A 56,401-nucleotide genomic window follows, 5' to 3' on the forward strand; every position below is an offset into this window, starting at 1 on the left:
AGTCTCTTTCCACGGCATCAACACCTCCCGCCAAAAAGCGAAAAGTGTTACCCATGTCTCCGGTACGAAACGTCACCTATCTCTCGGGTCGGGCATTCCAGCGATGTCCAGCAAGGTTCTTAGGCCACCGAAAATGCCGAATTCCCGATGCGCCTGCGCTTCCTGTCGTACAAAGCTCAGGTTTTTGTGAACCCGGCTCCGTCATTTTCCACCCCTCGATATATCCATAAATTCAACCTGTCCGCGAACGCCGAACGCCACCGCAAGATTAATGGGGTCTGCCGAATGCGGTTTCTTGATCCCGCACCCCACAAAGAAGCTCACGTTTGGAAGCGGATCGCTTTCTAAGCCTTCGATTCTAGAGCAATTCGCAAAACGTATTCGATCTGCTTCTCCGGATTCAGTAAGATATCTCTTTAATATATCTATCGTCTGCTCTTCCGGGCTTTTGTGTGACTGGAGCGTTTCTCCATACACATAGATGGCCAACATACAAAATACGAAAGATAATACTACCCAACGACACAGCGTCTTACCGGGAGGAAAAATCATTCTGTACCTGTAGATGCGACTGAAATCAGGGGTTGGCTTATATGCTGAATTCCTTTTTTGTTTATGGCAATTGTCAATCGCGCATCCGGGAAGGCCAAAATTGGTATCGGCGGCGGGACAGCCTGATAGTTCGTCTGAAGAACATGCAAACTGGGGATGAGTTTGAAAGATTTCTTATCGGTGTGCGCCGGGATTGGGTTTCTCGCATCAGGGGCGATTGCACAAGATGCGGCGCCGGGATCGGTTGAGGAGCTAATGAGCGACCTTGCGAGCACCAATCCTTTGCTGCACGCGATTTTCACAGATCATATGGATGAAGCGAAGGACATAAACGCTACCTTTCAGGCCGGAGACGAGGAGGCCGCGATAAAAGCCGCAGACGCCATGATTCGAAAATACGGCAACCCCGCGTTCTCGCGTGCGAGCGACGATTCTGCGATTGAGGTGCTGAAGAGGGCGGGGGATGTCATTGGTGCTCTGGCTGATCATTATCCGCGAGGATGCATCGAGTTCGCTCATAATGATATCTCTTCCGAAGCGCTATCCATTCCACGCGTGAGCGTGGCCTATCGGAAATATCAGGAGGCTCAACGTCTTGCATATGAGGACGGAAAGGATCGCAAACCGATTCCGAGAATGGAAATCGGAGATATGTTTCAGGTAGTTACCGAGGATCTGAAAGTAAGCAGAGCCGAGCTACATACGTTGCTGAATCCAGAAAGCGTTGCCGCCATCGAACTCTGCGCGATCATAGGAAAGGATCTCAATATATCAGCCGTGCGGGAGCCACAGCGAGGTCAATACGCGAGGGCCAATATATCATCGAAGAAATAGCACTCAGTATTTTCAAATGGGAAGCGCGATATGTCGATGGTTCTCGCTTTGGCTGAGCTGGCGATGCCCGGTCCCTCTCAATCATCCCCGAAGATGTTGATCGGTCGGTATTGGCGGTGTGCGATCGCAAGCGTCCGATCTGGGCGAATGATATAGGTTTCCTCGACTTGCCGGCCGTACTGGTCGATGAAATTGTGCGGGAAGGTCGAGCCGACTGGCGACTTGGTGAGCTTCGAGCGCGGCTGACCGTTATAAGTGATGCTGCCAGGAATAGGTTCGAGGCCCGGGCCGGTATAGTCGACGGTCGTGCAGCCGGCGAGCGCTAGCGCGCCAATGAGGCCAAGTGCGATCAGTTTCATGTCGGATGCCTTTCGTTCCGCAGCATGACGCCATTCTACCGCAAATCGCCGAAAGCTCACGACACAAACGGCGTCGCTGACTTCAACCCTTCGAGAAGAGCTTTGCGACCAATAGTTTATGGCTTGGCGAAAGTGACCCCGCCGGGCATATTGCCGCTCTCGGCCCGATCTGCTAGAGCGGCGCTGTCGAAAAAGGCAGGACCGGATGAGGTAAGCCCGGTCCCTTCCACTATCGGAAGCTCTGCTCCGTGTTTCACACGAGAACCCGCGACGTGGCCCGCATGCGAATGCGGGGCCCGGCGGCATGCGGAGCGTTAGAAAACGCACTCCTCCGGGATTTTATTCTCAAAGGAGACAGTCATGCGTTTGAACCATCTTGATTTCTACGTGCCCGATATCGCCGCTACGGCGGATTTCTTCCTGCGTTATTTCGGCCTGTCATTGCAGGGGATGAACGAGCGGATCGGCCGGGCGATCCTTCATGACGAGCAGGGCATCGAAATCGTCTTGAGCCGCCCGCTGCCGAAATTCGGCGGTGCCGACCAGGTGGAATTGCAGCGGCAGACCTATCATATCGGCTTCATCCTCGCCGAAAGATCGGATGTCGACCGGCTATATGAGTGCCTGCTGGCAGATGATGCCGCTATCTCAGGACCGCCTGCCGCCATTCGCGGCGGCTGGCTCTTCTATTGCACTGCGCCCGGCAACATTCTTGTCGAAGTCGGTTGGCGTCCACCAGTCTGAAGAGAGACCCGAAACGAAAATGGGCGGCCGAAGCCGCCCATCCTCACTCAATCACGACATCAGCTCAGAATTCAGTCCAGTCGGCTTCCTGGCTGTTGGATGGAGCGGTTGTGCTGTTCATACCAAAGGCGCTGGCGATCTTCTGGCCGAGGGCGCGGGCTGGCGAAGCCGCCGGGCGCGCGGTGCTTTCGGCAACGCGGACCGGGGCTCTTGCGGCCGGTCGTGCGGCGGCGCGCGGAGCGGGCGGTGCCGTCGGGATCGACGCGCGCGCGACGAAGCCGCCGGTGCCCGACAGGCGGAACTGGCCGAGCAGGTTGTTGAGCGCCGTTGCTTCAGTCGCAAGATTGTAGCTTGCCGCGGTGGATTCCTCGACCATGGCCGCATTCTGCTGCGTGCCTTGGTCCATGGTGTTGACGGCGGTGTTGATCTCCTGGAGGCCGATTGACTGTTCGCGGGCGGCTTCGGCGATCGCATGGACGTGCTGGTTGATTTCCTGCACTTCGGAGACGATCGCATCGAGCGCCTTGCCCGTTTCCCCGACCAGCGAGACGCCGGTCTGCACATGCGTGCCGGATGTGGTGATCAGCGCCTTGATTTCCTTGGCGGCGTTTGCAGATCGCTGGGCGAGTTCGCGCACTTCCTGGGCGACGACGGCAAAGCCCTTGCCGGCATCGCCTGCGCGCGCAGCCTCGACGCCGGCATTCAACGCCAGCAGGTTCGTCTGGAAGGCGATATCGTCGATGACACCGATGATATTGCCGATCTCGACGGAAGACTGCTCGATCTGCTGCATGGCAGCAACCGCCTTGCGGACGACGTCGCCGGATTTCTCTGCACCAAGGCGGGTGAGGGCAACGAGCTGGCTTGCTTCTTCGGCGCGCTTTGCCGCGTCCTTCACCGTCGTGGTGATCTCTTCGAGCGCTGCTGCCGTTTCTTCGACGGACGCTGCCTGCTGCTCGGTGCGCTTCGAAAGCTCGTCGGCAGACGACCGGATTTCGTTGGCGCCGGCGCTAATGGCACGGGCGTTCGAACCGACCGTGTTCATCGTCTCGTTGAGCTTTTCGACGGAATTGTTGAAGTCTTGGCGCAGATCCTCGAGATGCGCGACGAAAGGCGTTTCGATATGCGAGACCAGATCACCCGCCGAGAGCCGGCGCAGACCGTCGCCGAGTGCGCTGACCGCGCGCTCGAGCTCGGCAGCTTCCGCGGTCTTCTGCGCTTCACGTTCGCGGCGCTCGTTGTCGCTGAGGCTGCGTTCGGCTTCGGCGCGGGCTTCGAGCTGGATGCGCTCGATCGCATTGTCACGGAAGACCGAGACCGCTTCCGCCATCTTGCCGACTTCGTCGCGGCGGTCGAGGCCGGCGATTTCGCTGTCCGTGTCGCCTTCTGCCAGGCCGGTCATCCGATCGCGCAGCTTTGCCATGGGGGTGGTGATGCCGATCTGGGCGACGACGACACCGAGACCGATGGCGCCGATGACGGCAATGCCGATGAGCGTGAAGCAGAGGTTGATGCGGTCGTTGACGGCGGCCGAGAGCGCGTCGCCACCGTCGTTGAGAGTGCTCATCATCGCGTCGTTATTGGCCGTCATCTTCGGCGTCAGCACGTTCAACTTAGAATTCATCTGCGCAACGGTCTGTTGAACGGCGGCGCTATCCTTGGCCCTTGCTTGTTCGGTCACCTTGTCAGAAAGGACTGCCAGTTCATCGATACCCGCCAGGATTTCCTCGATCGCCGCCTTGCGGCTCGGTACCAGCTCGAGCGCCTGTTTCAACCGGTCTCGAGCCTGCGGCAGCTTGCTGGGCGTGGAAATCGCCGTTGCGAAGGCCGGGGTATCAGGTTTGATGTTGGCAAGCATGCTCGCCTGCAGCACGGCGGAGACAATCGAGGCGCTGGCGCGCGACCCTTGCATTGCAGCGACGGCTTCATGATCGATGAAGGCGCTGTAGGTCGCATCCGCGCCGCGGAATTCGGAAATGATGTAAATCAGCCCGCCCATCGCGATCACCCCGAGAAGCGCGACGACAGAGATGATTTTTGTACGGATTTTCAGATGTTTCAGCATGGAAATGTCACCCGATGAGCCGGGCATGTTGCTGACCCGGTGTGCTTGAAATCACTTGTTGCAGAATGATTCTTTGGTATGGCGCTGGTGGGATACCTTAGGAGCTTCGACATGCGCATCATGCGGTCGGCCGGTGGGGTCGATGTCGTCGCACCAAATAAGATGGGATATTGTTTAATTCCGCGCTAACGGTATCGGGTGATTCCCCGCAAAATGTGTGGGGCATGGCTGTCTCGCGTCCAGGGATAAATAAATACAATTTATGCGAAATTTTGTGTGACGGCGTTCGCCTCGCAGCTCACGAAATACTTGTCTTGAAGGCGGCGGCATGTGCTTTTGATTCCGTCCTGTCGCAAGGTGCCGCCCAACCGGACTATATTCCGCGATGGATATGATTCTGTTACATCTCAGCCTGTGGCCAAGCGCCGCTTCTGACCCCCGAGGCAGGTTATAATGGTGCAATCTAAGCTGGCGTTTCCGGCCCTCAGGAGGATTTTTGTCCTCTGCCTGTTTTCGTTTGCGCTGTTTTCGGCGTTTTCCGTTTTTGCGCAGCAATCGGGCCTCTCCGTGCCGCTGCTTTTCGATTCCCGCGAGCGCCTGGCCAAGCCCGATCTCTCCTCGCTCGTGCGCCTGCGTTTCCTGACCTCGGTGGACTTCCCGCCCTTCAATTTCACCGACCAGAACGGCAAGCTCTCCGGCTTCAACGTCGATCTCGCCCGCGAGATCTGCACCGAGCTGGAGATCGCCGACAAGTGCCAGATCCAGGCGCTGCCCTTTGCCGACCTGCAGAAAGCGCTGGCCGGCTTGCAGGGTGACGCCGTCATCGCCGGCCTCGCCGTCACGCCCGAGCTGCGCCGCGAGTTCCTCTTCTCCCGCCCTTATCTGATGCTGCCGGCCCGCTTCGTCCGCAATACGGCCGCCTCGGTGACCGGAACGACGGCGGCCGGCCTCGCCGGCCATTCCGTCGGCGTCGTCAAGGGCACGGTGCATGAGGCGATGCTTGCTGCCTTTTTCCCCGCCATCAAGGCTCAGGCCTTTGACAATAAGGAAGCGCTGCTGACGGCCTTGAAGGGACGTAAGATCGATGCTGCCTTCGCCGATGCGCTGCAGCTTTCCTTCTGGGTCGCTTCGTCGGCTTCGGACAAATGCTGCGCCCTGTTCGATGGTCCCTATCTGTCCGAGCATTTTCTGGGCGAGGGCATGACGATCATGCTGCGCCAGAACGACAGCGTGCTGACGGCAGCGATCGACCACGCGCTGGCAACGCTCTCGCGCAATGGCCGCCTGCAGGAACTCTATCTGCGTTATTTCCCTTACGGGCTCTACTAGCAATTCCAGCAAAAGTGTGTAGCGGTTTTGCGTCCGGAATTGCGTAAAAACAAATAGATGGAGCATTTCCGGGTTTCGAAGAAAAACGGAAATGCTCTAAATCCGATGAAGCTTTAGCCCTTGCGGAAGCGGGCGATCGCGCTGCGCTCGATGGCAGCGCAGGTCAGTTTATCGAGGCCGAGGCGATCGCGCAGCAGGCTGAGCAGCCGCAGTTCTTCGGCCTTGACGGAAAGATCCGCGGAGGCGACTTCGACCGCTAGCGCATAGGCCGTGTCGTAGAGCCGGGCAGGCAACGTATCGCGCACGGTCTCCAGCACCACATCCAGCCCTTCCGGACCGGCCAGCAGCGAGGCGCAGTCGCGAGCGACGGAGATCAGATTGTCGTCGTCGAAATCGCGGAACACCGGCAGGAAGCCGATGAGCTGGCCGATCCTCTCCAATTCCCGGTCGTTCATGGTGCTGTCGACGGCAGATGCCATCACCATCACATAGATCAGCGCGTCATGGGCGGAAAGCGGCTTGTTCATGTCTGATTCCCTCTTCGATGAGCGGAGATTAGGAATTGGCGATCTCTATTACAAGGGAGCGGCGGTTTCGGGCCGGGGCGCAGCCGCCGGCCTGCGGCGCGGGTCCTCGCCGTGAATGCCCTGTTTTGCCTGCTTTGCCTTTTCGCCGGCAGCGTCAAGCGGTGAGCCCGGCTGCGCCTCCACCCAGCCGTTTTCGACCAGCCATGTGCCGATATCCTGCTGCCCCAGCCGGCAGGCAGCACTTGCCATATCCTCCCATGCGTCGGAAGGCAGGTCGCAATCGATCGCGCGGTTGCGCAGGTAAAGCCGCAGCGCCGTCTTCGCCATCATGCCGCATGGCCACTGCTTGCCATCCGATCCGCAACTCTTGTCGGTGGGCGTCTCGATGACATTGGCGATCTGCAGCCTGCGTTTGCCGAAGGAGAGGATGCCGGCGCTCTCCACCGTCGGCCGCAACAGTTCCACGCTGTCCTTTCCGTCCGGTGCGGGCGGCACCGTCTCAGCCGTCGCGGGAGCGTCTTGCGCCGTTTTATCCATCGGCGCATTTTCGGCGGAACCCTTTGCATTTTCAGGCGGAGCCGCTGCCGGGTTTGACGGTGCAGGCTCGGTTGTCCGGGCGATCAGTGCCGCATCCTCCTCGGTCAAAGATGCAGCCGGATTTGCCACATCGGGCAGCGCCGCGGCCACGTTTCCGGCATCGGCGTCAGATGACAGACCTCCGCCCCCATTAAGCCGCGCTTGCCCGGCCAAGAGCAGGCCGACCACAACCGCCATCCCCGCGATACCTGTGATCAAGGCTGCAGGGCGCATGATTATTTTCCTATTGGCTGGCCCAGATGATGCGGGCAATCCATTCGACGTCGGAAAGCTCGATCGTCCGGTTGGGATGTTCGGGATTGAGCGACAAAAGTTCGATGGAGCGCGGGCTCTGGCGCAGGAGCACCTTGGCCATGACCTCGCCCTCGCGTGTCTTGACGACGACACGATCGTTGCGGCGCACCTGCGCACCGGGCTCTACGATCAGCACATCGCCGTCGCGATAGAGCGGCATCATGCTCTCGCCCTGTACCTCAAGCGCATAGACGCCGGCCTTCTGTGAGGGGCCGGCCGGAAATTCCACTACATCCCAGCCCTGGCCTGCAGGAAAACCGCCATCGTCGAAAAAGCCGCCGGCACCCGCCTGCGCAAAGCCGAGCAGCGGAATGGAGCTTCCCTGCGACGCAAAAATACCCTCCGGCAGGCTGGCGGCCGCGCCCGCCGGCCGCATGAAGCCGAGGAACTGCTCCATGCTCGCTCCCGTCGCCTCCAGCACCTTGGCGATGGATTCCGTCGAAGGCCAGCGCAGGCGTCCGTCCGACGAAAGCCGTTTGGATTTGTTGAAGGAGGTCGGATCGAGCCCCGCCCGTCGCGCAAGACCAGACGGCGTCAGGTCATGCCTTTCGGCAAGCCTGTCGATCGCTCCCCAGATCTGGTCATGTGACAGCATATGCGTCCGGTCCCGCGGTCCGTCCGGCCGCTTTCTATCGCCGGCAGATTAACCGAGGCATTTCCTCGAGTAAAGCGAAAATGAGGAATAAAATCCTGTCGGCGGATGGTTCGGCTCAGGCGACCATCGCCATATTGATCTTGCCGAGTTGGATGACCGCCTGCGTACGGCTGTCGACGTTGAGCTTCAAGAGGATGGCCGAGACATGCGCCTTGATCGTCGCTTCGGAAACGCCGAGTTCGTAGGCGATCTGCTTGTTCAAGAGCCCTTCGCCGAGCATGGTCAGCACCCGGCTCTGCTGCGGTGTCAGCGTATGCAGGCGGTGGATGAGGTCGGCGACATCGGGGTCTTGTTCCTGTCCGTCGCGATAGCTCTCCGGCGTGGCAATGTCGCCCGCGAGAACTGTCAGGATACTGCGGCGGATATCCTCGATGCCCGAGGATTTCGAAATGAAGCCGGAAGCGCCGAGCTCTAGTGCCCGGCGGATCGTCGTGGTGTCATCGGTTGCCGAGATGATGACGATCGGCAGGCTGACGAATTCGGAGCGCAGCGCCATCAGCCCGGAAAAACCGCTGACTCCAGGCATGGCGAGATCGAGCAGCATCAGGTCCGCATCCGGGTGCTCGGCCGCGGCCGTTCTCGCCGCGGAGAAGTCCCCGGCTTCGACGATCTCCTGCCGTCCGTCCATGCCGGTCACCGCCTGCCGCAACGCGTCGCGGAAAAGCGGGTGGTCGTCAGCGATGATGATGGTCTGTTCCTGCATCGAAAACTCCCTCCCAAGAGCTCGATCCCGTCAGTCCTGTCCGGCTCCCCGCACGAACATGACTTTCTACTTATATGAGTATAACCGGCTCAACTCCGCTGCGGAAGAGGATTGGCCTCATCCTCAGCCCGGAATTCCCGAACTATACCCATGAAACTGCGCATCATCCGCTCCATGATGCCGATCGAGCGGTCAACTTCCGCATCCGTCGGCAAGGCGGGTCGGGCGGCTGTATTCTTCTCCAGCGCACTCACCCGGTCGGCAAGCCGGTCCAGTTCGTCCTCATAGGCGGCGCGTTCATCGGCCGCCATGCGGCAGACCAGCGCCCCGTCCTTTTCGGTGCAGAGCGACATCGCCCCCGTCTGCCGGTCGAGGCGCACGAAATGGTCGCCGCTGCGCTCGAGCTGGAAGCGGGTTGCGTCTGGCTCCGCCGCCAATGCCGCAAGCGGTAGCAGACCGGCGGCAAGCGTGATTGCAAATGCCTTCATCGTCTCATCCTCCGCAAAGCGTGGTGTCTGTCCGTTTTTGCGCCTGCAGGCGTGGACATCACCGCCTCTTTGGGGCAAAGCCCTCATCAGGAAGGCCAGCCCCCTCTCAACAAGGCGAGCCAACAGGATCATCATGACCGCGACACCGACCCTTTACAAGATCGTGCCGGAGGCGCTCTGGCAGGAAGCCAGACAAACCGGCGTTTTTCATGGCGCCGGCATCGATATCAAGGACGGCTTCATCCATTTCTCGACGGCAGATCAGGTCAAGCAGACGGCAGCTCTGCATTTTGCCGGCCAGGCTGGCCTTGTCCTCGTCGCCGTCGACGGTCGCAATTTCGGTGACAAGCTGGTCTTCGAACCCTCGCGGGGCGGTGCTTTCTTCCCGCATCTTTATGCCGATCTGCCGCTTTCGGCCGTGCTCTGGGAAGCGCCTTTGCCGCTCGACGATGCCGGCCTCCACATTTTCCCGGAGCTTGCCAAGTGATCGATTCTTTCAAGCGCATTGCCCGCCGCGGTCTCTTCCTCTTCGATCCGGAAACCGCGCACGGCATGTCGATTGCCGCACTGAAATCAGGTGTCATGCCCGCCTGCCGTATCGCGCCCGATCCGCGCCTGCGCCAGACCGTTGCCAACATCGATTTCCCCAATCCGCTCGGCATGGCGGCAGGCTATGACAAGAATGCCGAAGTGCCGGAGGCATTGCTGAAGCTCGGCTTCGGCTTCACCGAGATCGGCACTGTCACCCCGAAGCCGCAGACGGGCAATCCGCGCCCGCGCATCTTCCGCCTGGTGGAGGATGAAGGCGTCATCAACCGCCTCGGCTTCAATAATGAGGGTCACGAAGCCGCCCTCCGCCGTCTCTCGCAGATCGGCCGCACCGGCATTATCGGCGTTAATATCGGCGCTAATAAGGATAGCGAAGACCGTATGGCCGACTACGTCGCCGGCATCCGACGCTTCTATTCCGTCGCCCGCTACTTCACCGCCAATATTTCCTCGCCCAACACGCCGGGCCTGCGCGACCTGCAGGCGCGCGAAAGCCTTGCCGCACTCCTGTCGGCTGTGTTGACGGCGCGTGATGAGGAAGCGGAGAAAGCCGGCCGAAAAATCCCGATCTTCCTGAAGATCGCCCCTGATCTTACCGAAGAGGGCATGGATGACATTGCTGCGGAGGCGCTGTCGCATGCGCTGGATGGTCTCATCGTATCCAATACGACGCTTTCGCGCGACGGCTTGAAGGATCAGCTCCAGGCGAAGGAGGCTGGCGGTCTCTCCGGCGCGCCGCTGTTTGAGAAGTCGACGGCCGTGCTTGCCAAGATGCGCAAGCGTGTGGGGCCAGCTCTCCCGATCATCGGCGTCGGCGGCGTCTCCTCGGCTGAAACGGCGCTGGAAAAGGTCAGGGCCGGGGCCGATCTCGTGCAGCTCTATTCCTGCATGGTCTATGAAGGTCCCGGCCTTCCCGGCACGATCGTGCGCGGTCTGTCGAAGCTGCTCGATCGCGAGAAGGTTGCCTCGATACGGGATATCAGGGACAGCCGCGCCGATTACTGGGCAGCACGAAAGGTCTGAGCCGCCCGCGGCTTGATCAGCACCGCCAGGAAGAAGCCGCGAAACAGCAGGAAGGCATTCATCGCCAGCCATAGGCCATGATTGCCGAAGAGCGGCACGAAGACGGCGAGCATCGCAAGATATCCTGCAAAGGACATCAGCATGCGGTTACGCATGTCGACAGACCATGTCGCGCCGATGAAGACGCCGTCCATCAGGAAGGCAAGCGCGCCCGTCAGTCCCGTTATCGCGGCCCAGGGCAGATAGGTCTCGGCCGCTGCCTGGACCTCAGGCGAACTGGTCAGTCCGGAGATCAGAGTGGGGCCGGCGAAGTAGAAGAAGGCGGAAATGATCGCCGCCAGGCCGAAGGACCAGAGGGCCGTAAGCCTCAAACCGCGGTCGAAGGCTGGCCGATATCGCGCGCCGATCGCCCGCCCGGTGATCTGTTCGGCGGCATTGGCAAGCCCGTCGAGATAATAGCCCGACAGGAGGAAGAAGTTCATAAGCACCGCGTTGGCCGCAAGGGTAATAGCGCCGAAGCTGGTGCCGATGCGGGTCATGATCGCGAAGGAGCCGATCAGCACGAAAGTGCGGATCAGGATGTCGCGGTTCAGCGCGAAAAGCTCGGCGAGTTTGCTGCGCGAAAATATCTCCATACTGTTTGGCCGGTGCGCGTTGTCGAAGCCGCGCAGCACGATGAAGAGACCGGCAACCGCCCCTGCCGTTTCGCCCGCCATCGTGCCCCAGGCGACACCCGAGACTCCCCAGTCGAGCGTCAGCCCGAGATAGATGGAAAGCAGGATGTTGATGCCGTTGATCAGCGCCTGCAGCAGCAGCCCCATTCGACCCTGTCCGCGTCCGAGCACGAAACCGAGCAGCGCGTAATTGGCAAGCGCTGCCGGTGCCGCGAGGATGCGGATCGAGAAATAGGTACTGGTCGCCTCGGCAATCTGTCCCTCGGCCCCCATCAGCTTCAGTCCGACAAGGATCAGCAGCGGTGACAGCACCAGAAGGGCCAGACCGGAGCCGAGCGCGGAGACGATTGCCCGCCAGAAGACGGCCTGCTGCTCATGCGCATCGCGCCGCCCGAGCGCCTGCGCCGTCAGGCCGGTGGTCGAGGCGCGCAGGAAATTGAAGCTGCCCATGATGAGATCGAACAGCATGGCGCCGATGGCGAGCCCCGCCAGCGCTTCCGGATCGCCCATATGGCCGACGACGGCGGTGTTGGTGATGCCGAGCAGCGGCGTGGTCATGAAGCCGAGCGTCATCGGAATGGCGATCGACAGCACCAGCCGATGCGTCACGTCGAAGGCCAATGTATTTCTGTTGCTGCCGGTATCCATATCCGCCTCGTGAGGATCGAGGCGGAATCGCCTCAGCTGGAAAGCACCATGGCCCAATAGGGCAGGTTTTTGGAAGACGTATTATGTGCAACGGCAACGCCGAGACCGCTATAGCGGCCGAGCATATTTTCCAGATGATGGGGGGAATTGATCCAGGCGGTGACGACTGCATCGACGCTCTGCTGACCGGAAGCGATATTTTCGGCAGCCGGCAGGACAACACCGCTCGCCTTCACGCGGGCGCCGAAACTGTCCGTTATGCCCATCAGATGCTTCATCCTGCCCGCACTTGCCATACGCTTGGCCTGGAAGATGGCGGCGGCACTTGCATGCGGATCGACGCTGAGCGGCGGCAGGCCGTTCCTGGCGCGAAGCTGGTTGACGAGCGGCAGTGCCGAGGCGGTCTCGTCTGCGGCATTGGAAGGCGTGCTCGCAAGCTTCGGAGTCGTGGTGCAGCCGGCAATGCCGGCCGCGAGTGCGAGGCCCGAAAGCTGCAGCAGGCCGCGGCGAGAAAGGATGATTGAGCTCATGTTATTTGCGATAGCTGAAAAGACGGATGATGATGAAGATCGGGATGACGATGGTGGCGCCGAGGAGGAGATAGTCGCCGACGCGGCCGAGCGCAGAGAAGCCCTGCCGCCATAGATGGATCACGAAATCGCGGAAATTGTAGATGAGCTCCCAGGGCGTAAGGCCGAAGATGGCCATGACGAAGCCGACGATCAGCGACACCACCAAAAGCTTGATGATCGTGCGGCCAATGGAATCGCCGAGGAACCTGTTCACCTGATCGGACATGCGCCATCTCCTGTTTGCCTTGAGATACGGTCGCGGCGATTCGCCCGCAAGCCTTTTCCGCCAAGACAGCACCGCCTCTGAAATAGGACTTGAGTTTTTTTGTGGCCGAAGCCAAATGCCGTCAGCCAAAGGGTCCGATCATGCAGCCAAGCCAGCTTTCCTCCGGCGATGTCATTGCAGACCGCCGCGCCGACTATGCGAAGATGCTCGACGAGGGCGGCGAAGCGGAAGCGGCAGCCGAATTGATGGAGCAGGCGCTGGAATTGGCACCCACCTGGGCAGCAGGCTGGTATCGCCTCGCCACATACCGCGAAAAGGCGGGCAGGGCCGATACGGCCGTCGAAGCCTATCGCCGCACGCTGGAGCTTGACCCCGACGATATCTTCGGCGCCGGCCTGAAACTTGCCTTGCTCGGCGATGCCGAAATTCCGGCGCAGCCGTCGAGCCGCTATGTCGAGCGTCTCTTCGATGATTATGCCGATCGCTTCGAGACCTCGCTGGTGGAGAAGCTGGATTATTCCGTCCCGCAGAAGATCGCCGCGCTCGTCGCGTCTACCGGCCGACACTATCAGCGTGCCGTCGATCTCGGCTGCGGAACCGGCTTGCTCGGTCTGGAAATCCGCGCTCATGTCACAGAACTCGAAGGCTTCGACCTCTCGCAGAACATGCTGGCGAAGGCTGCGGAAAAGCGTGTCTATGACCATCTCGCGCAAGCCGATCTGTCGCTGGCGCCCGAAGCCTCCGGTCTCTTTGCCGACGGCGGGCGGCACCGCGCCGATCTCGTCACCGCCGCCGATGTGCTGATGTATCTCGGCAATCTGGAAAGCGTCTTCGCGATCGTCGACAAGCTTGCCGCACCAGGCGCCGATTTCGTCTTTTCAGTCGAAGATGGCGGCGATGGAGAGGGTTTCTACCTGGCCCCGTCGCTGCGCTATGCCCATTCTGAAATCTATGTGAAAGGGCTCGCGGCAGCGCACGGTCTCGAAATCCGCAATAGCGTCAAAACGACCATTCGCAAAGATGGCGGCAAACCGGTTTCCGGTATTCTGTTCCTTACGCGCAAAACCATCTGAACGCATGTTTCTTGCGATTTTAAAATAGGTCAGCATTGCTTACATATTTCGCTTGCGTGCAACCTTGTAAGGCCTGATAATCCGGTCATTCCGTGAGAAAGCGATGCGCTCCTAAAGCGCAGCACGCGCTGCATCCACCCTTACATCCCTCTACCTCCGGTCTGACCGGAGCAGCCGCCATCGGAGATCGCGACATGAGCCAGCTCATCAGTGCCCTCGGTTTCTGGAATACCACTGCGACGCGTCACACGCCGATCGAGGATGTGCAGGGCATATTCTCCGGCAGCCTCGTTTCCGCTCTCGGTCTTTACGTTCTTGCCAGTGCCGGCCTTCTGACCGGCAGCACCGCCGGCATTGCCTTCCTGCTGCACTACGCCTTCGGCGTGAATTTCGGTCTCGCTTTTTTCCTGCTCAACCTGCCCTTCTTCTATCTCTCGTGGAAGCGCCTCGGTACGGCCTTCACGATCAAGACCTTCATCGCCATCGGCCTGACCTCGGCTCTGACCAGCCTGCAGCCCAAGGTCATGGAAATCGCCGCCATCCATCCGGTCTGGGCGGCGCTTCTTGGCGGCCTGCTGCTCGGCTTCGGCCTTCTGGCGCTCTATCGTCATCGCGCCAGCCTCGGCGGTGTCGGCATTCTCGGCATCTATATGCAGGAGCGTTTCGGCATCCGCGCCGGCTTCGTGCAGCTCGTCGTCGACATGTGCGTGCTGGCGGCCGCCTTCTTCGTCACCACGCCGCCGGTCGTCTTCTATTCCGTGCTCGGTGCGGTCGTTCTCAATCTCTTCGTCGCGATCAATCACAGGGCCGACCGCTACATCGCGCTCTAGGCAGTTCCAACCTTACAAATCGGTAAGCCGTTCTAAACAAAACGTAACTTGCTTGTGATCGTCGCAGGCGCGACACTTTTCCTCGCGCCGGATATGATGAGGTAAGCTATGTCGGATTTGGAAAAGCTTGTCAGACGCCGCATGCAGGAAGAATACGCCAAGGGTTCTTCTGCAGAGGAAATCGCCAAGGTCGTTCGCGACATATTCAACAGCACCGACCTCTCGGGCAAATGGCTTGGAGCCGTTGCAGCACGGGCCACGACCGATCACAGGTGACCGTATGATCAACCGACCCGAAATTTTCGGGTCGGTCGCTGGGAAGAATTCCCTGCAGGTAGAATCAGGCTGCCTTCTGCGGGGCATCGATCGGATGCTGGCTGCGGAAGCCGACGGCAAGCCGGTTCCAGATATTGATCGTGCCGATCGCAACCGTGATCTTGGTCATTTCTTCTTCGGAGAAATGCGCCTTCAGGGCTTCGTAATCGGCATCCGGTGCACCGGTTTCGGCAATCTTCGTCACCGCATCCACCCAGCCGAGCAGGGCGCGTTCGCGGGCGTCGTAAACCGGCGATTCCCGCCATACGCACATCAGGTTGATCCACTGTTCGGAAAGCCCGTGATGGCGCGCTTCCTTCGAATGCATGTCGACGCAATAGGCGCAGCCGTTGATCTGCGAGGCACGAAGCTTGATCAGGTGAATGAAGCGCTTATCCAGTCCGGACTCCTGTACATACTGCTCCAGTGCGACGACGGCCTTGTAGGCATCCGGAGCGGCTTTGCCGAAGTTGAAACGTGCTTGCATGGTATTTCTCCTTAGGTTTGGAATTGGGGTTGGTTTGTATCGAGGCTCAGCGAGCCGCTTTTCTTTCATGCAATTCCATGAAAGCGCAGCCTCTGGCGGCGATCCCGCCGTCATCATCTGCGGAAAGTTCAGCCAGGATATCGGCGATGCTGGTGCTTGCGAGTTCGGCGCGATAGGCGCGCTCGGCCCTGAGCATCGCCGCCGTGATCTGGCACGGCTTGGTGAAATAGCGCTGCGGCAATGGGTTCGGCCCCCGCTGGCGGATTTCTGAACAGCGGAAGGCAGGCGCCGGTCCCTCGACCGCGAGCACAATATCGAGCAGCGAAATATCCTCCGGCCTCTTCGCCAACCGATAACCACCCTTCGGCCCCGGCACTGTCTCCAGGATCCCGGCCCCCGAAAGCGCCTGCAGATGCTTTAAGAGATAGCTCGTCGAGACACCGTGAAATTCGGCGAGGGCTGCTGCCGATAGCACGCCGCCCGCCGAAAGCCCTGATAGGGCCGCTGTGCAATGAATGCTCTGTTCGACGCCGTCACCAAGCTTCACAGCCGATCTCCTTTAATCGTAGATATTATTTATCCACGATTATGCCGGGGAGTCAATACCGCTTCTATTCGCCCGCATTTGAACTACATTTGCCCCGTGGATCAGATCGATGCCGAGACCAGCCTTGCCTTGCCCACCCCCTTCCTTCGCTGGTTCGCGGAAAAGGGCTGGCGCCCGCGCGCCCACCAGCTTGAATTGCTGGCTCGTGCCGAAGCGGGCGAGAGCACGCTGCTCATTGCTCCGACCGGCGCCGGCAAGACGCTTGCCGGCTTCTTGCCGGCGCTGACCGACCTCACGCGCCGCGGTAGGATTCCGCCAGGCTCGGCCTTCACTGGCATCCACACGCTTTACGTCTCGCCACTGAAGGCGCTGGCCGTCGATATCGAGCGCAATCTCATGAAGCCCGTTACCGAAATGGGCTTGCCGATATCGATCGAGAACCGCACCGGCGATACGCCGAACGCCAAACGCCAGCGCCAGAAGCTCAACCCGCCCGATATACTCCTGACGACGCCGGAGCAGGTGGCGCTGCTTCTGGCAAATCGGGAGGCGGAGCGCTTCTTCAAGGATTTGAAATACGTCATCTTCGACGAACTCCACTCGCTCGTTACCTCAAAGCGCGGCCATATGCTCTCGCTCGGCCTTGGCCGGCTGCGCAGGCTTGCACCCGATCTAAAGACGATCGGTCTTTCGGCGACCGTCGCCGATCCCCTCGATCTGCAGAAATGGCTGGTGGCGCAGGTGCAGGGAAGGGAAAATCACGCCAGCCTCGTCCTCGTTGACGGCGGCGCAAAGCCCGATATCTCCATCCTCAATACCGAAGAGCATATTCCCTGGGCGGGCCATTCCGCTAAATATGCTATTCCGGATGTCTATCGGCAGCTGATCGACCATCAGACCACACTGCTCTTCGTCAATACCCGCTCGCAGGCCGAAATGCTGTTTCAGGAGCTGTGGACCGTCAACGAGGAGAACCTGCCGATCGCGCTCCACCACGGTTCGCTGGATGTTGCCCAGCGCCGCAAGGTCGAAGCCGCCATGGCAGCCAACAAGCTGCGGGCCGTCGTCGCCACCTCGACGCTCGACCTTGGCATCGATTGGGGCGATGTCGATCTCGTTATCCATGTCGGCGCGCCGAAAGGCGCTTCCCGTCTTGCCCAGCGCATTGGCCGCGCCAATCACCGCATGGACGAGCCGTCGAAGGCGATCCTCGTTCCCGCCAACCGTTTCGAGGTGATGGAGTGCCAGGCGGCACTCGATGCGAATTACATCGGCGCGCAGGACACGCCACCCGTCGGCCGCGGCGGGCTTGATGTGCTCGCCCAGCACGTGCTCGGCATGGCCTGCGCCGAACCTTTCGATATGCTGGAGCTCTATGACGAGATCACCAGCGCCTCGCCCTATGTCGATCTTTCATGGGAAACCTTCGAGCGCGTCGTCGATTTCGTCGCGACCGGCGGTTACGCGTTGCGTACCTATGAGCGCTATGCCCGCATCCGCAAGACCAAGGAGGGCCGCTGGCGCGTTTCCAATCCGCAGGTCGCCCAGCAATATCGTCTGAACCTCGGCACCATCGTCGAAGATCCGATGCTGAATATCCGCATGGCAAAGCGTGGCGAGGGCGGCAGGCTCGGCCGCCCCGGTGCCGTGCTTGGCAAGGTCGAGGAATATTTCCTCGAACAGCTCGCACCGGGTGACACCTTTATCTTCTCCGGCAAGGTACTGCGTTTTGAGGGTATCAGGGAGAGCGAGGCGCTCGTCAGCCCGGCCTATTCCTTTGATCCGAAAATCCCGTCCTATAACGGCGGCAAGTTTCCGCTCTCGACCTATCTCGCCGATCAGGTCCGCTCGATGCTGGATGATCCGGACCGCTGGCACCGACTGCCGGATCAGGTGCGCGACTGGCTCTCGCTGCAGAAGGAAAAATCCCTGCTGCCGAAGCACGAGGAACTGCTGATCGAAACCTTCCCGCGTGGCAGCCGAGGCTACATGGTCATCTATCCCTTCGAAGGGCGGCTGGCGCATCAGACGCTCGGCATGCTGCTGACCAGGCGTCTGGACAGGGCAGGGGCAAAACCCCTCGGCTTCGTCGCCACGGACTATTCTCTTGGCGTCTGGGGCCTCGAGGATCTCGGCCTGATGATTGCCAATGGCCGCCTCAGTCTCTCCGATCTCTTCGATGAGGATATGCTGGGAGACGATCTGGAATCCTGGCTGAACGAATCCTTCCTTTTGAAGCGCACCTTCCGCAATTGCGCCGTGATTGCAGGCTTGATCGAACGGCGCCATCCGGGCAAGGAAAAGACCGGCCGGCAGATCACTGTCTCGGCCGACCTCATCTACGATGTGCTCAGAACCCACGAGCCTGACCACATCCTGCTGCAGGCGACGCGACAGGATGCGGCGTCGGGACTTTTGGATATTTCCCGCCTTGGCGATATGCTGAAGCGAATCAGGGGCCACATCACCCATCGGCCGCTGGACCATATCTCGCCGCTCGCCGTGCCGGTCATGCTGGAAATCGGCAGGGAATCGGTGCCGGGTCAGGCTCATGACGCACTGCTTGCCGAAGCCGCCGACGATCTGATCGCCGAGGCGATGGGCTGACGAGTGGGCCTGAGAAATCGGGCTGGAAACGACTGGAATGACGAGAGTGATGAACCGCTTGGCGCTCGCCCGTGACATGACTGGTCTTGCCGCAATACCGGGCGTCGAAACCGCCATTCACGGTGTTGCTGCCGTTTGCGATCCGCTTGGCGCGCTCTATCTGCCGGATGCCGGCATTCTCGTCGTCTCCGACCTGCATCTCGAAAAAGGGGCAGCCTTTGCCCGCCGCGGCATGATGCTGCCGCCCTATGATACGCTGGCGACGCTCACAGTGCTCGCCGCCGTCATCTCCCGTTACGATCCGAAGATCGTCATTTCGCTCGGCGACAATTTCCACGACCGCGTCGGCTCAGAGCATCTGCCGGATGCCTTCCGCACGCTGATCGTCGAAATGGCCCGCGGCCGCGAATGGATATGGATCAATGGCAACCATGATCCTGATGGCACCGTCGATCTGCCTGGCGCCTGTTCGGACGAGCTATACTATGCCGGCCTGATCTTCCGCCACGAGCCGCGCGAAGGCCTGCAGCAGGGCGAGATCGCCGGTCACCTACATCCTGCCGCCACCGTCCGCCGCCGCGAAAAATCCGTCCGCCGTCCCTGCTTCGCGACAGACGGCGCCCGCTTGCTGATGCCGGCTTTCGGTGTCATGAGCGGCGGGTTGGACCTCGGCCACAAGGCGATGAAAGGCCTCTTCGACAATGCCTTGCTGATTGCCCATCTTCTCGGCCGCGACCGGATCTATTCGGTCCGCTATGGCAATTTGCGCGGCTGACGCATTCTCCTTCCCCGCGAAGGGAAGGGTTCAATTGCATCCCTGCAACTGCTGCTGATAGGACCCGGCCATCCGGGCGAATTTCTGCGCCGTCTGCTGCAATTGTCCGTTGTTGCGCCAGTCGCCGCGCCTGTAGCCGGTCGGGCCGGAATAATAGGCGAGGTAGAGATTATAGGCGTCGTTGAGCGGAATGCCGGTCGCTTGGGCGTTGCTGTAGTGGTACCAGCCGATGAAATCGATCGCGTCGGAAAAATTTGTCCGTCGTGCGGCCCAGTTGCCGGTTTCCGACTGGTAGTGGTCCCAGGTTCCGTTCAGTGCCTGCGAATAGCCATAGGCGGTCGACGGCCGCGTCCAGGGAATGAAGCCGAAAAGTTTCGTGCGTGGCGGGCGCGCATAGGGCTGGAAGCCGGATTCGACATACATGGTCGCCATCAGGATCGGCACCGGCACGCCATATTTCTTCTCCGCACGCTCCGCAGCACCCTGCCAGCTTGTGAAGAGCCCGTCTTTCTGGTCGAAGACGGCGCAGATATTCTTCGTCTGGCGGGGCGCTGTCGCGCAGCCGGCAAGCAGGGCCAGTCCGACGAACGCGAGCACGATACGAGTACGCATGATACAAACCTCTCGTTTCCGAGAGATTACTAACTCGTAAACGTTAAAGAGCGGTTTTTATGCGAATACGAGATGTTCCGGCAGTTTTTTCCGGGGCCAGGGATTGGTGCCGTCCCGCAGCCAGAGCAGAGTGTCGAGCCAAAAGCCGGCGGCGTGACGCGCGTGGAAAAGATCGAAATGCCCGATTTTCGGAAATCCGAGATCTTCCGGCGTCAGCAGCACTTCTTCCACCTTTGCGTTGCGATAATGGGAAAGACCGCGCCTGATGGCGTGGACGGTCGCAATCTCGTCATCGGTGACGGTGAGGCTCAGGATTGGCGCATGAAAATTTTCGAAGGGCTTCGAGGCGCCGGCCCTTTCGGTAGCCGGCGGATGAGGATCGATCCATCCCCGCTGGAACGCCCAGTCGAACGCAACGCCCCTCGGCAGATCCTCGAGCCAGTCGAGACGCCGCCCTGGAAAATAGCCGAGCAGCAAGGTCGCCGCTGGCATGAAAAGATGCCATTTCAGCAGCAGCCGCCAGCGGTGCGCGGGGGCATAGTCTCGCCAGTTCCCATGTTGGGCGCCGACGGCAAGCATGCGCGTGATGCGGTCGACATGGGCCGAAAGGCCGGGCAGAAAGCCGCCGATACTGTGTCCGACGACGAAAAGCGGCTGGCCGGGCCGCTGGCCTTCCATGAAAAGCAGCGCCGCATCGAAATCCAGTTCGCCCCAGTCCCGCCAGCGATAGCCGCAGTTGCGTAACCGTTCTGGGCGCGACAGGCCGATGCCGCGATAATCATAGGTCAGCACGTCAAAGCCGTGTTCGGCGAGAAAGCGCGCATAATAGTGATAATAACGTGCCGCAACGCCGGTCGCCGGATTGATGACGACGCTGCCGATGCTGTTGTAGCTGATGGCACTCCAGAGATGGCCGCGAAGTTTAATGCCATCACGGCATCCGATCACGACAGTTCCCGCCTCCTGTGCAAGGTCGCTCTTCCTCCGCTTGCTTGCAGCCGGCATATGTCTCTCCCTTGCCTGCGCTTTGGCGGGAACAGTAAGTGACAGTTGATGTTGAGGATACTCACTAGTCGGTATACATTGCCGGCATGGTCAAATCTGCTTCCGACACACGCGAACGCATCGTTGCCGCCGCCGCCAAACTGTTCTACAGCGAAGGCATTCGGGCCGTGAGCGTCGATGCCGTGGCGGAGAAGGCTGGTGTCACCAAGCGCACCCTCTATTATCATTTCGACAGCAAGGACGATCTGATCGCCGCCTATCTGGAAACCCGGGATCAGCCCAATCTCGCTGTCTACAGGCGCTGGTTTGCAGAAACGGACGGCGATCTCGCGGCGAAGGTAAAAGGCATTTTCGACAATCTCGCCCGTTCTGCCCGACATCCGAAATGGAAGGGCTGCGGTTATCTCAGAACCTCCGCTGAGCTTGCCAATATGCCCGGCCATCCCGCCATCAAGGTTGGCGCCGCGCATAAGAAGAATGTCGAGCAATGGCTCGCTGCTCTCTTCGAGGAACAGCATCTTATCGAGGCGCCGAAACTCGCCCGCCAGGTCATTCTGCTGCTCGACGGCTCCTTTGCCGCCGTGCTCCTGCATCGCGATCCTAACTATATGGGAACAGCAGGCGAAGCGGCCGCAGCCTTGCTGGCTGCAGCCTGTAAAGGCAAATGATCAGATAGCTCTGACAGGCTCGTAGCGCAGGATCACTGCGCCGCTCTTCGTCACAGACGAGTCGAGCAGTTTCAGGGGCTGCTGTGCATCCGCAGGCTTGAAATGCGGATTACCGCCGCCGAGAATGACAGGCACCAGGCAGATGCGAATTTCATCCACCAACCCCGCCTTCAGAAGGGTATCGGCGAGCTCGGCGCTGCCGAAGATGAAGATCGTCTTGCCATCCTCTTCCTTCAGCCGCTTCAGTTCGGACACTGGATCATTGACGACGCGCGTATTGTTCCAATCCGCCTTTTCCATGGTCCGCGAGACAGCGATCTTGGCGATGCCGTTCATATAAGCCTTGATCTTCTCTTCGCCCTCGGCGGTCGGCCAGTAGGCGGCCATGCCCTCATAGGTCTTGCGGCCGAAGACCAGAAGATCGCCCTCCTCGCCGAACTGCTCGGCATATTTTTCGAGCTCCGGCCCCCAGGCCAGATTATGGAAATCGATATCCCACGGTTTCGATCCCTCGAAATAGCCATCCAGCGTCATCAGGTTCCAGACAACAAGCTTTCTCATTTCAGCCTCCATTCGCTCCGTGTCGATATTAAAACCAGTTGTGTTTAGAAACTGGTTAAACGTAACTCGACTGATAGCAAAATGCAAGCGGTTTTGAGGATGTATCGCGGAGCGTCATCGCTCACCCGTCATTGGCATCGGAGTGAGCTTCTGCCGCCGGGTATAACCTGCGCTTGGCTATTCGAAGGAAACTTCCAGAGGTCGTCGGCGACGAAAAATAGGTCCGGTCAATCCTTGCGGAAGATCAGGCTGGCGCCCCATCCCGTCAGCACGGCCAGCAGCACCGCAAAACAGCCGTAGAAAATCGGCTCCTCATGCGCCGCATCGGTGATCGTCTGCTCGATGCCGGTCTTGATGACCCGCAACGGCTGCGATTTCTGCGTCACGAACTTTCCGCTCTTGAACAGGTAGGCGCGTACCGTATGCACGCCGTTCGGAATATTGGCCGGCAGCCGCAGGCTTGCCTTGAAGAGATTGGAGGAGACGAAGCGCACCCCGCTCGGGTCGCGCTCGTATAGACCCCCGACCTGCTGCAGACGGCGAAAGGCGGTGCGGAATTCGTTGAGACTGTTGAAGTTGCCGGCAAAATCGATCGGGCGCAGCGGAATATGGTCGATGCCGATACCCTCTCCGGTCAGGTCGAGCGGCGTCGTGATGTCGTCAATCGAGCGCGAACTCGACATCGAGTAGGAATGCGGCACCTCGGCAAAGGTCATTGACGAGGTATTGATCCAGATGCCGAAGACCCGCTCCTTTTTGCGCACCGTGGCGTCTTCGCGCGGGCCTTCCAGAACCACGATGACGTCATACTGGCCGATGGCAAGCAGCAGGTCGTCGGTATTCGTCACCGCGCCGAAAATCGTCAGGTCCGCGCCGCGGAAATCGGAGGTAATGGCGATTTCGCTGGTGGAGGTACCGATTTCCAGCCCCTCGCGCTCGGCCCGCGTCGTTCCCTGTCCCGGCAGCAGCACCTGTGCCGCCGCAGCGACAGGCATGAGAAGGGTAAGGAGGAGCAGCAGGAGCTGAAGCATCAGTTCCCCATTCCCATGACCACCGAATAGATGTCTTCCGGCGTCACGACCAGAGCGACAGCGAGGCGCAGGCCGACGGCAAGAACGAGAAGGCCGAGCAGCGCGCGCAGCTGCTCGCCGCGCAGCCGCTGGCCGACGCGCACCCCGTATTGTGCACCGATGACGCCGGCGAGCATCAGGAAGAAGGCGAGCACGATATCGACGGAATAGTTGGTCGCGGCCTGCACGATCGTCGTATAGGCGGTGACGAAGATGATCTGGAAGAGCGAGGTCCCGACGACCACGTTGGTCGGGATGCGCAGCAGGTAGATCATCGCCGGCACCATGATGAAACCGCCGCCGACACCCATGACAGAGGTGAGGATGCCGATCGCAAAGCCGAGTGCCACGATCGGGATCACCGAAAGATAGATCTTCGATTTCTTGAACCGCACCTTGAGCGGCAGCTTGTGGACCCAGTGCTGGTGGCCGGGCCGGCGAGGGGCGGGCGCTTCGTTACGGGCTGCACGGCGCATGGCGTTGACGCTTTCCCAAAGCATCAGCCCGCCGACCGTGCCGAGGAAGATGACGTAAAGCAGGGAGATGAAAAGGTCGAGCTGGCCAACGGCGCGCAGCAGCGAGAAAATCCAGATGCCGACCGTCGCGCCCGAAAGACCGCCGACAAGCAGCACAGTGCCGAGCTTCACATCCAGCGTGCCGCGTCGGAAATGCGTGATCGCTCCCGATATCGAGGAAGCGACAACCTGGTTGGCCCCCGTTGCGACGGCAACGACCGGAGGAATGTTGTAGAAGATCAGGAGGGGCGTTATCAGAAAGCCGCCGCCAACGCCGAACATGCCGGACAGGAATCCGACGGCAGCCCCCATGCCGAGAATGATGAAGATGTTCACCGACAATTCTGCGATGGGCAGATAGATTGTCACAGCCGACCCCGATTATCGCCGCTCCCGCCGGAGCTGCTCTCTCACGTCCCCATTCGAATGGCGCATCCTACTGTGAAAACGTTGCCAGAGGCTTTCGAAGAAAAAAAGCATGGTCAGCAGGATGCGAGTCCCGATATGTCCCGCATAATCCGGCTTTTTTCAGGTTTTGTGACAGTTGGCACGAAAGTGCGCAAAGCCCTGCGGCAGGGTGCCGCCGGGTTGTCTTAGATGGCCTTGGCACCCGGTTTGTTACGCTCCAGAAGCGCCTTCACCGTGTCGTCATTGACCTTCCCGGTCGGCTCCTGGCCGATCGACTTCTGGAAGTTCTTGATGGCGCTTACCGTCTTTGTGCCCATTTCTCCATCCGGCGGACCGGCGTCGAAGCCGTTATTGTTGAGGATCGCCTGGATGTTGCGGATCGCCTTCTTCATGTCGATGGTTGCCGTCTTCGGGGCAGCGCCACTTGCCCATGCGTCCGGGATCTCGATGCCGTTCGCCTTGTTGTCGAGCGGCTGCGGTTTCCAGAGATCGGCCTTGGCGCGGGCGCGCTCGAGCTGATCCGGCTTCATGGCTTTCGCCACTTCGTCGCGTTTCTGGGCGGCGTCCTTGTCGCCGGCTTTGGCGGCGATCGCAAACCACTTGTAGGACTCTTCCAGATCCGCCGGCACGCCGTTGCCGCGAGCGCAGAGGATGGCGAGGTTGAACTGGCTGTCGGTGATGCCGAGATCCGCAGCCTTCTGGAACCAGGAGGCCGCCGTCGTGTAATCCTGCTGGCCGAGTGCGCCGGAGGCGTAGAGTACGGCGAGATTGTGCATGGCGCTGGCATTGCCCTGGCCTGCGGCTCGTTCGTAGAGGGTCTTGGCCTTCTGCACGTCGCGATCGACGCCGTTACCCTTCTCATACATGCTGCCGAGACGGTACTGCGCAGGCGCAAAGCCCTTGTCGGCGGAAAGCTGATACCAGTTTGCAGCCTGCTTCTGATCGGCGACGAGGCCGTTGCGGCCTTCGGTATAACGCGCACCGATTTCGAAGAGCGCCAACGCGTCGCCGTTGCGCGCGGCATCGGCAAGCGGCTGCGGCTGGATCGTATCGGGAACGGTGATCGAGGCGGCCGGGGGGGCGGCAGGCACCGCTGCCGGCGCCAAGGGCGCGCTTGGAACGACGCCGGACGCATCCTGTGCCGGTGCCTGGCTGAAATCCCCGGCACCTTCGCCGTCGAGCGGCGTGGTGTCGGTCAGGTGATCGTGCGTTGTCGCCTGTGGCTCTCCCGGAGCGGCTGTTTCGGGAGCGGGCTCTGGTGGCAATGCGGGCAGCTGGCTGGCCGTTTCCGGTGCCGTTGTTTCCGGCGCAACCGGGGCTGGCGCTGCCATGCTTGATTGCGGCGTTTCGGTCTCCCCGGTCAGAGCCGAGATTTCAACCGGCGGCGGCGCCTTCTGACCTGTCGTCAGCGTACGGGCGAGTGGGAAGGCCATGATGGCAAGCAGCACGGCGCCGACCGCCAGCAGGATCGGCCGGCGGAAGCGCGAAAACGCCCCGCCCTGCCCGGATTTCTCCGGCTTTGCCGCGCGGCGTTCGGCGCGGGTCGCCGGTTTTGCGTTATTGTCGATCTCCATGGCTGCGGCCTGCGCGGCGCGGCGTGCCGCGGCTATGTAGTCCGCACGATCGTTTTCGGTGGCCGGCTTGCCGCGCTGGGCGTTCTGGCTGGCGCGCACGCGCTCCAGAATCTTCTTGACGTCTGGCGCGCCCGACCCCGGTTCCAAGAGCTCGTTTGCCGCCTCAGTAGGCACCACGTCGACGGGATCGATCGACGGAGCGGGATTGATGACCGTGCGTTCGACAGCAGCCTTCGGTTCCGTCTTGCGTGAAGGCATCAGCTTCCGGCCAATGCCGGCAAGAAGGCTGCTTTTGGCGGCAAGAGCGGGTTTTGCCGGCTGGCTTGCTTCGATGGCGATCGCGCTGGTGCCGTCGGCCAATGCCGGTTCAGGCTTACGGCTCGGCACCTCTTCGGTCATATCGCCCGTGCGCAGCACCGGCGAAGCCTTCGGCGCCTGCATCACAGGAGCTTTAGCCGACTCCCGGCCTGCGTCGACCAGTGCATAGGGATCCACGTCGAAATCGACGTCTGCAGCCGGCATCCGGGTGGCGGCCGGGCGCACTCGCTCTTCCATCGTGTCCAGCCTGTCGGCAATGTGCAGCAGCGTCTCGTGCAGGGCCTGGAAGGTCTTGTGGGTGCGCTCCTCGCTGTCGCGGCTCAGATCTTCGAGGTTCCGCAGATCTTCGGCGAGCGCGATGAGGGCCGACATGTCGCTCTCTGCGGGCGTAGCGCCCTGCGCTCCGCCGTTGCGCGAATAGGCATCGACCACGGCCTCAGCCGCTTGCCGCGCTGCCTCGATAATATATTCGTCGTTGGTTGCGATATAATCTTCGATTGCGCCCATGCGGCGGTCGAGATCTGCTGATACTTCGCGCGGCGCGTTCAGGAGCTCGGAGAGATTTGCAATCTGCTCCTCGAGGTTCTTCAGCGCGCGCATGTCGGTCGGCGGCGCCGCCGTACTTTCCTCCAGCCGCGCGGCGATGTCGCTGAGCCGCCCTTCGAGACGCTGAAAGGCCCTGTCGTCGATAACAGGCGCCGGGGCAGGGCGAATTTCCATTTCGTCGATGCGGCGTGCGAGATGGTCGAGCCGTTCGGCAAGCGCGTCATTGACCGAACCGTTTTCCAGCGCATCGATCTTGCGGGAGATATCCGAGAGCGCGCGGGTCAGGTCCTGCTGCGGCGCCGTCTTCTGCGTACGCTCGAGCAGAAGGGAAAGGTGTTCCAGCCGCTCGTCGAGCCGTGAGGTCGCTTCCGTTTTGGTGAGGTCTTCCACGCGCGCCGTCAGCGCTTCCAGCCGGTCCGCCATATCGTCGGCGGGATTGAGGCGGCTCATGGCGGCACGGCTCATCAGTTCGATCTGATCGCCAAGTGCGGAAAGGCGGTTTTCCAGCCGCTGCATCAGTGCCGGGTCGATGCCGGTGGCAGTGCGTCCGCCGGCGGCGATCGCGCGGCTGATCTCGTCGAGCCGCGTATCCATGGCGGCGAACTGTTCGGACATGATCCGATCGTGTGGCTGGATCAGGTTGCCGAACTGCTCGACAGCGGAGGCGATGGTGATGAGCTTGTCTTCCAGCGCCTGCACGGCCGGGCTTTCGCCCATGCCACCGAGATGCCGCTTGATGTCGTCAAGCCTGTAGGCAAGCGAGACCAGCTCTTCCTGCAGCCCGGCCGTGTCGAGCTCCGCCAGGCGGTTTTCCACACTGTCCCAACGCTGTTCCATGTGGCGCATCGAATCCTCGCGCGCCAGGCCGTCCATCAGCGAGCGCAGCTCTTCGAATTCGTTGCGCAGGCCGGTTGCTTCCGGTCCGGCCGAGCGGCTGGTGAGCTGCGCAATGCTCTGCGACAGACGCCCCATGTCGGCGCGGATGTCGTCGGCGAAATGTCGGTCCTGCGCGCTCGCCTTGATTTCCCTCAGTTCCGTGCGCAGCGCATTCATCTCGCGCGTGACACCTTCGGAAATGTCGCGCTTCAGGTCCTGCCGTAGGTTCACGAGCGCCTGGGCGATTTCGGTCATCGTGTCGCCGGAGGCGCGCAGGCCAGGTGCCGCCGGCTGCGGCGCCGGAGCGCGCTGCGGGGCTGGCGCGAGAGCAGGTTCACGCAGAAGAGCCGGTGCAGCTTCGCGCGTATAGGCGCGCTCGCGGTTCTCTCTGGTGGCGTCGAGTGCACGCTGGCGTTGCCGGATTTCCGCCAGCGGATCGGCTGTGCGGGGCGCGTAGGAACTGGCATAGGGATCGCGTTCGGGCTTCGGATCGCGGGGCCGCTGTTCGCGCCCGCTGCCCATCAGGCCCTCGATTCGCGCTTCCAGCCCCTCGATAGTGCGGTTCAACGCATCGAGCGAGGTCCTGTCGGAATGCCGGGAAGAATGTGATCGCGATCCGTTCATGTTCTTGCTCGCTTCGACTGCCCGGTCTGGGCTCGATCATTGCCTTTTCCGAAGCATACCGGAGCACACGTCGGAGAGCGCCATCCATAAGGGAATAGTCAATTAGACTTTCCTCAGGCTGGATAGTCTTTCGGCGACATTCCTGAAACGCGAGACAAAGAAAAGGAATGCAGATCGCCAATGCTCACCGCGCACCTTTTACGAAACGTGGTAAAGAACTCGTTAACCCGGATGAGAATTTTTTAACTTTTGCGCTCTTCCTACCAATTCGGGGGGCGCAAATCTTCAGATCGGCCGCTTGTACTGCAGCTCGATCTTCACGCCCTCAGGCCCGTAGATGAATACCTGTCCGAGGTCGGTGTCCGGAATATCGCGATATTCGTACCGATAGCCGCCGGCTTTGATGCGAGCAAGCGCCGGTTCGAATTCGAAGAGGCTGAAGGCCACATGGTTGAAGATGCCGGGCGGAAAATCGTCAGCCCGCTCCGTCAGGCTCAGATGGATCACCGGCTTGTCGTCGAGATAAAGCCAGTGACCGCGCGAGGGAAAGGGCGGCCGATAGCCTTCCTTTACGCCAAGAATGTTTTCGAAAAAAGCGATCATGGCAGGCGCATCGCGTGTATCGATCGTCACATGGTCCAGACGCAGCATCGTTCCCTCCCAGGCTGTCGAAACTGGTCCGATCCTACCGGTTTCGACGCTTTCGGGAAACATGTATGCTCTATCGAGACCGGCTGAATCAGAAGTTTTCCGTCCAGGGCCGCAACTCCACCTCCTGCGACCAGGCGCTGCGGTGCTGTAGCAGCACGTCGATATAGGATTGCGCGATCGCATCGGGCGAAAGCGTATCGTCTGGCTTGTCTTCCCTATCCGGCCTCGTGGCGGAGCGCACGGCACCATCAATGATGAAATGCGCCACATGGATCCCAAGTGGCCCAAGCTCGCGGGCAGCGCTTTGTGCCAAACCCCGCAGCGCGAATTTTCCCATGGCAAAGGGCGCCGATTGCGCATAGCCCTTGATGCTGGCCGTCGCCCCCGTCAGCAGGATAGCCCCGCGCCCTTTCGAGATCATGCGTTTGGCTGCCTGCTGGGTAACGAGAAAGCCGCCAAAGGCGCTAGTGGCGATCGCCTGCTGCACCTCTGCGGGATCGAGCTCGGCAATCGGCCCGCGCACCCGGCCGCTGGCATTGTAGATGACGATGTCTGGCTCGCCGATTTCGGCATCGAGGCGCTCGAAGAGGGCAGAAACCGCCGCGGGCTGTGAAGCGTCGGTAGCAAAAGCCTTCGCCCCGGTTTGATCGAGCAAAGGTCCGAGCTTGCCGATATTGCGCGCCGCAAGGCTCACTTTGACGCCGCGCTCTGCAAGCTTGCGGGCAAGCGAGCCGCTGATGCCGGAACCGGCGCCGACAATAAGCGCGCTGCGATAGGGAAACTCGACCATGATCTTCTCCTTCGGATGAACCTTCCGGAGAGGTAGGCAGTCGCAGCCTGTCAAAAAACCGCTGCCCGGAAATATTTCACTCCTGGGGCGCGTCGATCGAAAGCCCGCAGATGCGCGAGAGGTAGGCGAGCGGCAGTCCCGTTTCCTTGGCCCAGCGGTTGAACGTCTGCTGGATCAGCTGCTGATCCTTCTTGCCGGTGCCGGATGCCGAAAGCGGCACGCCCGCATCCCTCAGGCAGGCCAGCACATCCCTCGTCATGATGAAGCAGTCGCGGCCGATGCCGCGCAGAAAATATTGTCCCGTGCCGCCGCTCAGCCGGCTGCCGCGTTTGGTGAGCACCTCAAGCAGGCCGATATGGTCCTCGGGCGGCCAATCGGCGAAGAAGGCGCCGGCGCTGCCGGCCTCATTCGCAAGCTCCCGCACGAAGGCGGCATTGGCGCGTACCGACATGATCTTTGCGCCGTTCCTGACGATGCGGTCGTCGCTGGTCAGATCATGCCAGTATTCGTCGGGAGCGATATTGAGGGCTGCAGGGTCGAAGCCGTCGAACGCTTCTTCGAAACCCGGCCATTTGTTGTCGATGACTTTGTGTACGAAGCCACTGTAGAAGATCCGCCGCGTCATCTGCGAAAGAATGCGATCGTCCGGCAGAGCGCGCAACGCCTCACGGTCAGGCATGGCCGGCAGCATCGCTTTCAGCGCATCGGCTCCGCCTTTTCTTTGCTCGGCGCGCCGGCGGATGATGTCGAAATCGCTCAAAGCTTGGCTCCCGAATGGACGTTGCTGGCGCAAGCCTATTCCGGGAACCGTTGTGTCTCAAGCCGTCTGGTCGATGCTCAAGCGGCAACCGATTCGCGCACGTCGTCGAGCAGGAAATGCACGATCAGATAATCGATCTTGTAATGCCGTCCGCTATCGCTGACTTTCTCCTCGCTGCCTCCATCGGCAGGGTGCCAGGGGTGATAGTGCGGGTTGGTGGCGATCAGCGTTACCGCCTTGCCGGCATAAGGGCCTTCTGCCGGCCGGAAGCGCATTTCGGCGAGCGGCCAGATGCGTTCATAGGTTTCCATGGGGATGCGCACCCTCAGAGCTTTGCGCGGAGCCGGCGGTTCATCATGCGCAACCAGTCTCTCGCCGTTGACCGGCTCGACTGTTATGGGCTCGATGGTCACTTCCTCGGCCGTATCGAAAACGGAATTGAACTCCGCAGGCCACGCTCTCTTCATGAACAGCTCCTCCCAGGCTTTTCTAAAGTCGCATAAGGAGTGTAGCGCGCTTAGCCGGAGAAGCAACGGACTATTCCAAGGCTCTTCGCACCAGTTCACAAAATCGCCCACAAGCAGAATTTGACGTTTACGCAAACGTCAATATTTTGTAAGAGAGTCTCAAAGCCGGAGCGATCCGGTTGCCGAATTGGAGGAATTCGAACGATGCCAGTCTACAAGGCCCCGGTGAACGACACGCTCTTCGTGCTGAACGACGTGCTGGGTCTCGAGCGCTACAACAATCTCCCGGGTTTTGCCGATGCCACGCCTGATATGGTGGAGGCCATCCTGGGCGAGGCGGCGAAGGTGGCCGAGGAAGTCCTGTTCCCCCTCAATTATTCCGGGGACCAGGAGGGCTGCCTGCGCCGCGACGATGGCACGGTCTCGACGCCGAAGGGTTTCAGAGAAGCCTATCAGGCTTATCGAGAAGGCGGCTGGATCGGTCTTGCCGTGCCGGAAGAATTCGGCGGCCAGGGCCTGCCCTACACGCTGCACGCTGCCGTCGGCGAATATACTTCGGCGGCCAATATGTCATTGATGATGTATCCGGGTCTGACGCAGGGGGCTATCGCTGCGATCCTCGTCCACGGCACTGACGAGCAGAAGAGCACCTACTTGCCGAAGATGGTGGAAGGCAGCTGGTCCGGCACCATGAACCTCACCGAGCCGCATTGCGGCACCGATCTCGGCATGCTGCGCACCAAGGCAGTGCCGCAGACTGATGGCAGCTACAAGATATCAGGTCAAAAGATATTCATCTCCGCCGGCGAGCATGACTTGGCCGACAACATCATTCACTTGGTGCTGGCCCGCATCGAAGGCGCGCCTGAGGGCACCAAAGGCATCTCGCTCTTCATCGTTCCGAAATTCCTCGTCAAGGACGGCGCGCCCGGCGCCCGCAACGCCGTCTCCTGCGGTGCCATCGAACACAAGATGGGCATCCACGGCAACGCCACCTGCGTCATGAACTACGACGAGGCGACCGGCTATCTGATCGGCGCGGAAAACCGCGGCCTCAATGCCATGTTCGTGATGATGAACGAGGCCCGCCTGATGGTCGGCCTGCAGGGCATCGCCATTTCCGAGGTCGCCTATCAGAACGCCGCCAATTACGCCCGCGATCGCATCCAGGGTCGCTCGCTGTCCGGCGTGAAGGCGCCGGACAAGAAGGCCGATCCGATCATCGTCCATCCCGATATCCGCCGCTCGCTGATGACCATCCGCGCCTTCAACGAGGCCGGCCGCGCCTTCCTGCTCTGGACCGCGCTGAAATCCGATATCGCCCACCGCGCCAGCGATAGCAACGAGCGCCAGACCGCCGACGATATTCTCGGCCTCGTCACCCCGATCCTGAAGGGCGTGATGACCGACAAGGGTTTCGACCACGCCGTCATGGCCCAACAGGTCTTCGGCGGTCACGGCTATATCGAAGAGCATGGCATGAGCCAGTATGTGCGCGATGCCCGCATCGCCATGATCTACGAAGGCGCGAACGGCATCCAGGCGCTCGATCTCGTCGGCCGCAAGCTGGCGCTGAACGGCGGCCGCGCCGCAATGGCGCTCTTCAAGGAAATCGGCGATTTCTGCGAAGAAAACCGCAATGACGAGCAGCTCAGCTTCTTCACCAAGCACCTGAAGAAGGGCTTGAACGATGTTCAGGGCGCGACCATGTGGTTCATGCAGAATGCCATGGCAAAGCCCGACAATGCCGGTGCGGGTTCCACCGATTACATGCACCTCTTCGGCCTCGTCGTTCTCGGCTATATGTGGGCGCGCATGGCCAAAGCCGCCCACGAACGCCTTGCCGTCGGCGATGCCAGGGAGGACTATCTGAAGAACAAGCTGATCACGGCGAGATTCTTCATGGAGCGCATCATGCCTGAAACTGCACTGCGCAAGGCCCGCATCGAAACCGGCGCCGACACGATGATGGAACTCGCCGCCGAAGCATTTTGATCGCGACCCCTTCTCCCCCGCGGGGAGAAGGTGACCCGAAAGGCCGGATGAGGGGGCCGCAGACGCAGGTTTTTCCGCTTCGGCCTGCCGGAACAGCAAAATTCACCGGCGCCTCTGCGCCGCCAGGGAGATGAGACAATGACCGAGGTTTTCATTTACGATCACGTCCGCACGCCCCGCGGCCGCGGCAAGAAGGACGGCTCGCTCCACGAAGTGCCCTCCGTGCGCCTCGCGGCAAAGACGCTGGAGGCAATCCGCGACCGCAACGGTCTCAATACCGAGATGGTTGATGACATCATCATGGGCTGCGTCGATCCGGTCATGGATGCCGGCGCCGTTATCCCCAAGGCTGCCGCTTTTGAAGCCGGTTATTCGACGAAAGCACCGGGCATGCAGATCTCTCGCTTCTGCGCCTCCGGCCTCGACGCCGTGAATTTCGGCGCCGGCAAGATCGCCCAGGGCGCCGACGATATCGTCATCGCCGGAGGCGTTGAAAGCATGTCCCGTGTCGGCCTCGGCATGTCCGGCGGCGCCTGGTTTATGGATCCTTCAGTGAACTTCCCCGCCTATTTTATGCCGCAGGGTGTGTCGGCCGATCTCATCGCCACGAAATATGGCTTCTCCCGCGATGACGTCGATGCCTATGCCGTGGAAAGCCAGAAGCGCGCGGCAAATGCCTGGAACAATGGCTGGTTCAAGAATTCCGTCATCCCGGTCAAGGACCAGAACGGCCTGACCATCCTCGCCCATGACGAACACATGCGCCCCGGCACGGATATGCAGGCGCTCGCTTCCCTTAATCCCTCCTTCCAGATGCCGGGCGAAATGGGCGGCTTCGAAGCCGTCGCGATCCAGGCCCACCCGGAAGTCGAGCGCGTCAACTATGTCCACCACGCCGGCAATTCCTCCGGCATCGTCGACGGCGCCGCGGCCGTCCTCCTCGGCTCCAAGGCCGGCGGGGAGAGCATGGGCCTGAAGCCCCGCGCCCGCATCAAGGCTTTCGCCAACATCGGCTCCGACCCGGCCCTGATGCTGACCGGCCCCGTCGATGTCACCGAGAAGCTCTTGAAGCGCACGGGCATGACGCTTGCCGATATCGACCTTTTCGAATTGAATGAAGCCTTCGCCGCCGTGGTGCTACGCTACATGCAGGTTTTCGACATCCCGCACGATCAAATCAACGTCAATGGCGGTGCGATCGCCATGGGCCATCCGCTCGGTGCGACCGGCGCCATGATCCTCGGCACCGTGCTGGACGAGCTTGAACGCCGCGATCTCAACACCGCACTGGTCACCCTCTGCATCGGCGCCGGCATGGGCACCGCAACCGTCATCGAACGCGTCTAAGGGAGAGAGACGATGAGCTACACCAACTTCACCGTCGAGACCGATGCGGATGGTATTGCCCTGGTCACCTGGGACATGCCCGGCAAGTCGATGAACGTCTTCACCGAAGAGGTGATGAACGAACTCGACGCCATCATCGATGCGACCGTCGCCGACAGCACCGTCAAGGGCGTGGTCATCACCTCGGGCAAGTCCTCCTTCTCGGGCGGCGCCGATCTCTCGATGATCAAGTCCATGTTCACTCTCTACCAGCAGGAGAAAGCCGCAAATCCTGACGGTGCGGCGCAGAAACTCTTTGATCTCGTTGGCCGCATGACCGGCCTCTTCCGCAAGCTCGAAACCTGTGGCAAGCCCTGGGTCTCGGCGATAAACGGCACCTGCATGGGCGGCGCCTTGGAAATGTCGCTCGCCTGCCATGGCCGCGTCGCTTCCAATGCCAAGAGCGTCAAGATCGCTCTGCCGGAAGTCAAGGTCGGCATTTTCCCAGGCGCCGGCGGCACGCAGCGCATCTCGCGCCTGACCGATGCCCAGTCCGCCCTGCAGATGATGACGACGGGCCAGTCGCTGAATGCCTCGCGCGCCAAGGCCATGAACCTCGTCCATCAGGTGGTCGAGCCGGATCAGCTGATCCCGGCCGCCAAGCAGATGATCAAGGACGGCCTGAAGCCAATCGCGCCCTGGGACGAAAAGGGCTTCAAGGTGCCGGGCGGCGGCATCTGGACACCCGCCGCTGCACAGCTTTGGCCGGCAGCTCCCGCCATCCTGCGCCGCGAAACATCAGGTAACTATCCCGGTGCGCTCGCCATCCTGAAATGCGTCTATGAAGGCCTGCAGGTTCCCTTCGACACCGCGCTGAAGATCGAGCAGCGCTATTTCACGCAGGTGCTGCAGACCACCGAAGCCTTCTCGATGATCCGCTCGCTCTTTATCTCCATGCAGGAACTCGGCAAGGGCGCCCGCCGCCCGGCAAATGTGCCGAAGACCGAGTTGAGAAAGGTTGGCGTCGTTGGCGCCGGCTTCATGGGGGCATCCATTGCCTATGTCACGGCCGCTGCCGGCTTTGAGGTCGTACTGATTGATCGCGATATCGAGGTTGCCATCAGGGGCAGGGGCGTTGGGGAGGGCCTCGTCAAGGACTCTGTCGGTAAGGGCCGTCTTACACAGGAAGAGGGCGCTGCGCTTCTTGCCCGCCTCACACCGTCAGCCGATTATTCGGATTTGAAGGATGCCGATCTCGTCATCGAAGCGGTCTTTGAAGACCGTGCCGTCAAGAAGGCGGTCATTGAGCAGGTCGAAGCCGTCATCCCGGAAACGACTATCTTCGCCTCCAACACTTCGACCCTGCCGATTGCGGGGCTTGCGGAAAATTCGAAGCGCCCGGATCAGTTTATCGGCGTGCATTTCTTTTCGCCGGTCGAAAAGATGATGCTGACCGAGGTCATTCTCGGCAAAAACACCGGTGACCGTGCGCTCGCCGTGGCCCTGGACTATGTCGCCGCGATCAAGAAGACGCCCATCGTCGTCAACGATACCAGAGGCTTCTTCGTCAACCGCTGCGTCTTCCGCTATATACACGAAGCCTATGACATGCTGATCGAGGGCGTGCCGGCGGCGATGATCGAGAATGCCGCCAAGATGGCCGGCATGCCTGTCGGCCCGCTCTCGCTGAACGATGAAGTGGCGATCGATCTCTCCCAGAAGATCCTCAAGGCAACGGTCGCCGATCTCGGCCCCAAGGCTGTCGACGAACGCCACCTTGCGCTCATCAATAAGCTGGTAGACGAACTCGACCGCCGTGGCCGCAAGAACGGCAAGGGTTTCTACGAATATCCGGGCAAGCCCGCCAAAAAATTCCTCTGGCCGGAGCTGAAGACCCTCTATCCACAAAAACCGGCCTCTGAGATCGACGTCAACACCCTGAAGCAGCGCTTCCTGGTGACCATCGCGCTCGAAGCCGCCCGCACCATGGAAGAGGGTATTGTCACCGATCCGCGCGAGGCTGACGTCGGCTCCATCCTTGGCTTCGGCTTTGCGCCCTATACCGGCGGTGCACTGAGCTACATCGACGGCATGGGCGTGAAGGCCTTTGTGGAGACAGCCGAAAAGCTGGCCTCCCGGTATGGCGATCATTTCAAGCCGACGCCGCTGCTGAAGGACATGGCTTCCAGGGGCGAAACCTTCTACGGTCGTTTCGATCCTTATCCAACCGCTGATAAGGCGGCGTAATTGGTGAGGCGGCGAGTTCGTCAGAGCCGTCGCCTCGCACTGCCCACATCTCCGACCAGGCTTTCCTCCTGCAAACGCAAGAGCAGTCAACCAAAAACTGAGCCATTGCGACAGATATCGTACGCAGAATCCTCGAAAGGTTGCCCGCGCCAACGTGGCCGGAGCCTCTGAGGACACGAGATTACCATTCACTCCCTCAGCATACATTGATTGGTCCATCAGCCAGTCCGGCGGAGATTCCTCGCCTGACATCGGCGGGACTCGTTCGGCATCTTCAACGGATCCAGCCGAGCCGGGCTCATAAATTCGCACACAACGCCTATATGCCTAACCTGAATCATGCCAAGAGCATGCAAGCACACTCATTTTTAAGCGATGGAATCATGAAGAAGATCGGTTTTCTCTCGTTCGGGCACTGGACGCCCTCGCCGCAATCTCAAACACGCTCGGCCGGCGACACGCTGCTGCAATCGATCGACCTCGCGGTCGCCGCCGAGGAGCTTGGAGCGGACGGCGCCTATTTCCGCGTCCATCACTTCGCCCGCCAGCTTGCCTCACCTTTCCCGCTGCTTGCCGCCGTCGGCGCGAGGACCCGCCGCATCGAGATCGGCACGGCTGTTATCGACATGCGCTACGAGAACCCGCTCTATATGGCCGAAGATGCCGGCTCGGCCGATCTGATTTCGCGCGGACGCCTGCAGCTCGGCATCAGCCGCGGCTCGCCGGAGCAGGTCGTCGATGGTTGGCGCTATTTCGGCTATAATCCGCCTGATGGACAGAGCGATGCCGATATGGGCCGCCGCCACGCCGAGGTCTTCCTCGAAGTGCTCAAGGGCGAAGGCTTTGCCGAGCCTAATCCGCGGCCGATGTTTCCCAATCCGCCCGGCCTTTTGCGTCTTGAGCCGCATTCCGAAGGTCTGCGCGAGCGCATCTGGTGGGGCGCCGGCTCCAACGCCACGGCCGTTTGGGCCGCCAAGCTCGGCATGAACCTGCAGAGCTCGACGCTGAAGGATGACGAGACGGGCGAAGCCTTCCATATCCAGCAGGCCAAACAGATCCGCGCCTACCGAGAGGCATGGAAAGAAGCCGGCCATGAGCGCGAGCCGCGCGTTTCCGTCAGCCGCAGCATCTTCGCGCTGGTGAATGATCGCGACCGGTCCTATTTCGGCTATGGCAATGAAGGACAGGATAAGATCGGTTTCATCGACGAGAACACCAGGGCGATCTTCGGCCGCTCCTATGCTGCCGAGCCTGATGCTCTCATCGAAGAGTTGAAGAAGGATGAGGCGATCGCAGAGGCCGATACGCTGCTGCTCACCGTCCCCAACCAGCTCGGCGTGGAATACAATGCTCACGTCATCGAATCCATCCTGAAATATGTCGCTCCGGCACTTGGCTGGCGGTGATTACCTCCGGCGGCGGCGTCACGCCGTCGCCGTCTCTCTTGTCATGCACATCACTGTCAGCCCCGCAAGGCTGACAAGCACGATGGCAGTTGCGTAGATATCCGTCGTCGCGCCGTAACCGATCGATTTGACGAGGAAACCGGCAAGGATCGCCGGTAGGCTAAAGGCGAGATAGCTCTGGATGTAGAAGGCCGAAAGCAGGCCGGCCCGCTCTTCCGGCTTGGCGAGCGGCATGATCGTGCCGATCGAGCCGAGGAAATTGGTGCCGAAACCTGCGCCAGTGAAAAGCGTGCCGACGAGCAACAGCGGCACATTGGCAAGATGTACGCCGGCAACGACGGTAGCGATACCAAGCGTCTGCGAGGCAACGCCGAAGACGAGGTTGGCCTTCGGGCTGCGGCTGCGGCGCAGGAAGACGGCGATTGCGCCCGACAGCATCAGCGTCGCCACGACCGCGCCACCTGTCAGCGGCGCGCGGCTGCCGGTGGTCGAGACGACCAGCGAAGGCACGAGCGACAGATAGAAACCGCCGAGCGTCCAGTTGGCAATATTGATCGGCGTCACCAGCGACAGCGGCTTCTTCACTTGCTGCGGAATGAAAACCGTCGGCTTCAGCGATCCGACGACGCCGGGTCGCGTGCCGCCTGTCTCCCGCGTCAGCCACAGCGCAACGGCCTGTACCGCAAAGGCCACAAGCAGCAGGGCGTAGACGAGGTGCAGCGGCTCCGGTCCGTACTGGATGAGCGCGCTTGTGCCGATGGCGCCGATCGCCATGCCGGAGAGCGGCGCAATGGAATTGACGATCTGGCCTTTGGCCCGATCGACATCGATAAGTGCCGCACCGAGGGAGGCGCCGGCGATACCGGTGGCGATCCCCTGCACGATGCGTGCTGCGATCAGCCATTCCGGCCCGCTGGCGACCGAAAATAACGCCATGGCGATGATTTCGAGCAGCAGTGCGCCGAAAATGACAGGCCGCCGTCCGAGATGATCGGAGATGGACCCCGCAATCAACAGGGCTGCAAGTAGCGCGAAGGCATAGACGGCGAAGATGACGGTGATGAGGATCGGAGAAACGGTAAAGGCTTCCTGATAGATACGATAGAGCGGCGTCGGCGCAGCCGATGCGCCAAAGAGGATAGCGAGCGTCAGAGCATGGAAGCCCATGGGTGACGAATTCTTGATGGATTCAGGAGCGGCGACCATCTATAAAGTCTCTTAAGGCTAAATCGTTGCGTTAGCTCTATCTAGGCAAGGCGACCGCTAAAGGCAAATAATTTGCGTTAATAGGTTGATGAAAGTTTCTGAACTATCAGACGCAGGTCGCGCAAAAGCGTGCAGCCGGTTTTGCGACCAGGACACGCTAAAAAGACCTGAAGCGCGCAAGCTTCTTTGAAGCTACGCGTCAGGCTTTCCGAAAATCGATTCCGATTTTCGGGCCGATGCTGTAGGCGAATTCTAAAGATCGCTCTGCGCTTCGGAGGCGGAGAAAATTGGATTCGAGATGGCAGTGAAAGAGAATATCCGCCCGGGCGGGAGAAGTGCGCGTGTCCAGGCTTCTGTGCATGCCGCAGTTCGCGAACTCCTGGCAGAGATGAGCCGTGCAGAGATCACTGTTCCGCTGATCGCGATGCGTGCGGGTGTGACCCCGTCTACCATTTACCGCCGCTGGGGTGACCTGCAGCAATTGCTGGCCGACGTCGCCGTCGAACGCCTGCGTCCAGATATGGAGCCGATCGATACCGGCAGCGGCGCCAGCGATCTGGAAGCGTGGGCCGAGCAATACGCCGAGGAAATGTCTTCCGGCCCCGGCCGTGAATATGTCCGGGATGTGCTCGCCGCCCAGACCGGCGACAACGCGACCAAATGCTGTAATTTCACCCGGCAGCAGATCGAGGCGATTGCTGGCCGGGCGAAGGAGAGGGACGAGTTTTTCCCCGATGTCGACGCGGTCATGGACAGCGTCGTGGCACCCATCATGTACCGCATTCTCTTCGGCGATGTTCCGACGTCTGCCCGCGTGCGGGAGCTTGTCGGACACGTTTTCGGGCAGCGTAAAGCCCCATGATCTTCACTCGGCGGCAGCCCGCTTCAGGCTGGAAATCTGAGTGATGTAGGCGCGCAGTGCTGCCGGTCGCACCGGCTTGTGCTGCACGGCGATGACGTTCCTTTCCGCCGCCGCCCGCACTTCCGGCGTCCTGTCGGCTGTGATGAGCAGGGCCGGAATCTCGATGCCGAAATGCTGCCTGAGATGCAGGATTGCTTCGACCCCGGTCCCATCGGCAAGATGATAGTCGGCGATGACAAGATCCGGCGGCTGACGCATCGAAAGCGCCTGGACGGCAGAGAGCGAATCCGTCACCTGCGTATCGCAGCCCCATCCGTCGATCAGGAGCCGCATGCCTTCGAGAATCTTCGGTTCGTTGTCGATGCACAGGATACGCAACCCCTTCAACGGCTGGGCCGTGCGGTCGACGGGAACGACGGCTGCCGCGGCTTCCACGCTCTTCGAAATATCGAGCGGCATGAGGATGCGGAATTCCGTGCCCTTGCCATGCGTTGAATGAAGTTCGACCTTGTGGCTCAGCACGCGGGCGATGCGGTCGACGATGGACAGCCCGAGGCCGAGGCCTGAGGCGGTCTTGGCACCCTCATCCAGCCGCGCGAATTCCTTGAACACTGTCCGGAATTTCGAAGGCGGAATGCCGATGCCCGAATCCATCACCTGGATCATCACCTGATTGCCACGTCGCCTCGCTCCGACCAGCACCGTGCCGCTGACAGTATATTTGATGGCGTTGGAAACGAGGTTCTGCACCAGACGGCGCAGCAGGTTCGGGTCGGAGCGCACCCGCAGGGATGTCGGCATCACTTTGAACTTCAGCTTCTTCTCGCGGGCGATCGGCGCAAAATCGGTCTCGATGCGTTCCAGCAGGTCGGACAACGGCACGGATGCCATCCGCGGGCGCATGGCGCCGGTATCGAGACGGGAAATGTCGAGCACGGCGCCGAGAATGGATTCGACGGATTCCAGCGCGGAATCGATATTGCGCACGATCGGGCTGTTTTCCGATTGCGCCATGCGCTCGACGAGCGCCGAAGAATAGAGCCGGGCCGCATTGAGCGGCTGCAGAATATCGTGGCCCGCGGCGGCAAAGAAGCGGGTCTTGCCGATATTGGCCTCATCCGCAGCCGCGCGTGCCTCCGCAAGCTCCTTGTTGACGCGGGTCAGTTCCGCGGTGCGCTCCACCACGCGCTGTTCCAAGGTCTCGTTTGCCTGTTTAAGAGCCTGATCGGCGGCCACACGCTGGGTAATATCGGTGAAGGTCGCGACGATGCCCTTGTCCGGCATCGCGTTGGAACGGACTTCGATGATGCGCTCGCCGCCGCCGAGCACGAGCGGGAAGGGCTTGTCCAGCGTCAGAAAATGCCGCACCGCTTGGCCTTGGTCGCCCGGCGCGATATCGCCGCGCCGGCTGAGGATACTGACGATTTCCGATAGCGGAAAACCGACCTGGCCGGCGTTTTCCGGCAGGTCCAGCAATTGCCGGAAGCGGCGGTTCCAGATCGTCAGCCGATTGGAACTGTCGAAAACGGCGATGCCCTGATCCATCTGCGAGAGTGCCGTCTGCAGCATGTCCTGATTATATTGCAGTGCTTCGCTCGCCTGATCGAGCAGCCAGGCCGTGTCAGAGGAAGCATCTTCAATTTTCTGCAGGATCAGAGAGAGCACGAGTCGCGCCGAGGAGGAGCCGATGGCGCTGCCGAGAAGCTGCTCGGTGAAATGGATGAGCGCCATGTCGGCCGGCTGGTCGTCTTCCAGCTTGCGCCCGGAGGTCTGCTCATAGGTTGCAAGCGAGCGCTGCATGCGCTCCTCGCCGAGATAGCGGGAGATTGCCGTCTTGAGATCACCGACACTGATGCGGGTCTTCCAGCCGCGCGTGGCAAATTGCGAGCGTGAATGCCGTTTCACGAAGATGCCGGCCTGAATGCGTTCCAGCGGCTTGGCGTTGCGCGTCAGCGATCCCACGATGAAGGCGGCGCTATTGACGAGCAGGCTCATCGCCGTCGCATTGACGAGAGGATCGGCATCCGGCCCCGTGAAAAGCGTTGTGCCGGGAAAGATGAAGCCGAGGAAATTGCTCGCCACATAGGAATAATCCGGCCCGCCGAGCGAGGGCAGGAACAGCAGGTAGACCCAGATGATGACGCCGGACGCGAGGCCGAGGATGGCGCCGCGCGCATTTGCCCTCCGCCAGATCATACCGCCGAAGAGGGCGGGAGCGATCTGCGCGATGGCGGCAAACGAGAGCAAGCCGATCGAAGCAAGGCCCGTCGTGCTGTCCGTCGAGCGATAATAGGCATAGCCAAGCAGCAGCACGGCGAAGATGGCGCTGCGGCGGATATTGAGCAGGCTCTTGGCGAAGTCGTCACGCTGGCTCGCAAGGCCCGCGAGCTTCCGGCGCAGGAAGAACGGCATGACGATATCGTTCGACACCATGATGGAAAGCGCCACGGAATCGACGATCACCATGGCGGTCGCCGCCGAAAAGCCGCCGACGAAAGTGATCAGTGAGACAACAGGCATTTGCCCTGCAAGTGGCAGGGTAAGGACATAAAGATCGGCATTGCCGTTGCCGCCGAAGATGAGCAGTCCGCCGATCGCGACCGGCAGCACGAAGAGATTGATGGCGATCAGATAGAGCGGGAAGAGAATGCCCGCGAGCCGAAGCTGCTTTGCCGTGCGGTTTTCGACGACGGTGACATGGAATTGGCGCGGCAGCATGATGATCGCGAAAGCCGAAAGCAACGTCAGCGTGATCCATCGGCTGAGCGGTGTCTGATAGTCGAGTGCGGCGGTGACCAGGGCGTTTTCCGAGCCTCTATGCCAGAGATCGCCTGGCCCGTCGAACAGGAACCAGATGACGCAGACGCCTGCCGTCAGGAAGGCAATGAGCTTCACCATCGATTCCATCGATACCGCAAGGATGAGCCCGTCCTGATGCTCCGTCGCGTCGGTATGGCGGGTGCCGAACATGATGGCGAAGCAGGCAAGCACCAGCGTGACGATCAGCGGCAGATCGAGGAAGTAGAGGTTGCCGCTGCCGATGCCATAGTCCGAAGGATTGACCATCGCCGTGACGGTCGCTGAAATGGATTTCAGCTGCAGCGCGATATAGGGAATGGTGCCGATGAGGCAGATCAGCGCCACGATGGTTGCAACAGTGGAATTCTTGCCGTAGCGCGCGGCGACGAAATCGGCGACCGACGTCAGTTTCTCGGCCTTGGCAAGTTCGATGATTCGTTTCAAGAGCGGCATGCCGAGTGTGAAGACGAGGATCGGTCCGATATAGATGCCGGCAAATTCCAACCCATTATGGGCCGCAAGGCCGACGCCGCCGAAATAGGTCCAGGACGTACAATAGATCGCCAGGCTGAGTGCGTAGACCACAGGCCGGCCCCCTTCCGGCACACCGAATTTCCGGCTCCGGCGGTCGCCATAGCTTGCCACTGCGAAAAGCAGCAGAAGATAACCCAAGGCAAACGCAAATATGATCCAGCCTGGAAGCATTGACCCTCCGCCGGCGGACAATCCGCCGTCCTCCCGGAACAGTTCGAGATTAGGGCAATTCAGCAAGTTTGAAAATTCCCACGGTCTTCGTCTTAAGTTCTACGCCGAAGGGGATGGTGTTCGAAAATTTCCAGTTGCCGATTGATTAATTGAGACGAAGGTGTAGCTAATGAAAACAACGGCATGTCTTTGAAAATGCATCAAGGGGAGACGTATCTGATGCTCAATGAGTTCAAAGCTTTCATCGCCCGCGGCAATGTCATGGACCTCGCAGTCGGTGTGATCATCGGCGGCGCCTTCGGCGGCATCGTCAAGTCACTTGTCGACGATATCATCATGCCGATCGTCGGTGCGATCTTCGGCGGTTTCGATTTTTCGAATTACTTCCTGGCACTGTCTCCCAAGGTCACTGAAACGAGCCTTGCCGCCGCCCGTGCCCAGGGCGCCGTTTTCGCCTACGGCAATTTTATCACGGTCCTCATCAACTTCCTGATCCTCGCCTGGATCATTTTCCTGATGGTCAAGGGTGTGAACACGCTGCGCGCGCAGGTCGAGCGCAAGGAAAAGACAGCACCCGAAGAGGTTCCGCCGCCGCCGGCAGACGTCGCACTGCTGACCGAAATCCGCGATCTTCTCGCCAAGCGCCCGGCCGTCTGATCAGACGAGCCCGTCCTCTCCAGCCGGGCTCAATCATCACGAAAATCGATATGCCATCACGCATTGTCATGGGATTTGCGCCTGCAAATCCGCTATGAAGGCGTGAATTGGAGATATGCATGTCGATTATAAGCAGCCTTAGCCCGCGCGCCATTGCAGCGCCAGAAAGCGGGATCGTCGAAGTCGTCAATTATGCCCGCGGACGTGAAGGCCTTTTGCCCCTGTGGGTCGGAGAGGGCGATCTTCCCACCCCCGATTTCATCAATCAGGCCGCTATGCAGGCGCTCGCCGCCGGCGAGACCTTCTATACCTGGCAGCGCGGCATCCCCGAGCTGCGCCAGGCATTGTCGGATTATTATGCCAGGCATTTCGGCATCGGCCTGCCTGTCGAACATTTCTATGTGACCGGTTCAGGCATGCAGGCGATCCAGATCGCCGTCCAGGCGCTGACTTCGTCCGGTGACGAGTTCGTCTACCTCACCCCTGCCTGGCCGAACATTGCCGCGGCCCTTGAAATCGCCGGCGCCCGATCGGTCGGCGTAGAGCTCCAGTTCGAAGGCGGCACCTGGGCGGTTGACCTCAACCGCATCGAGATGGCCATCACGCCGAAGACCCGCGGCCTCTTCATCAACACACCTTCGAACCCGACAGGCTGGACCGCGAGGAAGAAGGATCTGGCCGATATTCTGACGCTGGCGCGCAAGCATGATCTCTGGATCATGGCCGACGAGATCTATGCGCGTTATTTCTACGCGGGCGGTCGCGCGCCCTCCTTCCTCGACGTCATGGGGCCGGGCGACAAGGTGATGTTCGTCAACTCCTTCTCCAAGAACTGGTCGATGACCGGCTGGCGTGTCGGCTGGATTGTTGCTCCTCCGGAAACCGGGCAGGTGCTTGAAAACCTGATCCAATATTCCACTTCGGGCGTGGCGCAGTTCATGCAGAAGGGCGCAGTTGCGGCTCTCAATGAGGGTGATGCTTTCGTGCAGTCGAACATCGACAAGGCAACCCGCTCCCGCGATATCCTCTGCGATGCGCTGATCGCCACCAATCGCGTCGAAACGTTGAAGCCGGATGGCGCACTCTATGCCTTCCTCAAGATCGATGGTGTCACCGATAGCCGCAAGGCGGCGATCGACATCGTTGACAAGACCGGTGTCGGCCTTGCTCCCGGCACGGCCTTCGGACCGGGCGGCGAGCTTTTTCTGCGCGCCTGCTTCCTGCGCGATCCGGCGCAGGTGACAGTCGCGGCCGAACGGCTTTGCGACTATATTCTGAAGCGCTAGGCGGAACGGCGCATTGCTTCCGGTAGCACCGGAAGCAGCGTCACATTCCGTCCCTCGACGATGATGACTTCGCCGTCTCGAAGCGGCTGGAAGGGCATACGCGCTTCCTCAAAGAATCCGACAGTCTTTTCGGCTGCTTCGGCCTCATCATGCGCCGAGCGATAATGCGGAACGATGGAGAAATCGACGAGGCCAAGCCCATCCCAGATGACGCTTTCGTCGTAGCCTGGCGCGAGCTGTCGTGGATCGTCCATAATGTTGATGCCATCAAGCGAGGGTGCCGCCACGACAGCTCCGGCGCTGAAGCCGCCATAGACGATCGCATCGGCACGCAGCAATTCCGGTAAGATGCGATCGAAGCCGCTCTCCCGCATGGCGCGCCTCAGAAGAAAGGCATTGCCGCCGACGGCCCAGACCAGGTCGAAGACGGCGAGCGCTTTTTCCAACGCGTCAGGCTTTCCAAAATAGCGCCGCAGATCCAACTCCTCAGCCTCTATTCCCCAGTCGTCAAGCTCCGCCTTGGGATCGTAGATGTTCGCCTCGTAGGAGTGACGTGCCTCGACCGGAATGAAGTCCAAGGCGTTCTGGATGACGGCGGCGCGCCGCGCGCCTCTGAGAAGCTTCTTCAGCCGGGCCGCACTTGCGCCGAGCCGATAGGATGACAGGTAGAGCCTCATTGACGCCACTCCCTGTTCTGAAGGGGCAGATCACGAACCGGCATTGAGAGAAGATCTTGTGCCACGAGGAGTCCTTTGCATGGGGCGGACATCGGGGCAGAAACAAAAAACCCCGCGCGTGTCCGGCGGGGTTGGATCGGGTGAAGTGAACAGTTTCAGGTCACAAGCCGACGCCCCCACCGCAAAGGGTGGTCGTCATGCCCATCTTCATAGCATGGAACGCGAAGTTGTTCATCCCGCTAATTTGCCTCGCCGCGTACTTGATGTCAACGGACGCAGGCGCGCGAGGCGTTTTCGTCCCAAAATAGGCTGGCCGATAAAATTGTAGCAAAGCCCGAAATGCGCTTCTAACCACGTGTCAAAACATACCGGCTGCAAAGGCTTTCCGATGCCGTTTGATAATAAAATCGGAAAGGAAAAAGCCGTTCTGATGCTCCCGAAAAATATAAAACAGGGAATGCAGACATGGCGGTTCTGGTGACAGGTGGGGCTGGATATATCGGCAGCCACATGGTGTGGACGCTGCTGGACGTCGGTGAAGATGTCGTCGTGCTCGACAACCTCTCCACCGGCTTTCGCTGGGCCGTGGCCCCGGCCGCGCGCTTCTATCTCGGCGATGTCGCCGACCCGGATGTGCTGAAGAAGATCTTCATCGAGAACGATATCGAGGCGATCATCCATTTCGCCGGCTCCGCCGTCGTTCCTGTGTCGGTTACCGATCCGCTCTCCTATTACGACAATAACTCGGGCAAAACGCGCGCGCTACTGAGCGCGGCGATCAAGGCCGGCATCCGCAACTTCGTCTTCTCCTCGACGGCAGCCGTTTACGGCCAGCAGAAGAGTTCCGCTCCGGTGAAGGAAACGGCGCCGCTCAATCCGGAAAATCCTTATGGTCAGTCCAAGCTGATGACCGAAATGATGCTGCGCGATGCTGCCGCCGCCTATGATTTCGATTATGTGGCGCTGCGCTACTTCAATGTCGCCGGCGCCGATCCGCATCTGCGCACCGGCCAGTCGACCTCAGGTGCGACTCATCTCATCAAGGTCGCCTGCGAGGCCGCCCTCGGAAAGCGCGACAGCATCGCCGTCTATGGCTTCGATTACCCGACCCATGACGGCACCGGCGTGCGTGATTACATCCATGTGAGCGATTTGACGGCAGCGCATTTGAAGGCGCTCCAGCATCTGCGCCAGGGCAGGGGGCCACTGGTCGCCAATTGCGGCTATGGCAACGGCTATTCCGTGCTCGATGTCTTGAACATGGTCACCCGCCTGAACGGTCACTCCTTCAAGATCAATATGGCGCCGCGTCGGCCGGGCGACGCGGCAAGTGTCGTCGCCGATGCGACGCTTGCCCGCCGCGTGCTGGACTGGACGCCGAAACACGATTCGCTGGAAACCATTGTCCGCAACTCGCTCGATTGGGAACTTTTCCTGATGAACAGGAGCGTCGACGATCTGCACAGCATTCATCGCGCGCTGGCTGCGGCTTCCTTCTGAACTGCAACCGGGCATTTACCATCCTCGCGCGGATGCGAGGGCCTGACGTTACGTGAATAAGGAATAATCAAGCTTTCTCTGGCTCGCTTCAGCCAAGGGAAAAGGGATCATGAAGAACTTCATAGCCTCATTGCGGCTGCAAAAAGATAATCCGAAGTTTCTGGTGGCACAGTTCAAAGCTTTGTCGTCGCAGATTCCAATTCTCTACGTTCTTCTTGTCATCAATGCGCTGGCCGTGGCTATTACTCACATCAAGTCGGCGCCTCTTTGGCTTTCGCTCTACATTCCCGTCGGTCTCAGCATCGTTTGCGTCTTCCGCCTCTGCTGGTGGGAAATATCAGGCAAGGAAAATGTCACGCCGGAGCGTGCGCTGCGGCTGATGAAAGTGACGCTATCCGGCGCCGTTATCCTCACGATCGGCTTCGGCGGTTGGGCTATTGCGCTCTATCAATATGGCGATGCCTCACAGCAGGGCCAGATCGCCTATTTCCTCGTTGTAACCGGCATTTCCTGCGTCTTCTGCCTGATGCATCTGCCGCTCGCGGCGACGATCACCACGGTCATCACCTTCACGGCCATGATCGTGACCTTCCTGTTTTCCGGTAATCCGGTTTTCGTCGCAACGGCGGTTAGCGGCTTGTTTCTCGTGCTGCCGTTCCTGCGCGTCATCAACAGTTACTTCCAGAATTTCACCCATTTGGTGCGGCTTACCGAGGAGCTGAAGCAGAAGCAGGCCGAAGCAGAGGAGCTGAACCTCGTCAATAGCCGCAATGCGTTGCAGGACCAGTTGACGGGCCTTGCCAATCGTCGCAGCTTCTTCCTGTCGCTCGAAAAGATGCTGTCGAAGGACCCTGCCTCGCCGCCTGTCATCGGTATCATCGATCTCGATGGCTTCAAGCCGGTCAACGACGTCTTCGGCCACGCGGCCGGCGACCTCGTATTGAAGGAGACGGCGCGCCGCTTCGTCTCATTGGTGGGCGACGAGGGCACCGTCTCGCGCCTTGGAGGCGATGAATTCGGCATCATCTTCCCTTCTGACATGACGTTCAGGGCCGTCTCTGACCTCGGCCTGGCGCTATGTGCGGCCGTACGTGAACCTTTCGACATCTCAGACGGGTCGGTGCGCGTTTCCGGCTCCTGCGGCATCGTCTATCCTGATGCGGGCGAGTACACCGCCGAAGATCTCTACGAGAAAGCGGATTTCGCGCTCTATCAGATGAAGAGCAAGCGCACCGGCGGTGTCGAGTTCTTCTCACCTGAGCATGAAAAGATGCTGACGCAGCGCTATCTCATTGAGCTGGAGCTGCAGGCCGACAATTTCGCCAAGGAGCTGAAGCTGGAATATCAGCCGATTGTCGAATTGCGCAGCGGCCGTGTCGTCGGTTTTGAGGCGCTCGCGCGCTGGGACAGCGCGCGCTTCGGCCGTATCAGCCCGGATGCCTTCATTCCCGCTGCCGAACGCACCGCTGTGATCGGTCGCATGACCCGCATCCTCTTCGGCCAGGCGCTTGATGCCCTGAAGATCCTGCCGACATATCTGCGTGTCTCCTTCAATCTGTCGGCCCGCGATATCTGCGATCACGAAACCTCGATGGCATTGCTCGCCATGATCAACCGGTCCGGTGTCGATCCCAAACGCATCGAATTCGAGATTACCGAGACGGCGCTGCTGTCAGACTTCGACACAGCCGATCAGGTGATCGGCACTCTACGCGCCGCCGGTATCTCGATCGCGCTTGACGATTTCGGCACGGGCTATTCGAGCTTGAGCCATATCCACCGGCTGTCTTTCGACAAGCTGAAGATCGACAAGGCCTTTGTGATGAATTTCGACCGTGATGCGCGCTGCATGAGCATCACCCGCTCCGTCGCCAATCTCTGCCAAAACCTCGGCATCGCCTCCGTGGCCGAGGGTGTCGAGAGCGAGGATGTGGCTGAGGCGCTGAAAGGCATCGGCGTAAGATTGGCGCAGGGCTATTATTTCTCGCGACCGCTGCCGCTGGAACTGGCGATCGATTACGCGGTGCAGCGCGATGTCGCCGTTTCACAGTCCCTCTCGGCCTGATTGATCAGCCAGCCACTAGAGCCTTTCCTGGTTAGATTGAAGCATTCTGTTGGCTCAAACGGAGTTGGATGGTCGACCGGCCGGCGCGCGTCGTAGCCCAGATCTACGGCCAAGCCGGCCGGTCGATCAGACGGCCCGTTTCAGCCAACCCGAAGGGCCGGGCATCTTTCCGCCAGGATCAAAGGCGATCGGCTCGGATGTACCTAGGGTATGCCCTTCGCCAATCGCCTTTGCCCTGACGAAAACCTGCTCCGGCAGAATGCTTCAAGCTAACCAGGAAAGGCTCTAGAACCCCGACCCGACCCGGTTTATTCATGGGGCAGGAGCGAGGTGGATCATGGACAACAGCAATCAGAGCGAAGTCATTGTTGAGCGACGGGGCACGGCAGGCCTCATCCGGCTGAACCGCCCAAAGGCGCTGAACAGCTTAACGATCCCCATGGTGCGCGCAATTAGCGCCGCGCTTGATGAATTCGCCGTCGATCAAACCGTGGCGAGCGTTGTCGTAATGGGCGAGGGCGAGCGCGGCTTCTGCGCCGGCGGGGATATTCGCGCCATTCACCTGAGCGGGCGTGCCGGCGACGGTCTCGCGGAAACCTTCTGGCGCGAGGAATTCCGCCTCAATCACCAAATCGCTACCTATTCGAAGCCCTATGTGGCGCTGATGGACGGCATTACCATGGGCGGCGGTGTTGGGCTTTCCGCCCACGGCCGCCATCGCATCGTCACCGAGCGCACCCGCCTTGCCATGCCGGAAACCGGTATCGGCTATTTTCCCGATATCGGCGCCACATGGCTGTTGCCCCGTACGCCGGGGGAAAGCGGCACATGGATGGCTCTGACCGGGCTCGATATCAATGCCTCCGATGCAATCTATACCGGCCTTGCCGATGTCTATATGCCTTCCTCGCGCGTTGAAGAGGCAGTCCATCATCTGACAAATCTGTCTGCGGGAAGTTCGTCGGACGACGTGGATGCGGTGCTGCGCGATCTCTCAGAACAGGTGGATGAAGGCAGGTTGCAGGCCAATGCCGCAATGATCGACCGCGCGTTTCACTTCAACCGAGTGGAGGACATCGCGTCCGCACTCGGCGCGGAGGAGGGCGAATTCGCTGCCGAAACCCGCCATGTGATGCTCACACGTTCGCCGACCAGTCTCAAGCTTGCCTTGCGGCTGCTGAGAGCCGGCCGCCAGAGTCGCACGCTTGCCGAATGCCTGGCCCGTGAGCTCGGGGCCTGCATGCACATCCTGCACGGTCCGGATTTCTACGAGGGCGTCCGTGCAGCCGTCATCGACAAAGACCGCAATCCAAAATGGTCGCCGCCGACGATCGCCCTGGTCAATGATGAAATGATTGGCCGCTTCTTCGAACCGGCCAAGCCGCCGCTCGCGCTCTGACCCTGCTGGTCGGAGAGGCCTCAACGCCACATGCCCCGCATGCGTGCGCCGACATCGATGCGCACCTGCCGCGCCTGCTGGGCGGCTGCCGTATCGGTCTTGGCCTGCGGCCAGCCGCAGACTTCGAAGAACTGCAGCAGTGTCGCGGGAATGAAGCGGCTGCGCGACGCATAGACATGCCGGTCGCCTTGCGAATTCTGACCATAGGTGAAGAAGCGCTGCGGTACGACGAGATCGAGGCTATCCTTGGCGCGTGTCATCGCCACGTAGAGCAGCCTGCGCTCTTCTTCGATTTCCGCAGTCGTGCCGACGGCGAGATCTGAAGGGATGCAGCCGTCGATGACGTTCAGCATGAAGACCTTGGTCCATTCCTGCCCCTTGGCCGAATGGATGGTCGAAAGGATGAGATAGTCCTCGTCGAGCAGCGGCACTCCTGCCTGGTCCGAGGTCGCATCCGGCGGATCGAGCGTAAGCTCCGTCAGAAAGCGCTCGCGCGAGGCATAGCCGCCAGCGATCTGTTCGAGCTGTATGAGATCGGCAAGCCTTGCGCTCGCATCTTCATGCAGTCGTTCCAGATGCGGCTCATACCATTGCCGCACCAGTTCGATCTCGGCAGGCCAGCCGGCCTTGCCGGTCTTCAGTTCCTGCATGGTGGAAACGAAGGATGTCCAGTCCTCGCCCGAGCGTGGCGGCGCGGGCATGGCGGCGAGAGCCATCACCGGGCTCGGGTCCTCGGCCATATGGTCCAGCACCTTCTGCGCCGTGGAAGGCCCAATACCCGGCAAGATCTGCATCAGCCGGAAACCCGCCACCCGGTCGCGCGGGTTCTGGGCGAAGCGAAGCGCTGCCAACATGTCCTTCACATGCGCGCTGTCGAGGAATTTGAGCCCACCAAACTTCACGAAGGGAATGTTGCGGCGCGTCAGTTCGACTTCCAGCGGGCCGCTGTGATGTGAGGCGCGGAAGAGCACGGCCTGGCTCTTCAGCTTCACGCCCTCCTCGCGATTGTCGAGGATCTTGTCGGCCACATAGCGCGCCTGATCGTTTTCGTCGCGCACCGTCACCAGCCGCGGCCGTTCCGGCGATTCCCGCTCCGTCCAGAGGTTCTTGGTGAAACGCTCGGAGGCAAGATCGATGACTGCGTTGGCGGCGGCAAGGATCGGCTGCGTCGAACGGTAGTTGCGGTCGAGCGTGACGATATTGGCGGCCGGGCTGAAGGAGGCCGGAAAATCGAGAATATTGCGCACCGTTGCCGCGCGGAAGGAATAGATCGACTGTGCATCGTCGCCGACGACGGTCAGGCCCTGCCCGGTCGGTTTCAACGCAAGCAGGATCGAGGACTGCAGCTTGTTGGTGTCCTGATACTCGTCGACAAGCACATGGTCGAAGCGGCTGCCGATATCCTCGGCAATCATGGGCTCGGCCACCATCTGCGCCCAGTAGAGCAGCAGGTCATCGTAATCGAGCACATTCTGGCTCTGTTTCGACTCGACATAACAGGCGAAAAGCTCGCGAAGCTGGTTTTCCCAGGTGGAGCACCAGGGAAAGGCGTCGCGAAGCACCAAGGGTAGCTCCGTTTCGGAGTTCACCGCACGCGAATAGATCGCAAGGCAGGTGCCCTTCGTCGGAAACCGGCTTTCGGTCCTGGAGAAGCCGAGATCGTGGCGCACGAGGTTCATCAGATCGGCGCTGTCTTCCCGGTCATGGATGGAAAAGGCCGGGTCTATGCCGATCTGTTCGGCATAGTCGCGCAAGAGCCGCGCGCCGATACCGTGGAAAGTGCCGCTCCAGGCGAGCGCATTGGCCATGATGCCGGAATTCTTTCCGAGCACCTCGCCGCAGATACGCTCGACGCGCCGGCCCATTTCGGCTGCAGCCCGGCGGGAAAAGGTCATCAGCAGGATACGACGCGGATCGGCGCCCTTGAGGATGAGATGCGCGACGCGATGGGCAAGCGTATTCGTCTTGCCGGAGCCGGCGCCGGCGATGACCAGCAGCGGCCCGGCCACATGGCTGCCGTCTGTGAGTGTGCCGTGCTCCACGGCCATGCGCTGCTGGGGATTGAGTCTTTCGAGATACATCCAGCCGTCCGGTTGGGCTTCGCGGGAGAATCAGCGCCTGCGAATAAAATCATATGTTCCTTGGATGTTCTCGATTGGCGCCGCTGTCAAGCTGGCGCGGGTTGCCATGCACTATTGTGGGAAGTCCGGCACGATCTCGCGCCGCACCAGCTTCAGGCTGCGGTCGGGCTGGAGAATATAGGTTTCGTAGACGCGCTGACCCTGTTGATCGTAGAAATCATTGTGGACGGCGCTGCCGATCGGCGATTTCGTCAGCTTGGTGCGCGGCTGCCCGCCATAGGTGATGCTGCCGGGAATGGGCTCCAGCGCAGGTGCATCCGCGGCTGAACAGCCGGCCAGCAGAGGTGCGGCCAGAAGGATCGTGGCAAGAAGAGCAGACACCAGCGTTTTCATCACTATTTCCTCGGCGGCAATTGCATGGGGCTTCTGCCGATGGCTCCGGCGGGGACGGGAGTGTCGGAGCACCGCCATCGCGGCGACTATGCATCCGGCCGGCCGCGGATGGCAACAAACGTCGTCCTCTTGCGTTAAATTTCTGTCAGTCAATGTCAGGAACGGTCATGGTGATGAGGTTTTACGGCTCTGCAATTCACGAGGAAGCCTGGATGCAGGACCACAACGCTGCCGCCAAGCGCGCGTCCACGGAAAGCGCCCTGCATGCCGCAGCCGATCTCGATGCGGCCGAAATCATCGTCTCCGCCATCGGCCCCTGCGTGATTCTCGAAGGTTTCGTACGCCAATGGGGCGACAGCGAGCGGGCCTTGGCAATCGCCGAGGACGTTGTCGGAAGCGGCAACGTGCATTGCCGTCTGCTGGTGAGATAAATCGCCATCTGCCCCGGAGTCACTTCCAAGGAACCAACTCGCCGTCTCGCGTGTTGAAAAGCTGGTTTCAATGCAGGAGATAATAATGCAAAGGCTTATCCGTCTGTGGGCCGCGGCTCTTCTTCTTGGGTGTGGCGCTTTTGCCGGCTCCGCCTACGCCTCGCTCGAGACCGACATGAATTATTCGGCCTTGCCGAAAGACGAAGTTGCGCTGAATGAATATACCAGCGCCACCATCTGCAAGCCTGTTGAACCGCATTACCTGCCATCCTTCATCCGTGCCGCAGATGGCACAATCATCGGCGTGGGATATATTCAGGTCAGAGAGGAGAATACTTCGAATTGTTGATAATATTCGAAGTTTCGTTCAAGGGGGCTCGTCTGGAGTCTCCTGCAGAGGGTGACGAGCCTCTAACCATCATCATGACGGCTGGCCTCGTTTTATTGATGAACAGATGAATGGCGCAATGTCTTTCGAGACAAACCCTGCGCGAGCTCCGTGCCGGGTTAAGTGAAAATTACGCATTGCTTCGTTTCGGAACAGGTCGGACTTTTTAGGTCTGATATCGTCGCCGAAAGCTTAATGCACTTTAAGCTTTGCTTCCTCGGCCGCCGCCATAAACTCCGCGCGGGCCTCTTCGACGGTCTTTCTTCCATCAAGTGCGGCGCGGCAGGCACTGCGTGCCTTCAGATATTTCAATCCGCGCACGGCAGGCCAATGTTCGGCAAGGCATGCCAGAGCATCGAATGGTCCCTTAACCGTGCGCGCTCCCGCTCCTTCAAAACCTACCTTGATCGGACTATTCCATCGTTCAGTCGCCATCGACGCTCCTCCAGCATGTCCCGATAGAAACATTGAATGAAGCCTTCGGGTTCCTCCGCAAAGGCTTCAGAATGCTAATATTCTAGCGAGATTTTTGCCGGCAGCAATGGCGCCGATTGGCGCGGTGGATAATGCTAAAGGAGAAAACTGGTGCTGCCGAGTGGGATTGAACCACCGACCTCACCCTTACCAAGGGTGTGCTCTACCACTGAGCTACGGCAGCAGGACCAGACGCGAGAAGCGGAAACGCTCAATTCGCGTGAACGGGGCGGCTATTGCCACAGCTTCGACAGGAGTGCAAGCCGCAAATTCCAACTTCTCTGGGAATAACGTCCCGCCCACTTTTGGAATGGCGCGAATTCGGTTAGTTCTGGGGGATGAACGAAGAGAATGAGAAGGCCAGGCAGAGCCGGAAAGCGGCCATGGAAGCCCAGGCGGCATTGCGCCGCGAACGGGCTGCCGAAAAACTGAGAGAAAATCTTTCAAGACGCAAACAGCAGGTGCGCGCTCGCCGATCCGGCCAGGCAGACGAGACGAACGGGCTGCCCGCTGCACAAACGCCTGCCGCAAAAATGGACGAATCGTAATGTTCGGTCCACTACGAATTGAAGCGGGCGGGGATTTGCTCTAAACACCCCCACTTCTTGCCTTGCCCCCCACAGGCAAAACTTTTGAGGAAAGGCGGGCCTCGCCCGTAAGTGCACATGGATCGTATCAGAATTGTCGGCGGTAATGAGCTCAATGGCGTCATTCCGATTTCCGGCGCCAAGAATGCTGCGCTGCCGCTGATGATCGCCTCGCTTTTGACGAGCGATACGCTGACGCTGGAAAACGTGCCGCACCTCGCCGATGTCGAATTGCTGATGCGCATTCTCGGCAATCACGGCGTCGACGTCGCCGTCAACGGCCGCCGCGAGCGGCAGGAAGATTCCTACGCCCGCACGATCCATTTCACCTGCCGCACCATCGTCGATACGACCGCTCCTTATGAGTTGGTCTCGAAGATGCGCGCCTCCTTCTGGGTCATCGGCCCGCTTCTGGCCCGTGAAGGCCATTGCCGCGTGTCGCTGCCCGGCGGCTGCGCCATCGGCACGCGTCCGGTCGATCTTTTCATCGACGGCTTGACCGCACTTGGTGCGACGATGGAAATCGATGGCGGTTATATCAACGCCAAGGCACCGCAGGGTGGCCTCATCGGCACGCACTATACGTTCCCGAAAGTGTCGGTTGGCGCGACGCATGTGCTTATGATGGCCGCAACGCTTGCCCGCGGCACGACCGTAATCGGCAATGCCGCACGCGAGCCCGAAGTCGTCGATCTCGCCAACTGCCTGAACGCCATGGGCGCGAAAATTTCCGGCGCAGGCACCTCCACAATCACGATCGAAGGCGTCACCTCGCTCTCAGGCGCGCGCCACCGCGTCCTGCCTGACCGCATCGAGACCGGCACATATGCCATGGCCGTCGCCATGGCTGGCGGCGATGTCGTGCTTGAAAATACCGATATTGCCCTGTTGGAAACGGCGCTGGAAACCCTGCGCCGCGCCGGTGCGGACATCTCATCGACCAACAACGGCATGCGCATCAAGCGCAATGGTGCCGGTATTCAGCCGGTCGATATCGTC

At 60.5% G+C, this 56,401-nt stretch carries 53 protein-coding genes and 1 tRNA gene (1 of these 54 cut by a window edge); 25 read left to right on the forward strand and 29 right to left on the reverse strand.

Annotation, left to right across the window (positions count from 1 at the left end):
- The first annotated feature begins 708 nt into the window (after positions 1-708).
- A complete protein-coding gene (locus FHT78_RS22885; RefSeq protein ID WP_183748872.1) occupies positions 709-1,386 on the forward strand; it encodes a hypothetical protein in 678 nt (225 codons plus the stop codon).
- A 77-nt stretch (positions 1,387-1,463) separates the two neighbouring features.
- Here the strand turns inward: FHT78_RS22885 and FHT78_RS22890 are convergent, their stop codons facing one another.
- A complete protein-coding gene (locus FHT78_RS22890) occupies positions 1,464-1,745 on the reverse strand; it encodes a hypothetical protein (protein ID WP_183748873.1) in 282 nt (93 codons plus the stop codon).
- Positions 1,746-2,105: 360 nt separating this feature from the next.
- On the opposite strand from FHT78_RS22890, the gene FHT78_RS22895 reads away from it, so the two are divergent.
- Complete coding sequence (locus tag FHT78_RS22895; protein WP_183748874.1) at positions 2,106-2,489, forward strand: VOC family protein; 384 nt, start codon at positions 2,106-2,108, stop codon at positions 2,487-2,489.
- 64 nt (positions 2,490-2,553) lie between these two features.
- On the opposite strand, the gene FHT78_RS22900 is transcribed toward FHT78_RS22895, so the two are convergent.
- Positions 2,554-4,554 carry a methyl-accepting chemotaxis protein gene (locus FHT78_RS22900; protein ID WP_183749147.1) on the reverse strand — a complete coding sequence of 667 codons (2,001 nt, stop codon included), beginning with the start codon at positions 4,552-4,554 and terminating at the stop codon, positions 2,554-2,556.
- Positions 4,555-5,007: 453 nt separating this feature from the next.
- On the opposite strand from FHT78_RS22900, the gene FHT78_RS22905 reads away from it, so the two are divergent.
- Positions 5,008-5,883 carry a transporter substrate-binding domain-containing protein gene (locus tag FHT78_RS22905; RefSeq protein WP_183748875.1) on the forward strand — a complete coding sequence of 292 codons (876 nt, stop codon included), beginning with the start codon at positions 5,008-5,010 and terminating at the stop codon, positions 5,881-5,883.
- A 113-nt stretch (positions 5,884-5,996) separates the two neighbouring features.
- On the opposite strand, the gene FHT78_RS22910 is transcribed toward FHT78_RS22905, so the two are convergent.
- The 5 genes from FHT78_RS22910 to FHT78_RS22930 form a co-directional block, all read right to left on the reverse strand.
- Positions 5,997-6,410, reverse strand: a complete 414-nt coding sequence (locus tag FHT78_RS22910) for a tellurite resistance TerB family protein (RefSeq protein WP_183748876.1) — start codon at positions 6,408-6,410, stop codon at positions 5,997-5,999.
- A 48-nt stretch (positions 6,411-6,458) separates the two neighbouring features.
- Positions 6,459-7,220, reverse strand: a complete 762-nt coding sequence (locus FHT78_RS22915) for a thermonuclease family protein (RefSeq protein ID WP_183748877.1) — start codon at positions 7,218-7,220, stop codon at positions 6,459-6,461.
- 10 nt (positions 7,221-7,230) lie between these two features.
- Positions 7,231-7,896 carry a helix-turn-helix transcriptional regulator gene (locus FHT78_RS22920; protein WP_183748878.1) on the reverse strand — a complete coding sequence of 222 codons (666 nt, stop codon included), beginning with the start codon at positions 7,894-7,896 and terminating at the stop codon, positions 7,231-7,233.
- Positions 7,897-8,011: 115 nt separating this feature from the next.
- Positions 8,012-8,659 (reverse strand): response regulator transcription factor, encoded by a 648-nt coding sequence (locus FHT78_RS22925; RefSeq protein WP_183748879.1) that lies wholly within the window; start codon positions 8,657-8,659, stop codon positions 8,012-8,014.
- Positions 8,660-8,748: 89 nt separating this feature from the next.
- Positions 8,749-9,147, reverse strand: coding sequence for a hypothetical protein (locus tag FHT78_RS22930; RefSeq protein ID WP_183748880.1), 399 nt, complete (start codon positions 9,145-9,147; stop codon positions 8,749-8,751).
- 133 nt (positions 9,148-9,280) lie between these two features.
- Here FHT78_RS22930 and FHT78_RS22935 point away from each other — a divergent pair, with 133 nt between their 5' ends.
- Both FHT78_RS22935 and FHT78_RS22940 read left to right on the forward strand, forming a co-directional pair.
- On the forward strand, positions 9,281-9,634 hold the full coding sequence (locus tag FHT78_RS22935) for a DUF952 domain-containing protein (RefSeq protein WP_183748881.1): 354 nt from the start codon (positions 9,281-9,283) through the stop codon (positions 9,632-9,634).
- Positions 9,631-10,719: a quinone-dependent dihydroorotate dehydrogenase gene (locus tag FHT78_RS22940; RefSeq protein ID WP_183748882.1), complete on the forward strand. Its 1,089-nt coding sequence runs from the start codon at positions 9,631-9,633 to the stop codon at positions 10,717-10,719. Before FHT78_RS22935 ends, FHT78_RS22940 begins: the two co-directional genes overlap by 4 nt.
- Here the strand turns inward: FHT78_RS22940 and FHT78_RS22945 are convergent.
- Genes FHT78_RS22945 through FHT78_RS22955 form a run of 3 tightly spaced genes read right to left on the reverse strand, consistent with a single transcriptional unit; the run spans position 10,695 to position 12,839 of the window.
- Positions 10,695-12,041 carry an MATE family efflux transporter gene (locus FHT78_RS22945; protein WP_183748883.1) on the reverse strand — a complete coding sequence of 449 codons (1,347 nt, stop codon included), beginning with the start codon at positions 12,039-12,041 and terminating at the stop codon, positions 10,695-10,697. The two genes, FHT78_RS22940 and FHT78_RS22945, sit on opposite strands and share 25 nt — an antisense overlap.
- 32 nt (positions 12,042-12,073) lie before the next feature.
- Positions 12,074-12,571, reverse strand: a complete 498-nt coding sequence (locus tag FHT78_RS22950) for a CAP domain-containing protein (protein ID WP_183748884.1) — start codon at positions 12,569-12,571, stop codon at positions 12,074-12,076.
- 1 nt (position 12,572) lies between these two features.
- A complete protein-coding gene (locus FHT78_RS22955) occupies positions 12,573-12,839 on the reverse strand; it encodes a DUF6460 domain-containing protein (RefSeq protein WP_113298476.1) in 267 nt (88 codons plus the stop codon).
- A 140-nt stretch (positions 12,840-12,979) separates the two neighbouring features.
- Here FHT78_RS22955 and FHT78_RS22960 point away from each other — a divergent pair, with 140 nt between their 5' ends.
- The 3 genes from FHT78_RS22960 to FHT78_RS22970 all read left to right on the forward strand — a co-directional run bounded on the left by FHT78_RS22960 (position 12,980) and on the right by FHT78_RS22970 (position 15,018).
- Positions 12,980-13,912, forward strand: coding sequence for a methyltransferase (locus tag FHT78_RS22960; RefSeq protein ID WP_183748885.1), 933 nt, complete (start codon positions 12,980-12,982; stop codon positions 13,910-13,912).
- 194 nt (positions 13,913-14,106) lie between these two features.
- Positions 14,107-14,742: a YitT family protein gene (locus FHT78_RS22965; RefSeq protein WP_183748886.1), complete on the forward strand. Its 636-nt coding sequence runs from the start codon at positions 14,107-14,109 to the stop codon at positions 14,740-14,742.
- Between the two features lie 108 nt (positions 14,743-14,850).
- Entirely contained in the window at positions 14,851-15,018 is a 168-nt protein-coding gene (locus FHT78_RS22970; protein ID WP_183749159.1) for a hypothetical protein, read from the forward strand.
- Positions 15,019-15,082: 64 nt separating this feature from the next.
- Here FHT78_RS22970 and FHT78_RS22975 read toward each other — a convergent pair whose 3' ends face one another.
- Together FHT78_RS22975 and FHT78_RS22980 are read right to left on the reverse strand one after the other, a co-directional pair.
- Positions 15,083-15,544, reverse strand: coding sequence for a carboxymuconolactone decarboxylase family protein (locus tag FHT78_RS22975; RefSeq protein ID WP_113322942.1), 462 nt, complete (start codon positions 15,542-15,544; stop codon positions 15,083-15,085).
- 46 nt (positions 15,545-15,590) lie between these two features.
- Entirely contained in the window at positions 15,591-16,091 is a 501-nt protein-coding gene (locus tag FHT78_RS22980) for an Rrf2 family transcriptional regulator (RefSeq protein ID WP_183748887.1), read from the reverse strand.
- A gap of 96 nt (positions 16,092-16,187) precedes the next feature.
- Between FHT78_RS22980 and FHT78_RS22985 the strand changes: the two genes are divergently transcribed.
- Together FHT78_RS22985 and pdeM are read left to right on the forward strand one after the other, a co-directional pair.
- Complete coding sequence (locus tag FHT78_RS22985) at positions 16,188-18,698, forward strand: ligase-associated DNA damage response DEXH box helicase (protein ID WP_183748888.1); 2,511 nt, start codon at positions 16,188-16,190, stop codon at positions 18,696-18,698.
- Positions 18,699-18,735: 37 nt separating this feature from the next.
- Entirely contained in the window at positions 18,736-19,473 is a 738-nt protein-coding gene (gene pdeM / locus FHT78_RS22990; protein WP_246715402.1) for a ligase-associated DNA damage response endonuclease PdeM, read from the forward strand.
- Between the two features lie 30 nt (positions 19,474-19,503).
- Here the strand turns inward: pdeM and FHT78_RS22995 are convergent, their stop codons facing one another.
- The gene (locus FHT78_RS22995; protein ID WP_183748889.1) at positions 19,504-20,085 is read right to left on the reverse strand and encodes a transglycosylase SLT domain-containing protein; all 582 of its coding nucleotides are present in this window, start codon (positions 20,083-20,085) and stop codon (positions 19,504-19,506) included.
- A gap of 57 nt (positions 20,086-20,142) precedes the next feature.
- A complete protein-coding gene (locus tag FHT78_RS23000; RefSeq protein ID WP_183748890.1) occupies positions 20,143-21,090 on the reverse strand; it encodes an alpha/beta fold hydrolase in 948 nt (315 codons plus the stop codon).
- 86 nt (positions 21,091-21,176) lie between these two features.
- Between FHT78_RS23000 and FHT78_RS23005 the strand changes: the two genes are divergently transcribed.
- Positions 21,177-21,758 (forward strand): TetR/AcrR family transcriptional regulator, encoded by a 582-nt coding sequence (locus FHT78_RS23005; protein ID WP_183748891.1) that lies wholly within the window; start codon positions 21,177-21,179, stop codon positions 21,756-21,758.
- Here the strand turns inward: FHT78_RS23005 and FHT78_RS23010 are convergent, their stop codons facing one another.
- The 8 genes from FHT78_RS23010 to FHT78_RS23045 all read right to left on the reverse strand — a co-directional run bounded on the left by FHT78_RS23010 (position 21,759) and on the right by FHT78_RS23045 (position 30,918).
- Positions 21,759-22,319 carry a dihydrofolate reductase family protein gene (locus FHT78_RS23010; RefSeq protein WP_183748892.1) on the reverse strand — a complete coding sequence of 187 codons (561 nt, stop codon included), beginning with the start codon at positions 22,317-22,319 and terminating at the stop codon, positions 21,759-21,761.
- 227 nt (positions 22,320-22,546) lie between these two features.
- A complete protein-coding gene (locus FHT78_RS23015) occupies positions 22,547-23,353 on the reverse strand; it encodes a TIGR02186 family protein (protein WP_183749149.1) in 807 nt (268 codons plus the stop codon).
- Entirely contained in the window at positions 23,350-24,273 is a 924-nt protein-coding gene (locus tag FHT78_RS23020) for a sulfite exporter TauE/SafE family protein (RefSeq protein ID WP_183748893.1), read from the reverse strand. The genes FHT78_RS23015 and FHT78_RS23020 overlap by 4 nt, the downstream gene beginning before the upstream one ends.
- A 224-nt stretch (positions 24,274-24,497) precedes the next feature.
- Positions 24,498-28,250, reverse strand: coding sequence for an SEL1-like repeat protein (locus FHT78_RS23025; protein WP_183748894.1), 3,753 nt, complete (start codon positions 28,248-28,250; stop codon positions 24,498-24,500).
- 285 nt (positions 28,251-28,535) lie between these two features.
- Positions 28,536-28,901 carry a VOC family protein gene (locus tag FHT78_RS23030; protein ID WP_183748895.1) on the reverse strand — a complete coding sequence of 122 codons (366 nt, stop codon included), beginning with the start codon at positions 28,899-28,901 and terminating at the stop codon, positions 28,536-28,538.
- 88 nt (positions 28,902-28,989) lie between these two features.
- Positions 28,990-29,691 carry an SDR family NAD(P)-dependent oxidoreductase gene (locus FHT78_RS23035; protein ID WP_183748896.1) on the reverse strand — a complete coding sequence of 234 codons (702 nt, stop codon included), beginning with the start codon at positions 29,689-29,691 and terminating at the stop codon, positions 28,990-28,992.
- A gap of 76 nt (positions 29,692-29,767) precedes the next feature.
- Positions 29,768-30,451: a DNA-3-methyladenine glycosylase I gene (locus FHT78_RS23040; protein WP_183748897.1), complete on the reverse strand. Its 684-nt coding sequence runs from the start codon at positions 30,449-30,451 to the stop codon at positions 29,768-29,770.
- A gap of 77 nt (positions 30,452-30,528) precedes the next feature.
- Positions 30,529-30,918 (reverse strand): hypothetical protein, encoded by a 390-nt coding sequence (locus FHT78_RS23045; RefSeq protein ID WP_183748898.1) that lies wholly within the window; start codon positions 30,916-30,918, stop codon positions 30,529-30,531.
- 204 nt (positions 30,919-31,122) lie between these two features.
- On the opposite strand from FHT78_RS23045, the gene FHT78_RS23050 reads away from it, so the two are divergent.
- From FHT78_RS23050 to FHT78_RS23065, 4 genes are all read left to right on the forward strand, one after another.
- The gene (locus FHT78_RS23050; RefSeq protein ID WP_183748899.1) at positions 31,123-32,913 is read left to right on the forward strand and encodes an acyl-CoA dehydrogenase C-terminal domain-containing protein; all 1,791 of its coding nucleotides are present in this window, start codon (positions 31,123-31,125) and stop codon (positions 32,911-32,913) included.
- Positions 32,914-33,051: 138 nt separating this feature from the next.
- Positions 33,052-34,260 (forward strand): acetyl-CoA C-acetyltransferase, encoded by a 1,209-nt coding sequence (locus tag FHT78_RS23055; protein WP_183748900.1) that lies wholly within the window; start codon positions 33,052-33,054, stop codon positions 34,258-34,260.
- 12 nt (positions 34,261-34,272) lie between these two features.
- Entirely contained in the window at positions 34,273-36,486 is a 2,214-nt protein-coding gene (locus FHT78_RS23060; protein WP_183748901.1) for a 3-hydroxyacyl-CoA dehydrogenase NAD-binding domain-containing protein, read from the forward strand.
- 383 nt (positions 36,487-36,869) lie between these two features.
- Positions 36,870-37,892, forward strand: coding sequence for an LLM class flavin-dependent oxidoreductase (locus tag FHT78_RS23065; RefSeq protein ID WP_183748902.1), 1,023 nt, complete (start codon positions 36,870-36,872; stop codon positions 37,890-37,892).
- Positions 37,893-37,910: 18 nt separating this feature from the next.
- Here FHT78_RS23065 and FHT78_RS23070 read toward each other — a convergent pair whose 3' ends face one another.
- The gene (locus FHT78_RS23070; protein ID WP_183748903.1) at positions 37,911-39,098 is read right to left on the reverse strand and encodes an MFS transporter; all 1,188 of its coding nucleotides are present in this window, start codon (positions 39,096-39,098) and stop codon (positions 37,911-37,913) included.
- A 298-nt stretch (positions 39,099-39,396) separates the two neighbouring features.
- Here FHT78_RS23070 and FHT78_RS23075 point away from each other — a divergent pair, with 298 nt between their 5' ends.
- On the forward strand, positions 39,397-39,960 hold the full coding sequence (locus tag FHT78_RS23075; protein WP_183748904.1) for a TetR/AcrR family transcriptional regulator: 564 nt from the start codon (positions 39,397-39,399) through the stop codon (positions 39,958-39,960).
- Positions 39,961-39,963: 3 nt separating this feature from the next.
- Here FHT78_RS23075 and FHT78_RS23080 read toward each other — a convergent pair whose 3' ends face one another.
- On the reverse strand, positions 39,964-43,464 hold the full coding sequence (locus FHT78_RS23080; protein WP_183748905.1) for a PAS domain-containing hybrid sensor histidine kinase/response regulator: 3,501 nt from the start codon (positions 43,462-43,464) through the stop codon (positions 39,964-39,966).
- A 219-nt stretch (positions 43,465-43,683) separates the two neighbouring features.
- Between FHT78_RS23080 and mscL the strand changes: the two genes are divergently transcribed.
- Both mscL and FHT78_RS23090 read left to right on the forward strand, forming a co-directional pair.
- Positions 43,684-44,121: a large conductance mechanosensitive channel protein MscL gene (gene mscL, locus FHT78_RS23085; protein WP_183748906.1), complete on the forward strand. Its 438-nt coding sequence runs from the start codon at positions 43,684-43,686 to the stop codon at positions 44,119-44,121.
- Between the two features lie 119 nt (positions 44,122-44,240).
- Complete coding sequence (locus FHT78_RS23090; protein ID WP_183748907.1) at positions 44,241-45,407, forward strand: pyridoxal phosphate-dependent aminotransferase; 1,167 nt, start codon at positions 44,241-44,243, stop codon at positions 45,405-45,407.
- On the opposite strand, the gene FHT78_RS23095 is transcribed toward FHT78_RS23090, so the two are convergent.
- A complete protein-coding gene (locus FHT78_RS23095; RefSeq protein WP_183748908.1) occupies positions 45,404-46,084 on the reverse strand; it encodes a Type 1 glutamine amidotransferase-like domain-containing protein in 681 nt (226 codons plus the stop codon). The genes FHT78_RS23090 and FHT78_RS23095 overlap by 4 nt on opposite strands.
- Positions 46,085-46,549: 465 nt before the next feature.
- Between FHT78_RS23095 and galE the strand changes: the two genes are divergently transcribed.
- From galE to FHT78_RS23110, 3 genes are all read left to right on the forward strand, one after another.
- Complete coding sequence (gene galE, locus FHT78_RS23100) at positions 46,550-47,584, forward strand: UDP-glucose 4-epimerase GalE (RefSeq protein ID WP_183748909.1); 1,035 nt, start codon at positions 46,550-46,552, stop codon at positions 47,582-47,584.
- Between the two features lie 109 nt (positions 47,585-47,693).
- Positions 47,694-49,649, forward strand: a complete 1,956-nt coding sequence (locus FHT78_RS23105; protein WP_183748910.1) for an EAL domain-containing protein — start codon at positions 47,694-47,696, stop codon at positions 49,647-49,649.
- Positions 49,650-49,986: 337 nt separating this feature from the next.
- Positions 49,987-51,048 carry an enoyl-CoA hydratase/isomerase family protein gene (locus tag FHT78_RS23110; protein WP_183748911.1) on the forward strand — a complete coding sequence of 354 codons (1,062 nt, stop codon included), beginning with the start codon at positions 49,987-49,989 and terminating at the stop codon, positions 51,046-51,048.
- A 20-nt stretch (positions 51,049-51,068) separates the two neighbouring features.
- Here FHT78_RS23110 and FHT78_RS23115 read toward each other — a convergent pair whose 3' ends face one another.
- Together FHT78_RS23115 and FHT78_RS23120 are read right to left on the reverse strand one after the other, a co-directional pair.
- Complete coding sequence (locus FHT78_RS23115; RefSeq protein WP_183748912.1) at positions 51,069-53,129, reverse strand: ATP-dependent helicase; 2,061 nt, start codon at positions 53,127-53,129, stop codon at positions 51,069-51,071.
- A 111-nt stretch (positions 53,130-53,240) separates the two neighbouring features.
- Entirely contained in the window at positions 53,241-53,522 is a 282-nt protein-coding gene (locus tag FHT78_RS23120) for a hypothetical protein (RefSeq protein WP_183748913.1), read from the reverse strand.
- Between the two features lie 167 nt (positions 53,523-53,689).
- Between FHT78_RS23120 and FHT78_RS23125 the strand changes: the two genes are divergently transcribed.
- Together FHT78_RS23125 and FHT78_RS23130 are read left to right on the forward strand one after the other, a co-directional pair.
- Positions 53,690-53,953: a BON domain-containing protein gene (locus FHT78_RS23125; RefSeq protein WP_183748914.1), complete on the forward strand. Its 264-nt coding sequence runs from the start codon at positions 53,690-53,692 to the stop codon at positions 53,951-53,953.
- Positions 53,954-54,038: 85 nt separating this feature from the next.
- Positions 54,039-54,302: a hypothetical protein gene (locus FHT78_RS23130; protein ID WP_183748915.1), complete on the forward strand. Its 264-nt coding sequence runs from the start codon at positions 54,039-54,041 to the stop codon at positions 54,300-54,302.
- Positions 54,303-54,533: 231 nt separating this feature from the next.
- Here the strand turns inward: FHT78_RS23130 and FHT78_RS23135 are convergent, their stop codons facing one another.
- A complete protein-coding gene (locus FHT78_RS23135) occupies positions 54,534-54,776 on the reverse strand; it encodes a DUF982 domain-containing protein (RefSeq protein ID WP_183748916.1) in 243 nt (80 codons plus the stop codon).
- A 148-nt stretch (positions 54,777-54,924) separates the two neighbouring features.
- A tRNA-Thr gene (locus tag FHT78_RS23140) sits at positions 54,925-54,999 on the reverse strand.
- Between the two features lie 154 nt (positions 55,000-55,153).
- Between FHT78_RS23140 and FHT78_RS23145 the strand changes: the two genes are divergently transcribed.
- Both FHT78_RS23145 and murA read left to right on the forward strand, forming a co-directional pair.
- The gene (locus FHT78_RS23145; RefSeq protein ID WP_183748917.1) at positions 55,154-55,363 is read left to right on the forward strand and encodes a hypothetical protein; all 210 of its coding nucleotides are present in this window, start codon (positions 55,154-55,156) and stop codon (positions 55,361-55,363) included.
- A gap of 117 nt (positions 55,364-55,480) precedes the next feature.
- Positions 55,481-56,401: the 5' portion of a UDP-N-acetylglucosamine 1-carboxyvinyltransferase gene (murA, locus tag FHT78_RS23150; RefSeq protein ID WP_183748918.1), read on the forward strand. It continues 372 nt past the right edge of the window; the window shows 921 of its 1,293 coding nt (coding positions 1-921); the start codon lies at positions 55,481-55,483; its stop codon lies beyond the right edge, outside the window.

This window comes from Rhizobium sp. BK196, assembly GCF_014193255.1.
GTDB lineage: Bacteria > Pseudomonadota > Alphaproteobacteria > Rhizobiales > Rhizobiaceae > Rhizobium.

Coding starts and splice junctions, on each gene's coding strand:
- FHT78_RS23030 (WP_183748895.1), bottom strand. CDS start 28,901: ATGCTGCGTCTGGACCATGTGACGATCGATACACGCGATGCGCCTGCC.
- FHT78_RS23055 (WP_183748900.1), top strand. CDS start 33,052: ATGACCGAGGTTTTCATTTACGATCACGTCCGCACGCCCCGCGGCCGC.
- FHT78_RS22910 (WP_183748876.1), bottom strand. CDS start 6,410: ATGAACAAGCCGCTTTCCGCCCATGACGCGCTGATCTATGTGATGGTG.
- FHT78_RS23050 (WP_183748899.1), top strand. CDS start 31,123: ATGCCAGTCTACAAGGCCCCGGTGAACGACACGCTCTTCGTGCTGAAC.
- FHT78_RS22960 (WP_183748885.1), top strand. CDS start 12,980: ATGCAGCCAAGCCAGCTTTCCTCCGGCGATGTCATTGCAGACCGCCGC.
- FHT78_RS22950 (WP_183748884.1), bottom strand. CDS start 12,571: ATGAGCTCAATCATCCTTTCTCGCCGCGGCCTGCTGCAGCTTTCGGGC.
- FHT78_RS23115 (WP_183748912.1), bottom strand. CDS start 53,129: ATGTATCTCGAAAGACTCAATCCCCAGCAGCGCATGGCCGTGGAGCAC.
- FHT78_RS22955 (WP_113298476.1), bottom strand. CDS start 12,839: ATGTCCGATCAGGTGAACAGGTTCCTCGGCGATTCCATTGGCCGCACG.
- FHT78_RS22885 (WP_183748872.1), top strand. CDS start 709: ATGAGTTTGAAAGATTTCTTATCGGTGTGCGCCGGGATTGGGTTTCTC.
- FHT78_RS23060 (WP_183748901.1), top strand. CDS start 34,273: ATGAGCTACACCAACTTCACCGTCGAGACCGATGCGGATGGTATTGCC.
- FHT78_RS22920 (WP_183748878.1), bottom strand. CDS start 7,896: ATGCTGTCACATGACCAGATCTGGGGAGCGATCGACAGGCTTGCCGAA.
- FHT78_RS23035 (WP_183748896.1), bottom strand. CDS start 29,691: ATGGTCGAGTTTCCCTATCGCAGCGCGCTTATTGTCGGCGCCGGTTCC.
- FHT78_RS22890 (WP_183748873.1), bottom strand. CDS start 1,745: ATGAAACTGATCGCACTTGGCCTCATTGGCGCGCTAGCGCTCGCCGGC.
- FHT78_RS23045 (WP_183748898.1), bottom strand. CDS start 30,918: ATGAAGAGAGCGTGGCCTGCGGAGTTCAATTCCGTTTTCGATACGGCC.
- pdeM (WP_246715402.1), top strand. CDS start 18,736: ATGACGAGAGTGATGAACCGCTTGGCGCTCGCCCGTGACATGACTGGT.
- FHT78_RS23070 (WP_183748903.1), bottom strand. CDS start 39,098: ATGGTCGCCGCTCCTGAATCCATCAAGAATTCGTCACCCATGGGCTTC.
- galE (WP_183748909.1), top strand. CDS start 46,550: ATGGCGGTTCTGGTGACAGGTGGGGCTGGATATATCGGCAGCCACATG.
- FHT78_RS23025 (WP_183748894.1), bottom strand. CDS start 28,250: ATGAACGGATCGCGATCACATTCTTCCCGGCATTCCGACAGGACCTCG.
- FHT78_RS22925 (WP_183748879.1), bottom strand. CDS start 8,659: ATGCAGGAACAGACCATCATCATCGCTGACGACCACCCGCTTTTCCGC.
- FHT78_RS22975 (WP_113322942.1), bottom strand. CDS start 15,544: ATGCAAGCACGTTTCAACTTCGGCAAAGCCGCTCCGGATGCCTACAAG.
- FHT78_RS22900 (WP_183749147.1), bottom strand. CDS start 4,554: ATGCTGAAACATCTGAAAATCCGTACAAAAATCATCTCTGTCGTCGCG.
- FHT78_RS22945 (WP_183748883.1), bottom strand. CDS start 12,041: ATGGATACCGGCAGCAACAGAAATACATTGGCCTTCGACGTGACGCAT.
- FHT78_RS23130 (WP_183748915.1), top strand. CDS start 54,039: ATGCAAAGGCTTATCCGTCTGTGGGCCGCGGCTCTTCTTCTTGGGTGT.
- FHT78_RS22930 (WP_183748880.1), bottom strand. CDS start 9,147: ATGAAGGCATTTGCAATCACGCTTGCCGCCGGTCTGCTACCGCTTGCG.
- FHT78_RS23010 (WP_183748892.1), bottom strand. CDS start 22,319: ATGAGAAAGCTTGTTGTCTGGAACCTGATGACGCTGGATGGCTATTTC.
- FHT78_RS22895 (WP_183748874.1), top strand. CDS start 2,106: ATGCGTTTGAACCATCTTGATTTCTACGTGCCCGATATCGCCGCTACG.
- FHT78_RS23095 (WP_183748908.1), bottom strand. CDS start 46,084: ATGAGGCTCTACCTGTCATCCTATCGGCTCGGCGCAAGTGCGGCCCGG.
- FHT78_RS23145 (WP_183748917.1), top strand. CDS start 55,154: ATGAACGAAGAGAATGAGAAGGCCAGGCAGAGCCGGAAAGCGGCCATG.
- FHT78_RS22905 (WP_183748875.1), top strand. CDS start 5,008: ATGGTGCAATCTAAGCTGGCGTTTCCGGCCCTCAGGAGGATTTTTGTC.
- FHT78_RS23105 (WP_183748910.1), top strand. CDS start 47,694: ATGAAGAACTTCATAGCCTCATTGCGGCTGCAAAAAGATAATCCGAAG.
- FHT78_RS22970 (WP_183749159.1), top strand. CDS start 14,851: ATGTCGGATTTGGAAAAGCTTGTCAGACGCCGCATGCAGGAAGAATAC.
- FHT78_RS23120 (WP_183748913.1), bottom strand. CDS start 53,522: ATGAAAACGCTGGTGTCTGCTCTTCTTGCCACGATCCTTCTGGCCGCA.
- FHT78_RS23075 (WP_183748904.1), top strand. CDS start 39,397: ATGGCAGTGAAAGAGAATATCCGCCCGGGCGGGAGAAGTGCGCGTGTC.
- FHT78_RS22995 (WP_183748889.1), bottom strand. CDS start 20,085: ATGCGTACTCGTATCGTGCTCGCGTTCGTCGGACTGGCCCTGCTTGCC.
- FHT78_RS23005 (WP_183748891.1), top strand. CDS start 21,177: ATGGTCAAATCTGCTTCCGACACACGCGAACGCATCGTTGCCGCCGCC.
- FHT78_RS22965 (WP_183748886.1), top strand. CDS start 14,107: ATGAGCCAGCTCATCAGTGCCCTCGGTTTCTGGAATACCACTGCGACG.
- FHT78_RS23110 (WP_183748911.1), top strand. CDS start 49,987: ATGGACAACAGCAATCAGAGCGAAGTCATTGTTGAGCGACGGGGCACG.
- FHT78_RS23135 (WP_183748916.1), bottom strand. CDS start 54,776: ATGGCGACTGAACGATGGAATAGTCCGATCAAGGTAGGTTTTGAAGGA.
- FHT78_RS23065 (WP_183748902.1), top strand. CDS start 36,870: ATGAAGAAGATCGGTTTTCTCTCGTTCGGGCACTGGACGCCCTCGCCG.
- FHT78_RS22935 (WP_183748881.1), top strand. CDS start 9,281: ATGACCGCGACACCGACCCTTTACAAGATCGTGCCGGAGGCGCTCTGG.
- FHT78_RS23125 (WP_183748914.1), top strand. CDS start 53,690: ATGGTGATGAGGTTTTACGGCTCTGCAATTCACGAGGAAGCCTGGATG.
- mscL (WP_183748906.1), top strand. CDS start 43,684: ATGCTCAATGAGTTCAAAGCTTTCATCGCCCGCGGCAATGTCATGGAC.
- FHT78_RS22915 (WP_183748877.1), bottom strand. CDS start 7,220: ATGCGCCCTGCAGCCTTGATCACAGGTATCGCGGGGATGGCGGTTGTG.
- FHT78_RS23080 (WP_183748905.1), bottom strand. CDS start 43,464: ATGCTTCCAGGCTGGATCATATTTGCGTTTGCCTTGGGTTATCTTCTG.
- FHT78_RS23090 (WP_183748907.1), top strand. CDS start 44,241: ATGTCGATTATAAGCAGCCTTAGCCCGCGCGCCATTGCAGCGCCAGAA.
- FHT78_RS23000 (WP_183748890.1), bottom strand. CDS start 21,090: ATGCCGGCTGCAAGCAAGCGGAGGAAGAGCGACCTTGCACAGGAGGCG.